The sequence below is a fragment of the Elioraea rosea genome, from assembly GCF_007644105.1.
Taxonomy (GTDB): domain Bacteria; phylum Pseudomonadota; class Alphaproteobacteria; order Acetobacterales; family Acetobacteraceae; genus Elioraea_A; species Elioraea_A rosea.
The window spans coordinates 1-57671 of sequence record NZ_VFAC01000018.1 but is presented as its reverse complement, the minus strand read 5'-3'; the positions used below and the strand labels follow the sequence as shown (position 1 = coordinate 57671).

The window sequence follows — 57671 nt, the reverse complement described above, 5'->3', positions numbered from 1 at the left end:
ACGTGCGGAGCGGGGCTTTCTGTCCGCCACCAACGTGCTTTTGGCGGCTGTGCAGCCTTGGATTGACCGCACACGAAATGCATTCGCAGACGGCCTCGTCTACGACATTGGTCCTGCGGTTCTGGCGATCGGCAGAAGGATAAACGAAGACCGCGATGCTGCGGCGCCCATCCGGAAACGGGCCAAGTTCATGCTTCATGGGCTAGGCCATCATGACCCGAACGCCGTAGTGATGCGCGAGGCGGTCCAGCGGATTGAGGCGGCGATCGATGCTCACCTTCAGCAGCTCTCACTCGTACAGGAACAGTTGAGAACCTTAAGGGAAATCGGGCGCATCACTGCTAAGCGTCGGTCTGATGCCGACCGAGCGGCAGAGCAATACGAGCGCGCGATAACCGAAGCGTTTGGCCTCGACCAGCCGCCTCTCACAAGGCCCGAGTTTGTCGACGATAGGCCCGTACTCGTCATGTTGGTCCCTCTTTCGGAACAGCTCATGGCAGATCGTAAGCTTCGCCGCGAAGCGGAGGCTCGTGCCCACGAATTGGTGCGCGATGTTGCCCCCGATCTAGAGGGCTTTGTCGCGATCCGATACGCCGATACGCATGTTCGAGAAAACCCTCAGTAGCATCACCTGATGGCTCCTATAGAATTTTTGAGAGTAGCGATTAAAATCATGGATGAGCGGCAGGGGCTTGCGTCCGAAGCGGAATCGCGAATTTCTGCTCATGCAAGCTATTACGCAGTTTATCATCTTCTTGTTCAGCATATGCAGTTAGCTGACATAAGGTATGCAGACAGAAAGCATTCTATGATCGATTCTATTCTACGTGGACACCGCCCGTCTACGTCGGTGACCCGTGCTGGATTACGTTACTTTAGAACATTGCTGAACCTGCGGGTCAGAGCTGACTACGTTCCTCAGGAACGATTTGCCGTGACCGATGCAGAGCACGCTATCGATTGCGCAATCGAAGTGTTCGCCGCTGCCGGGCAAGCTCCATAGCCGATTCACTCTCGCGGGCTGAATTCTTTAGCGTCTTCGCCAATCCCATGGGTAGTCAAAGCGGCCCGCCCATACCCCGCGGTGCTCACGCTCCGCTTCTGCTTCATCGGCCACGTAATCCTGCCCGTAGCGCCGGTACGCCAACGCCCATCCCTGGCGCACCATCCATCCGCCTAGGTCGATGCCGTCCAGATGGCACCGCGCAATCACGCGGCGGTTCCTGTCCTGGCCCATCGGCTCGCACTGAACGATCCGTCGGCGCGAACGCTGGTAAAGCGCTTCGGCTGCTTCGATGCCGCACTGCCAGCGCTTGCCGCCCATCGTGACGCAGTACTGGCGCATCTCGGGCGCGTCGATCGCGTGCAATCGGATCATCTGCCCATCGATCTCGAGCGTGTCGCCGTCTACCACTGAGGGCTGGCCGCTGATGGTGGCTGAGGAGACCGCAGCGGCAGGACCAAGGCACAATGCGATAACGATAAGCTGGAATGCACGAACCATCGTCCCAACGGCACCCGTCCCTATCGTTCCGCGTATGTTATGCCGATCCGGTCTACGCCAGCGCTTGATGGCGCCTTGCATTTGCTGCCGGCCAGAATTGTCCGGCTTACCCGGCTTCTCCTCGCATCCGCTGAAAACCTCGGCGCCTATGCGCCTCGAGTTGTTCCGCCGATAATGCGAACACGGCACGTGTGTGGTCGACGCGCTCTGCGAGTGCGCGGAACGAATCCAGGGCCATCTGGCTTCTAAAGTTAAGGCGTCCGTCCGCGCTTAACATTGGCAGCCCCTCCGATGTATTCAGAAAATCTATCATCTCGATTGTCGCCGTCAGGTAAATTTCGACCGATGACGCAAATGCTGCGATAAATGGGCGGCTACGCTGAACACCGGAAGCGACACCTTCGATCGCAATTGCCCGCTGGCTAGGTGTCATTCGAGGTGAGTCAATTTGCTGTAGCCTAGCGAGTCCTTCAGAAACGCTGGAATCGACACGCGTCATAGTTGTTGCTGCGATAGCGCGAATCTTCCCAAACTTGGGCAGTGTGACGGCGCGCCAGTGGGCATCGCCAAGGTATCGAGGATCAAACACCTCTACGAAAGCCTGATCATCTAAGCTGGCAGCAAGGCTGTCCAATTCACGCGTGTAGCCATCTAGAGCAACCATTGCATCTGCAAAAAATTGGGCGAAGGCTGAGCTTGAGCTCCTAGCAACATCCATGATGCCTTCGTCTGGAACAGCTGCGATTTCACGCTGAAAGCGTCGAACGTCAACGGCCGATAGGATGTCTTGCATATTGCTGTATATGAATACTGTTGCAGACACGATCAGCGCGACGTCGAGGCGCGTCTGGGATTTCCTCCGGCGCCCAACAACAAGTGCGATTAGAACTGGAATTATCAGCGTACCAAGGGCGCTAGCTAGATCATAAGTGAAGCCGTCTGTGGTCCCGGAACGAATCAACGTGCTGACCGCGGCGGCCAAGCCGAAGTAGGCAGCTAACGCGAGCAAGAGCCAGAGTCCGTGCGGCTTTGTGGATCTGGATGTTGAAATGGGCGCGTGTGCTGACATCCGGACAGCGTAGCTAGTGGCGGCGGGGAGTGCGAGCACTCTTGTTCCCGCCATTGAACTAGTCGCTCCCGATGCCGGAGAGGCGCTGCCGAGGAGTTCCGGCTTAGTTCCGCCGAGGCATTTTCGATTCAACAGGAGGGGGTGGAGTGCGCACGCCCTTCTTTCTGGCCACCTAGTACCAACGGGATTGAGCGTCGCGCGACGACCCGAGACGTGTCGCATTGCGGCGCAGGTAACTGCATTCGACTAGGCTAGCGGCTCGCGCAAGCTCCGGCGCAAAGGGCTCGATTGCCGCCGCCGCCTCGCGTAGATCCCTCGCCGCATTCGGAACTGTCCTCCCATTCCTCATTGCCGCGATGACGCGACGGAGCACATGGCGCGCCTGGATGGCTTGCGGTCCAATGTCCGGATTGGCTTCGGCGTTGACGGCGTAAGGGCGCAGCCGACGCCATGCCCATAGCAGCTTCGCACGCTGATCCTCGAGGCTCTCAGGCCTCGCGTAGCCACGCGCTCTCGCAGATATCGGCGCTAATGGGAAACGCGGCGCTTCATCCTCTGATGCGAAATGAGCTTCGCGCCTTGACCGCTGTCGTGCCGGCTATTGCGGACAGCAAGCACCCGATGGGCCAGCGCCTCGCGGATGCGGTCGACGCCCGCGCGTTGACCGCGCGACAGGCGGAGCACTGGCGCATCCGATTGGGGCTGTAGCAAACATGACGGACCCTATGGCGATCGACCGTATCGAGATGCTTGAAGGCCGGCGCACCCCTTCGGCCATCGTGTGGTTCAGGATTGGCGATATCGGCTTGGCCTACACCCTGCAGAACTGGCGGAGGGGGGAGGTGTGGGCTGGCGCTCCGGAACGCGCCAAATGGCACCAGGGCGTGAAGCTGACAGCCGAGCACGTCGCGGCCCTACGCGCGCTGATCGATGCGCGGCTCGAGGGCAAGCCGCACCTTGCTAAAGCGCTGTGTCGCTCAAGTGCCTATGTCCCGAGCCGGATAATCTGGGCGGAGTAGCCCCCGACCGGACGCGCGCGTTGTGCGCGCTCGCGCGCGAAGCGGGGGCGACTACATTCGCATGCGTAACAAATTGAGATTGCGTTCACGGTTTTGCGCATAGATGATTGCGTCTGCACAGGCGGGTGATTTGAGCATCGCTGCACGGTCGCGCGCACGTGTGGGAGATCATTAAGACTTGGGAGTTTTCCATGAAGGTAGTTCGTGTCGGATTCGCGCTTGCGGTTTTCGCTCGCTGCGCGAAGGCGCCGGAGAACATCCGACTAAAGTCTGCCAGTGCAGAACCCTATCGCACTAAGATCGTACAATGAACCGACCGTTTATTTCCCTCTCAATAAGCGAGATTGAGAGGATCGCTGCAAGTGCGCGGTCGTCTAGGGATAGGAACAAGCTTGATCTAGTCTTGTACGAGCTGAGCTTTCGGAGCACGGCGAAAGCTGCTGCGCTCCGCGAGGAGCTGCGCCGAGATGCTGGTGCAGTATCGCCGCCACAACCACAAGGCGCAGATCCGGGAAATGCAGCGAACAGAACGGCTGGTGGCGGTCAACGACCGGCAGCGAAAAGGCCGACCGCACGGACAGGCAAAGCACGCACCCACAAGCCGACGGCTGAGCAGGACGAGGCAATCGACCTCTTTCGGACAGGGCGAAACCTCAGGATCAATGCCTACGCCGGCACAGGCAAGACTTCGACGCTGGAGATGCTCTCACATAGCACCTCCCGCCGAGGCCAATATCTCGCCTTCAACCGAGACATCGTGGCAGACGCGAGAAAGCGCTTTCCGGACACCGTCAACTGCGCGACCACTCACAGCCTCGCTTTTCGATCAGTGGCCTCCCGATATGGGGGGAACACAGCGAAGCTGACCGGCAAGATGAACGCCAATCAGCTTGCCGAACTTTTTCAGCTCAAGAGTATGCGCCTCGGCGAGAAACATGTCCTTAAGCCTCGGTCACTAGGGTTCCTAATCCTCGACACCGTGCGCCGTTTCACCATGAGCGGCGATGCCGAGCCCCTCCCGTCGCACGTCCCGTTGCATGGCAGCCTGGTGGCAGCGCCTGGAGCCGTGAGGGAAGAAGCGGAGAACTTTGCCGTTCAAGGGGCGAGAATGTTGTGGAAGCGCATGTGCGATTCAGGGGATTCGGTCCCCCTCGGGCATGATGGATATCTGAAGCTATGGGCGTTGTCGGAGCCAGCCATCGCCGCCGATTTCATCCTTCTCGACGAAGCTCAGGACACTAACCCCGCCGTGCTTGAACTCCTTAAGCGGCAACACTGCCAGACAGTTTACGTGGGCGATAAGTATCAGCAGATCTACGAGTGGCGCGGCGCTATAAACGCCATGGACACCGTGCAGACGGATGCCGACACCTATCTGACCACGTCATTCCGGTTTGGCCCTCGCATTGCAGAAGCAGCAACGAAGTTGCTGCAGCAAATGGGTGAAACGCGGCCGCTGACAGGCAACTCAGCGCTCGCAAGCCGGATCGGCGTAACACCTAATGCTCGCACCATTCTATCGCGGACCAACGCCTCTACCATAAATACCGTGATCACTGCGTTAGATGCAGATCTTCGTCCCCACTTAGTGGGCGGTACAGACGAATTGATGAGAATGTTAGACGGTGTAGCTGATCTTAAGCAGGGAGAGCCTAGCACAGTCGCGGAGTTCTTCGGCTTCACGCGATGGGACGAGGTCGTGGATTTTGCGAACAGTGACGACGGCGAGCACTTACAGACCTTCGTCAATTTGGTGCAGACCCGGGGCGAACGGCAGCTAATGTGGGCATTGCGCCGCACCACAACTGATTCCGACGACTGTGACCTGATTGTCTCGACAGCTCACAGGGCCAAGGGTCGCGAATGGCCCACTGTGGCGCTCACAGATGACTTCCTAAAGTCCTGGCAGAAGTCACTCTCGGACCCTCGAAAGCAGGAACGCGATCGCGATCCGTACGCTGAGATTCGCCTGCTCTACGTGGCGCTGACCCGAGCGCGTGAGTCTATCGAGATTCCAGAGCCGATCCTTCGCCGGATCGGAATGCTTGAGTGGTCGGCGCCAGAACGATCGAACCCGCAGAACGCTCCTTCAGGAGCGTCTTCGGATGGGACCGCTCGTGTAGACTCACCTCCGATTCGTAGTTCTCCTGCTTCGCGGTACGGGCCGACACCACCCAGCGCGCACTCATTGTCGCGGAACAATGCTGTGCCTAGGCCGTCGATAGTGCCCAAGACGGAGAATGGCGTCTCGGGTCCCCATTCGGCACCCTCCGCCCCTTCGCCAGCATCAGCCGCACCAACAACGCCGAGGCCTAAAGGCCTGCTCCGGCGTCTGCTCGGGTTCTAATGGATCGTCTTGCACGCGCAATGGATCGGACAGACACAAAATCCGCACCGAAAACGGACGGTTCACGATGAGCGCTAGAGCCGCATGGTCGAAAGGCTGGCTAAACCGCACAAGGAAAGATTATCGTTTCCGCTGCGCAAGCATCTTTAGGAGGCAGTGATTATGCTTAAGAAATTGATTTCATTATGTTTTTTTGGAGTCCTTGCTTTCTCTAATGGACCAGCTTCAGCGAGCTCCGCCTACCGAGAGTTTAGGGTAGGCGATTGGAGCGTTGGAGCCTACCGCGACAATAGAACTCGACAGTTTTCAAATTGCATGGCTACCGGACAATATAGATCAGGTATATCGTTATTCGTATTCGTTAGCCGCAGCTTGGACTGGTTGTTGGCGTTCAGTCACCCGGATTGGAGGCTTTCGCCTGGGCAAAAGTTCCCTATCCAGATGAATTTTGATCAGCGTGCCCCGTTACACCTGCAAGCCGAAGCCATTTCTTCAAATCTTGTCGGTGTTCCAATGCCCGCAACAGGGCCGGTCGTGGAAGCATTTCGCCAGTCTTACGTTTTGCGTGCGTTTGCACTGGGCAACAGGTTTGAGTTCAATTTGACCGGGACATCCCGGCTCTTAGTCGAAATGGTCCACTGTGTCCGGACGGAGCTTGCAATCGAACGCGGTGAGCCGCCTCCGGTCTTGGCGCAGCCTGCGCCCGCTCGGCCGCCAGCTCAAACACCAATTCCGGCCCGGCGCGAAAGTTCGGTTTCTCCGCATTCCACCGAAATGCAGCTTCTCGCGACGCGGATCGCCTCGAACCTTCTGTTGCAAGCTCAACTGCCGAACGCTCGGTTGCTAGCGCCCTCGGAGGTCCCGAGCGAGTTCCGCGAAGTGGCTGCTGATGGCGTTGCATTTGTGTCGGACGCCGGGCTGGGTCTGGTGAGGTTGATCCGCTCGAGTGATGGAAACAGCAGTCAGATGGTGGCGTCGAACCTAATCGCTTCTGACGCGACGGCATGCAAAGGCGAGTTTGCCTCCGCTCGTTCTACAAGCCTTGTCGACAACGACGTAGTGACCCGGGCCTCAGTGGCTTGCCGGCAATCCGAGACTGGATTCTCTACGAACTACTACATTGTAGAGCGGCGCGGGTTCGGCTTCGTTGTCGTGGGCGTCCTAAATGCAGATCGAGATGGGGCACCCGGCGGCGCTAGACCTGGGATAGGGGAGGCTGCGCTCCAATTGGCCGTCAGCAAGGCAGCAGCAACTCCCTGAACATCCGCTACTCGACCCGGCCGGCAGTTAGCGCAAGCCGACGCGTGTGGCGCCTGGCCGGCTTGCGTATTGCTGTCAGCCTTGCCTGCGCCTGCATGTCCTGGTCGGCTCCTGCGGTCGCCACCTTGATCAGCGGGCGGCCTATTGTGATCGACGGTGATACGCTTGAAATCGACGGTATAGTGATCCGCCTGCACGCAATTGACGCTCCTGAACTCAGGCAGACGTGCATCAGTAGTGGCGGGAGGCGATGGCCGTGCGGGGAGCATGCTGCCGAAGTGCTTTACCAGCGCGCGCGGCAACGGATCGTCCATTGCCAGCCAATGGGCCGAGACAGAAACCGGCGCGTCATGGCGCGATGCAGCCTTGACGGGATCGACCTGGGCGGGTGGATGGTTCGTGAGGGATGGGCTATCGCCTACCGTCGCTTTGGTCACGACTACATAAGCGAGGAAGCCGAAGCGCAGAGTGCGCGAAGGGGAATATGGGCAGGGCGCTTCGATCCTCCTTGGGATTGGAGGCGGGGGAAGCGCCATGCCATCAAGTAGCGTCGGTTTCGTTGGTACAGGTGGCGCAGGAAGGGTTAGGTCGAGCCATTGGGTTCGGCCGTACTATCGCGAGCGGTAGATGGCGCCAGCGATGTCATGGGGCGCAGCACCACCCGCCCGGACATCTCGATGTGCTCGGCCAAAATTTCGGCCACGATGTGCGCGGACAGCTCGTGAGCGTGCCGGTGCGCCTGGCCACTTCTTCGGAACCTGAGCGCGTAGGATAGGGCGGCGACAAAACTGGCGCGATCTACGGGGACGAGCTTTTCATCGGTCATCCACGAAGCGTAAGCGTGGCAATCGAACAGAACAAGAACATTACACGACCTACCCAGGGTCGTTCATACTCCACGGGCGCGCGATCAAACTGGCTGGGGTAGGGTGCGAAAACGAAGTCGGCCGCGCCGTCAGCAATGTGCGCATAACCATCACAACCGGAGGTACGAAGGCGAACTGTGGGGGCCGGCGTGGGCCCCGACTAGCGCGGAGATAAAAGACAATCCGATCAGGTGGTTGGATGAGTTTTCTGGCGTCCCGCACGGACTTCGATGCAACATCGGGACTTTTCCTCCTGGGTTTGGCCGGAAGTCTGCAGCAAAGGAGCTAAGGGGATAAATAGGGGAATATTCAGCCTGTAAGGAACAAAGGCGCAGTTACTCGACATTGTTGGTCGATGACGGACACTGATTTTCGCACAAGTGCCGTATTGGCAAATATTCAAGGCGATTTATGTTGGCCGATGAATGGCTGGCGCATGCGCGTAAGCCAACACGTGATCGGGCCTTCGCCGCCACCGCGCGAGAGCATCGGCGCCGTGCATCCAGGCCGCCATCCCAGGCCGCATGGGGCCACGTTGCAGCCCTGGCCGGTGTTCCACTGCGGCACGATTCCGGAGGGCTTCCAGCGTCGTGTGAACGCGAGCAGCGGACCAATCAGGAACGTATCTCTCCCGGATCTCGCGTGCCGTCATCCATTCGCCGGGTGGCAGCTGCGGCAATAGATGTTCCGCACCGCAGGGGCCGAAGCATGCGCGGCCACCGTGCAATTCCGCAAAGGTCGGGCGCCGATGGATCGGCAGCGGCTTCGGCACCATGCGCTTGGCGTAGCGGCGGCGGCGCGTCTTCTTCGCCTTCGCAATCGCCTCGCGCTTCGCTCGCTTGGCTCTATTGCTCTCGCCCCGCGTGAGCCGTGCTAATTCGCGGATGACATCCACCGGCTTGCGTGTACGGCGAGGGGCGTGGGTGTCGTCAGCGCTCATGGAGCGGCACCACGGGGCATGCTTTGTGGCCACGGGGGGCGGGGGAGGGGTTCAAAAAACTTCCCAACACCAAGCCCTGCGCACCGGCGCACCGCACATAGGGTGCGGTGCGCATGGTGCGCATCATGGGCCAGCGCACTGGTGCGCACTGGTGCGCAGTTGGTGCGCAGCGGTGCGCATCAATGCACGGCATTCCCCACCCCCTGGCCAGAGTGCGAAACCGGCGCCGCCCGTGGTGTGACGTACTCCGCAGGAACGCCGATTTCGATGCGCCCACCTACCACGCGCCGCTCTAATGCTCCCTTCTTCACTAGATCATCTACAGCCCGCGCTCCCGCGCTGTTTCCTTTGCCCGCCTTCCGCTTTGCCACTTGCGCCGCCTTGGTCGCGTCGGCTCGAGGAAGCCAGACCATTTCCCCTTCGGGCTTTCCAATTTCGGCAGCGGCCCCGGCCACCGCATCGAACGCCGCGCGCAACGCCGGAGTTAGCCGCGCGACTGGCGGATCGAAATCATCCGCGATCGATGCGGCGCCGTCTCTCACCACACACGTCGTCACCGGATCGCCGTCAGCATCTCTCCCTATCTCGACCACGCGCAGGCTGAACGTCATCGCCTTGTCCTTGGACCCGTCGCGGACCTTCTGCAGGATGATCCTGCCCCTCTTCATGTATAGCGTCTGATCGACGTTCCCGTTGAAGCCGGACGATCCTCGAGGCCCGCGGCTCTCGTCCTTCCCCGGATGGTGCAACAGAAGCACCGTGGCCCCAGTGTCCTGTGCGATGCGCCTCATGGCCTTCAGGAAGGGAGAGACGTTCTCTGTCTTGTCCTCATCGCCACCGATGGCCAGCGCCACCGTGTCGATGCATATGACGCCTGGCGACATGCCGGTGGCGTTGAGCAGCTTCCGATATGCCGAAATCAGCCGGCGAGTGTCCCGATTTGTCTCTGATGTGAGGGCGAGCAGCTCCGTCATGAGATAGAGGCCGTTGGCCCCTTTCTCCCTGTGCAGCGCCGTGTATCGCTTCTTGATGCCCGCCTCGCCTTCCATCGCCACATGGAGGCAGAGTCCCTGGCGCGTCTTTCGCCCCATCCATGGCTCGCCTTTGGCCACCGCTGCCATGAAATCCATGGCGACAAAGGTTTTTCCCTCGTTCGGTGCGCCGTACAGCATTGTGACGCTGCCGCAGCCGATGACGCCTTTCAGCGTCTCCGGGGCACTGACGTCGAAAAACACATCCGGCGCGTGCTCGACGCGCAGCCCTTCGTCATCGCTGTCTTCATCACCACCCGTCCCAACCGGACTGATTTCCACCTTCTCGAAATTTGCTTCCGGCGCGAGGTACTGGATTGGGTTCTTCCGCGACTTCGCCGCGGACGCAATTTTCCTCTCCAAGTCCTCGACATCCCAAGGGGGCGCGCACTCCTCGTTCCAGTACTCATCCATGATCTCGAGCGCAGTCGCGGGGGTGACGAAATCCAAGGCGCGGTTTGCCACCACGATCGTGTGGGGGTCGCCACCGGCGCCCGCGATCGCTGGCCCAAGCGCCATGATCTCGCGTATCGCAAGCGCCCTGGTCGAAGCGGAGTCCTCCGGCAAGAGGCACTCACCCGCGAACTCGGAGCGATCGCGTGGGCGGTTGAGGCTACCGAGGAGCCAATCCGGGACTTCCATGAACATGGATCACCACTCTCCCGCCCTGAAGAACTCTTGGAAGGTGGCGCTATCCTCTTCCCAGGAGTAACCCATCTGCCCGGGTGCCACGACAAGGCCGCCGGTACCCCTGATGTCGATACCGTTCGCGATGCCGTGTAGCTTTCCATCTGCATCGACGCGGCCAACGCCGTTGGCCACCGGAACTGGCGACCACATGTAGTAGTGTCTGCCACCGCTCCGGGTTCTGACACGCGGACAATGCGGGAGCGGTTCATTCGCCTTCTCGAGCGCGGCAAGAGACGCGAACCCGTCCCGATTTTCGCTAGGCTTGTTGTCGACATCGATGACAACGAGGTACTTGCCGTTCGGATATGGGCCGCCGGTCGCAATGCCGACAGCGCATCCCTCCTTCCAGTATGAGAGGTCGCCTTTCTCGGCGCGAGCCTGCCACCCTCTGAGAGCCGGTCGCTTTGTCTGGGGGACGATCTCAAACACGCGGAAGCCGCTCGCGTGTAGATCCTTCGCGAGTTGATGCGACATGCTCGCGGCCCTCACGCTTTGCCGACCGTGGCGCGGCGGCGCTTTGCGCTGCCTGAGTGCCATTGACCGCGGTGGGCAACGCACGTGCGGGGCAACGCGTCCGCCCCTAACCAGGAGGGGGACGTGAATTCACGATGGCAAACCGCACAGCGTCCGCTCCAAGTCAGGACGGTAGAAACATCGCCATCCTTCCGGATGTACTGGCGCTTGCCGACAAGCCTGTACAGGAAGTCCGCACCGTTCGCGGAGTCCACCCGGATTGTGCCCGGCCGCAGGTCGCTCAGTTCCATCGGCGACTCAACTGGGTTATATGTTACCGACTTCATGTGATTTTCCTTCGGCCCCGTCGCGCGCCAACGCTTCGGGGCCGCCTTCTTTTCAGGGGTTGTGACTAGCTGGCCGATTGTGATTCGGCAGCCGATGCGATGCGTCGCGCCTCTAGCCAGCGCTGCAAACTCGCGACCGGAACGATTGTGCGAGCGCCTACTTTGACCCGCTCAATGCGCCCGGCCTTTAACTCGAGGAACAATGCGCTCCGAGAGATGCCGATCGCGCTCGCGGCTGCCGGGATTGGCAGGGCTAGAGCGGGGGTGTGAGTTGCTTGATCCATTCGGGGCCTCCATGCCTGTCCTGGATTGTTCTTAGGACTGCTATGGAGCCGCGATTTGCCGACTCTTAAGTTGTCGGTGAAAAACGCGTAATCTATTGATTCAAAATGGGCCGGTTGCGGCCTTTCGCATCGCCTCGATCATGCCTTTGCGGTAAGCGGTATGTCGCGACTGCCGCTCTTTCAGGATCCGAGCCGATACCTTCAGCGAGCAGCGGCAGTTAGCTCGCGATCCGGCGGAGATGTGCTGCAGTCGACGGCTTCTTGAGGCTTCAAGCAACGCTTCTGCGAGCTCGCGAGCGGTGCGCGATGCAGGACAGTGGAGCCCGCGCTGCGCGAGCTCTTCGTCCAGCACCACGGGCGCGGCAGCGCGCAACGATGTGTTGGCCTCCCGCGCTAGGTAGCGAACCTGCGCGCCCCATCGGAGAGAAAGCTCATTCGCATAGGCGCGCTTCTCTTCCGTATCCCATACAAAGGTTTCAAGATGACCGGGGATGCCCTCGTCATCCTCTTCGGCACTGGCTTTGGCCGGAAGCTCGAATGACTCCCACGCTGACTTCTGCGGCGGATCGGGGATGCGATGTAGCTCTATCGGCTGTCCCTCAATCTCTCCCAATTTCCTGCGAACGTGCGCTTGATTTGCGTTGCCTCGATAGAAGCCCGCAGCTTTGGGCGTCCGTTCAAAAAACTCCGGGAAGTGCTTCAGCAAGAGTGCTGCGAGCCGAAACTTCCACAGCGCAAACCTCCGCTTCCCTGCGTTTTCGTGCGCGGCCAGGAACGCCGCGAAGGCTTCGGATTTCTCGCGATGAAGCCTCGCTTCCGCGGCTTTTCGTTTGCCGTTCGATCGCTTGGTCATGGCTACACCGCGCGAAGCCTTGCGGGCTGCGTTGGCGCAAGCGGTGTGATCGCGTTGCGCATCAATTCTTCCGTCGCATCCACGATGTATGCGGCGTAGTGCTTTTCGATCATCGCAACGGACGTGTCATGCATCGCGGCCACGAGGCGCAGCGGCAGCCCCTTCGTCAGTGCGCGCACGATGCTGGTATGGCGCAGCGCATAGGGCACGATCCCCGCCGGCAGTCTCGCCGCTGCGATCGCTTCATCCCATGGCCTCGCCATGTCAGCCCCGACGCGCCAAGGCTCGCGCCGGTCGCGTATCCATTCGATGCGTCCTGCGTTCTGCGGCGTCACCGGCGCTCGCTTGTGTAGCCAGCGCATCAGCAACGGTTCATGGCCGCCGCGGCCGGCCATAGCGGGCCGCAGGGCGTCGATCACGTCACTGCCTACCGGAATAGCGATCGGCGGCTTTGAGCGGCCCGCCCGCCCCTTGGCGCTGGCCGGAACCATAATCCGTGCTTGTGCCACCTGCACATCGGCAACCGTCAGCTTCGCAGCCTGCCCAAACCGGCAGCCCGTTCCCGCGAGCACGAGCACTAATCGCCCGAAATCGCCCTCCGGATCGATCGCCATGGCGCCCTCGAGCACGCGCCGCACGTCTGCGTCGTTAAGGATCTGCTTCCGAGCCGTAGTCGCATCCGCAATGCCTTTCAGCCCTTCGCGGATCTCGAGTTCAAACCCTGTCGGCAGGTTGCGCCGGTGCAGCCGGCCGGCGCCATTGAGTGCGGCCCTTAGATCGTTCATCAGCCGGTTTGCCGTCGCTGGCTTCAATGCTGAAAGCCGGCGTGACCGCCACGCGGCCAACGCTTCCGCCGAAACCTTGTCGAGAGGCAGGGCGGCAAGTGGATCATCGGCAGGCACGTGGCGTTCGAGTCGCGCCTCTGCATCCTTACCCGCGCGCGCCGCACGCTGCTTCCTGGTGTCGCTATACGCTGCCAGGGCGTCACGGACGGAGGGAAGGGGAGCCGTCCCTGGCGCGGCCCGGTGCTTCTGATCCCACGTGCGCGCGGCTTCCTGAGCCTGCGCGAACGTCATCACCTGCTGGCCATCGGCAGGGCTGCGATCATCGGCCAGCGCAAGCCGCTCTGTCTCATATGCCCCATCGCCAAGGTAGCGACGCGCAATCCATACGCCGCGGCGAACCCGATCGCCGCCATCGCGCGCCTTCTGTTCGCCAGCGTAGTAGCCAAGGTGAAGGCCCGCGGCGATCAGCCGGTAATAGGGCTTCTTTCGGGGCTTCAGCCGCAGCCTGGCGGCTTCGGTGTCCAGCTTCGCGTCTCGAATGGCACGGGGCATTCAGGCCTCCGGTAATGGCTATGGGAGATCTCCCATATTTCTCCCATATACCGGCGCGGATCACAAGGGACACGTATGGACGCAATGGCCTGTAGATCAGCGAATGACTGGACTTTGGAGGATGACTAAGGAAAAGCGATAGGCTTTGCCACGCCCCTCTCACGGCGGTAACAGGGGTTCGAATCCCCTACGGGACGCCAATCTTTTCAGTACGTTAGCGGCTGCCGATGCTGCGGCGTCGAATGCAGTGCCTACAACCGTTTGCTGCCAGTAGCGGATGGATCGCCGCGACGATCCCCCACTCCGCGTTCTGTCAGCGGCCCCCTCGCGCGTCTCATCGCTCGCCCCGGGTGCCTGCTTCCACCTGTCCTTGTTCTGAGGCGACGCTCAGCCGATCCAATCCCCGCCGCAGCCCAGCTGTTCATTGTCGAGGCACATGCAGTAACTCGCGCGATTGCGGCGCAGGGTTCATCAATGTTGCCGCGAGGTCCCGTGACCGGTTAACATTTCGGAACCGTATCACCTACAGTTGGCGATATCATCAAAGTGGGCGGGGGGATCAGGTGGCACCGGTAGAGATGGGCCATGCCGTCGTGACCGGCGCAAGCTCCGGCATCGGGGAGGCCATCGTCACTCGCCTGCTCCGCGACGGGTGGCGCGTAACCGGTCTCAGTCGCCGCGATCCAGCACGATCTGAACCGGGCTTCACGCATCGCGCCGTCGACCTGCTCGACGACGCTGCATTGGTGAACGCGCTGACCGGCATCGATGCTAATGCCCTTATCCATGCCGCCGGCGTCACGCGCGCCGGACCGCTTGGCTCCCTAGACCTGAACGCCGGTCATCTGCTGTGGCGACTTCACGTCGATGCGGCAATCCGGTTGGCCGACATCCTGGTGCCCAGGATGCCGGACGGGGGGCGCATTGTCCTAATCGGAAGCCGCGCCTCAGCCGGCGTGGCCGGCCGCAGCCAGTACGGCGCCACCAAGGCTGCACTGGTGCCGATGGCCCGGGCCTGGGCGCAGGAACTCCTTCACCGGCGCATCACGGTGAATATCGTCGCGCCTGGTACCACGGACACGCCAATGCTGCGCGACCCCGCGCGAAGCGCCACGCCTCCGAAGGTGCCGCCCATAGGGCGCTACATTCGCCCCGAAGAGGTAGCCGCCCTGACCGCCTTCCTGGTCGGGCCGGAAGCAGATGTCATCACAGGGCAGCAGATCATGATTTGCGGCGGCTCATCGCTTTAGGGCTTTGATCGTGGTTGATGCTTCCCATGCTTGCGTGGACCCGCAAGTCTGGGCGCATGAGGGAAGGGATTGAGATTCAGCTCTGACTGGGCGATCGCGAGCAACTGGATGGCCTGGTCTCCGATCGCAAAATTCCGCAGCACCATGTCTGGCGGGCGCGGATCGTACTGATGAGCGACGAGGGTTCGGGCAGCACTCCACCAGCGCCACCTCACGGAGTTGGACCCCGGCCAGCGTTTCGCCACCGACTTGATGCCCGGCAACTCGGTATGGGAGAGGGCCATGGCAGAGACCCCAGATGCTCAGGACGACCGGACCGCGCTCGATCTGCTGCTGAGAGGATTCCAGGTTTCACGCATGCTGCGCCTCGTGGCCGACCTCGGCATAGCCGACCGGATCGCGCCCGAAGGCCAGGTCGCACTGAACGACTTGGCGCGCGACTGCGGCGTCCACCCCCAGCCCTTGATGCGCGTGCTCCGGGCCCTCTCCGCCTTCGGCGTCTTTGCCGTCAGAGCGGACGGCACAGTCGCGCATACGGCACTGTCCCGCTTGCTGCGCACCGACACGCCCAAGAGCTTTCACCACGCCGCTCGATTTTGGACGGCGCCCGGGTCGTGGCGCGCCTGGGAACGGCTGGATGTCGCTCTTACCGGCAATGTGCCGCACGAGGCTGCATGGGGCATTGGACGCTTTGATTATCTTCGAGCTCATGCCGAGGAGGGGCGCATCTACGACGCGATGATGGCGAACTATCCTGACGACAGACATGCGGCGATAGCGGCGGCCTACGACTTCTCCGGCGCCGGGCTGATCGCTGACATCGGCGGTGGCAATGGGGCGATGCTGCGTCAGGTCCTGGCGCGATTCCCCGACGCGCGGGGGGTGCTTCTTGACCGTTCGGACGTGATCCGTGCCATTCCGCCGGACGGGCTGATGGGCGGGCGGATCGCCATCGCCGAGGGTAGTTTTTTTGAGCGCGTGCCAGAGGGAGCGGACGTCTACACGCTCGTGCGGGTGCTACACGACTGGAGTGACGAGGACTGCGTGACCATCTTGCGCGCGTGCCGGGCGGCGATGAAGCCTCAGGCGCTGTTGCTGATCGGCGAGCAGATCCTCGACCCCGACCCTGCAAGTGGCCAGCATGTGGCGTATCTTTCCGACATGCAGATGATGGCGATGCTTGGCGCAGCGCGCGAGCGGACTGAGGATGAGTTCCGTGGCCTGCTCGTCGCCGCCGGCTTTACGCTGCGGCGCGTGCTCTCGACCCGCTCAGTGGTCTCGGTCATCGAGGCTGCGTTGGCGTGAGGCGCGCACGGCGCTCCCACTGCTCGCGAGATGCAGAGGCGACGTCGCATAGCGGCGACGTCTGACTATATGTGAACAACGCGTTGCTGACCGAGTTATGCCGAGGGCTCCCTGACTGGTCTCTGATCGATGTCCACAGCGGCGTCTACATGTTGGGCACGCGAAGCAGGCAGTCCGCGAGCTATGTTTGACGATTTGGGTGGACACCCGCGCCTATCCGCCCCAATGGCCGCAGGAATCGACACGTTCCAGTTCCCGTCTTCATCGTGCACGGGACGCCACTTCAAGAGCCGCAAGTTTTCTCTTTTGTGATGGGCCGTGCTTATGGCGCGGACTGTTCGCCGATCGTCTGCTGCGTGATGCGGCAGATGTGGATGGTCGGCGCCGGTCCTCCGCGCCAGGCGGTCACGCTGATGAAAGAGCGCATGTGGCCCGGAACGACCGGCCCCGCGCGCCGGCTTCACGCCACCCGGGCGCGCCGGCGGAGACCGAGGACTGCCAGCAGCCCCGTGCCAAGCAGGGCCAGCGAGGCAGGCTCAGGGACGGTCACGACGTTCCCGCCGCCGACATTGTTCCCGCCGCCGCCATTCGACCCATCGTCCCCGCCGCCGACAATAAACATTTCCAGTGGAATGTTGATCGAGAACGTGTAGTCCTGCCAGGAGTCAAAATTCTCTACGGTATCGTAGACAGTTTTATAGTACTTAATCTCTTCGGTAACATAGTCAATTTTTTCTACTTCAAATTCGAGGTCGCCACAGGGATACGGTAAACCAAACCTCGCGCACTCCTCCGGCTCATACGGAATATAGATTGTTTCGTAATATCTGATTTATCGCGTAATGAATTCACTATAATCATAGACCTCTTCTCGGTACTCTTTAGTCATAAATACAAATGAATCCATGTATATGTCATAGAGGCCAGGCATGAAGTAAGAGAAGGTCGCGGTGTAAGACGCTGTGGCGCGTAGCCCTGATGACGTGAATGAGGTCGGAGATGCAATGACGGCCTGCCCGTTCGAGCGGACCTCGACAGCCGCGTCGATGAACGGATTGGTGTAAGGTTCCTGAATGAAGTATTCGAACAGGAACGTAATCGGCACCGGATTGGGCCCTGGCAGCACCCACTGCGGCGTGATCCGGTAGTACTCCTGCGCCTGCGCCGGTCCGGCCGCGGCCATCCCTGCGGCAAGCGCGAGCGCCGATAGTGCTGACGAGAACCTACCCATCCCGTGTCCCCTGCATTCCGTTGACGTGCCACCCGTTCGGCAAGCACGACGACCCCTACCGTTATGAAATGAGTGTTTTGTCCCTCGGCGGCAGTCTCTTGAAGAGCCATTCGCGCCGCCCGAGCCGGTTTTCTGCCGGATCTGTCCCGGGCTGCCGAATCTGTCCGAGCCGTGCTTCGGGCAGGAACGCCATGGTGGGCCGATGCCCGGCGACCACGGCATCGACGGCCGGTCGATGCACGCCGCGACGCGCTGTTGTTGCCGCGTGAACCAGGACCGGAGACAATGCGGGTGACTGTAACCGGCCTGGGGACGTTGAAGCGGCAATGCGAGGGGACGCGCACGCCATCGATCCGATGGCGCTCCCGCTGTTCGATGTCAGCGCCACGAGCGACGGTGGCCTGCTCGACGGAACATCACGCGTGGTCGAGCGGGTGGCGCAGCCGAAGACCACCTATGCCTACCAGCTGCGGGACCGGACGCTGTGGCGACAGCGTTTCGACCGGCCGATCTTCACCCTCGCCACGCGCAGCGCGGGCTCGATCATTGCAGCACACGCCACGAACCGGTTCGCGACGGACGTGACGATCGACGGCGAGCAGAGCGGCCTCATCTGCTTCACGACGCTGCTGCAAGGCCGGTCAAGCCTGATCAATGACACGGTGGAAGTGACAGCGACGCCGGAATGCGGGCTGGTGTTCCGCCCCGGGCCTGCCACCCGGCTGCTGATCAGCGACGACAATGAGCGGGTCAACATCTTCCTCGACGCTGGGGCGGTTTAATCGACGCTGGAACGGCTGCTGGATCGGCATCTCCCCAGCCCTCTCCAGTTCGCGCCCCGCGTCGATTGGGGCTTCGGGCTGGGCGCCAGCCTGAAGCGGCACTTGGATCTCCTGGCGCTCGAGTTCGAGCGGCCGGACGGTATCGCGAGCAATGCCGTGGCGCTCGCATCGATGACCGACCTGCTGGTTGCACTCGTGCTTCAGGGTGCGCCGCACAACTACTCCGCAGCGATGCACGTACGGTCAGCGCAGCAGGGCCAGGCAACGGCTGCTCCGGCCTATGTCCGGCGGGCCGAGGCCTTCATGGCCGCGCACGCCATGGAGCCGATCCGGATGGCCGCTATCGCCGCCGCCGCGGGGTGCAGCGTCAGGACGCTCGGCGACGCGTTCCGCAGGTTCCGCGGCAAGACGACCTTGCAGGCGCTGTATACGATCAGGCTCGAGCAAGCCAGGAGTGCGCTCGAACGCGGCGAGGAAGACAGCTCGGTCGCGCAGGTCGCACGCCGCTATGGCTTCAGCAATGCCGGCCGGTTCAAGGCCACATACCGTCAACGGTTCGGACAGATGCCGGCGGAGACGCGTCGGCAGCGGTCGCGTTAGGCCCGCCCACGAACCCGTCTCACGGCGCTCATGTCGGCGAGGGGTTTATCGCCTACCGATCGACAGCGGTGACGATAGGTGGAGCGCCTGAGCGTAACTCGCTCCGAAACCGGTCACCCAGAACGTGCTTCTCGATTTTCAGAAGCACGAAGCTCGCCGCGCCGATGGCGAAGATCAGCACGCCCTCCGGCCCCGTCAGTGGGCTCGAGCCGAAAATGGCGTTCATCGACCTTGCGGATGTTGTCGTGCACCATACGCCCCTCGTACACGGCGGCGACGATGGAGGCGAAGTTGTCATCCATCAGCACCATCTGGGAGGCTTCCTTCGCGGCCTCGGTGCCCTTGATGCCAATCGCGATGCGGACATCGGCGCGCTTGAGCGAGGCAGCGTCATTCACCCGTCGATGCGCAGGCTTCGGGCCCGCAGGAGGCGGAGATCCGCAGGCACGCGGTCACCGGCCTCGATCAGGACGATGTCGCCTGGCACGAGGTCGGCCATCGGCACGCTGATGAGGTGGCCGTCCCGCGGGACATGCGCCTGGGGGGCGATGAGGCCGCGGATCGCGGCGAGGGCATTCTCCGCTTTGCCCTCCTGGAGGAAGCCGACGATCGCATTGACCAGAACGACGGCGAGGATCACGCCGCTGTCGACCAGATGCCCGAGGACCGCTGCTGCCAGAGCCCCGGCGAGCATGAAGTAGATCAGGGCGTTGTTGAACTGCGCCAGCAAACGCAGGAAGGGGTGCCGGCGCGTGCCCGTCGGCAGCGTGTTCCGGCCGTTGCGCAGCAGCCGACGCTTCGCCTCCTCGCTCGTCAATCCGTGCGGGGAGGTAGCGAGCTCCTCGATGACGGCGGCAATGTCACGCGCATGTGTCGGGGAATCGGTCCGGCGTGTTCCGGTGGCGGTGTCAGTCAAATCGAGCGTCCTCGAAGCCCCTGCAAGAAGCGGACGCGATCATGGGTGAATCCAGCCACAACAGGACCGCCCGTCCTACTCGCGGGACAGGCCGAACGGCGATCGGCCATCAATCATCGAACCCACGCGGCCGACATGACATTGCTGGTTCCGACGGCTCCTTCCAGGAATATTCCGCTTGCGGTCCTGTTCCCCTCGCCGAGACCCGGCGAGCCGGGCGAGGGTTCTGGCGTGTCCCTGTTCGTCCATCCAGCATCCGGACACGCCACGCCTCAGGCTTTTCCCTTTCCGTTGCGGATAGGCAATTGCTAACGTCCCGAGTCCGAGGTTCGGCTACCGGAGCCAGGGGCTGCACGATGATGAAGGCCGCGCAGCCCGGCCGGCACGTCGCGCTTCGGATCAATGGCTGCCAGCACAAACAATCGGAGGGAGGGAGCGGTGGAAAAACCTTTCCGCTTCGTGTTGCCCGGCGCGATCGTCGCGGCCGTGGCCTTGTCCGGCCCGGTTTTCGCCCAGGCCCAATCCGGCGCGCCGAACCTCGCCAGCACCACGGTGGTGACCGGCCGGGAACTGGTCTGGGACATGGCCTTCCTGCCTGACGGCACGATGTTCTTTACCGAGAAGTGCCGCGGGCTCTCGGTCCGCGCACCGTCGGGGACCATCACCCCGCTGCTCGGGATGAAGGATTCCCAAGGTTACCCGGAGACGGCGGCAGACCTGTTCTGCAGCGGCCAGGCCGGAATGAACGGCGTGGCGATCGACCCGGAGTTCGCCTCGAACCGCTTCATCTATGTCTACTCGCTGTCGAACATGACGGCGCCTGGGACCAATCGCGTTCTCCGTCTGACGGTCAACCCCGACATGACCCGGGTGAGCAACAGGACAGACATCGTCGCCGACATTCCCTACAAGCCTGCCGCCAGCAATCACCCGTTCGGCGATCCCGGCGCGCACAACGGCGGGCGCCTGCGTTTCGGCCCCGGCGACGGCTTCCTCTACGTGACGACCGGCGACACCCACAACGGCATGGTGCCGCAAAGCCCGACGCGGATCGGCGGCAAGGTGCTGCGCATCGATCGGGACGGACGGCCCGCGGCAGGCAACAACGCGCCGCAGGGGTTTGACCCGCGGATCTTCACCTACGGGCACCGCAACCCTCAGGGCATCTGCTTCCGCCCTGGCAACAACCAGGTGTTCACGGCGGAGAACGGGCCCTGGCACAGCGACGAGGTGACGCTGCTCAGGGCCGGCGGCAATGGCGGGTGGGACCCCCGGCCGAACACCGCCGGGCGTGGCGACTGCCCTGACGGATACTGCGGCTACATGCCAAACCAGATGGGCGCCGTTCCTCCGGCAGAGCGGTCGGCCTTCATGCCGATGACCGACACGAAGACCTACCCGGATGCGATGAAGCCTGCCTGGAACAATGACGGCCTGTCGCAGGGCATGTCGTCCTGCACGTTCCTGAACGGGTCGCAATGGCGCGACTGGAGCGGCCGCATGGTCGTTGCGTTCATGGGCATCGGCATCCACGGTACGCCGGTGGGCAACCGGCTCGATGTGCTGGACATCGCAGCGGACGGGTCCTCCGCGAACCGCACCACCATCTCGCTTCCGATGCCAGCCGGCCGGTTCCGGTCCGTCGTCCAGGGGCCGGACGGCAGCCTCTATGTCGGCACCGACCAGGGAGACATCTACCAGCTCAAGCCCGGCAACTGAGCTCGTTCTGCAAAGGCCGCACCGCCCCCTCGGGTGGTGCGGCCCCCGCCTTGTCGCCGGCTCCGTCACGATGCGTGACAGGGCCGCTTGGCTGCCGGCGGCTTTGCGATCAATCTTCTGCCAAGCCGTGTCATCCGGAGGGCGCAGGATGAAAGCCGTGTCGATGTTCGACCTTCGCTGCCTCGTCGTCGTTTCCGCCGTGCTCCTCGCGCCATGGAACGCCTTCGCCAGCGCCGAGCTCGCGAGGAGCAAGAACTGCGTCGCCTGTCATTCCGTCGAACGCAGGATGATCGGCCCGCCCTTCAAGGACATCGCCGGCCGGTATGCGAATGACGGCTCGGCCGTCCAGACGCTGAGCCAGAGAATCCGGGAAGGCACGGTGGGCAACTGGGGCCAGATGCCGATGCCGGAACAGCCGCAGGTGTCGCAGGACGATGCCGAGGCCCTGACGAGATGGATCCTGTCGCTCCAGTAGGAGGGCTCCATCCGGCGCGCATCGAGGAACCCGGCCGGCAGCGTCGGGCAGGCCGCCGGCTTCCGGCCCGGGCGGCGCGGTTCGCGTGTCGCGCGCGTCGTGCGGGCGACGGGGGAACCCGACGCGATCGGGCTATTTCCCCGGGCGCACGCCCGCCGCGAGGGTCCACTCGTCCGAACGTGCGGCGTACTGGAAGCCACGGCGAACGCCCCAGAGATTCACCTGGTGGTGCGTCGGGACGAGCCCGACATCCTGCATCGCGATCTCCGTCGCGCGGATGAAGATCTGCCGCCGGCGCTCGTCGTCCAGCGTCGCAAGCCCCTCCTCGAGAAGCCGGTCGACTTCGGGGTTTGAGTAGCGCGAGCGGTTCGAGGCGCCGCGGCCGGTGGTGCGGTCATGCGTGGCGAGGAGCGAGCCGATCGGCGACGAGGGCTCGGCCGTGTCGATGCCCCAGCCCCCGAACAGCATGCTGTACTCCTGCCGGCTTGCCGCCGTAATCCAGGTGGCGAAGGGCAGAAGCTGAACGCTCGTCTGGATGCCCGCGCGCGTCAGCATCTGGCCGAGCGCCTGGCAGATCCGGTCGTCGTTCACGTAGCGATTGTTCGAGCAGTGGATCGTCAGGTTGAACCCGTCCGGGAAGCCAGCCTCGGCGAGCAGGGCGCGGGCGCGCGCCGGGTCATAGGGCGGTGGGGGAAGCGTCGGCGTCCAGCCGAACCAGTCGCGCGGCATGAGCTGGCCCGTCGCCTCCGCCGCGCCGTCCATCACGCGGCTGACGATCGCCTCGCGGTTGATGGCGATGTTGACGGCCTGGCGGACGCGAAGATCGCGGAACGGGTTCTGCGCCAACGGCCTTCCCTGACGGTCCGTCACGTGCGGCGATGACCGCTCGAGATGATCGACGAACACGTACATGTTGCGGTTCGAGATCGCGCGGCTGACATGGGTGCGCTCGTCGCGTTCGACACGCGTGATGTCGCTCGTCGGCAGCGCGTCGATGATGTCGACGTCGCCGGCCAGGAGCGCGGAGACCCGCGCGGCTGGGTTGCGGATGAACCGGGTCGTCACCGAGGCCCAATGCGCCGCCCCGCCCCAGTAGTCCGGGTTGCGCTCCATCACGATCCGGTCGCCCTGCGTCCAGGACACGAAGCGGAACGGCCCCGTTCCGATCATCGCCTTGCCGCTGTTGTAGTCGGCCGTCGTAGCCCCCTCGCCATGGCGGCGCGACACGATGCCGAAGGTCGAGAGATAGACCGGCATCAGCGGGAACACCGAATGCGTGCGGAAGCGGATCGTGTGCGCATCCACCACGATCGTCTCGGCGATCTGCCGAAGGTAGAGGCCGAAGGAGGAGGGGCTGTTCGGAACCGAGGGCGCGCGTGAGATGGTGAAGGCAACGTCATCGGCAGTGAAGGGCGAGCCGTCATGCCAAGTGACGCCTTCGCGCAGCTTGAACTCCCAGGTCAGCTCGTCGACCGCGCGCCACGAGACGGCTAGGCCGGGAACGAGCTTCTGCTGCTCGTCCTGCAGGATCAGCGCGTCGAAGAAATGCGCCGCGACGGCCTTGTTCGGCGCGAGGTTGTGGAAGTGCGGATCCGTCGAGGTGATTTCTGCCTCGATTGCGATGCGCAGCGTCGGCTCGCTCTGCGCCGAGGCCGGGCTAAGGCCGGGTGCGGCGAGGAGCACGGCGCGCAGGGTCGTTTCGAGAAGCGTCCGTCGTCCGACTGGGAGCATCGCGGCGGTCTCCTTCTGGGTCAGGGGGAAGGCATGCGCAGGATCTCCCGCGCATCGGCAGGGGTGGCGACCTCACGCCCCATGTCACGCGACATGCGCGCGACGCGGTTCACGATGTCGGCGTTCGTCGGGCAACCGAGCTCGGGATAGTGGTAGTCGCCGAGCCCCGGCGCGACATGCCCGCCCGAGGAGATGGCAAGCGCGGCGCAGGGGAAGATGTTGGCGTGCTTGGTGCACACGGCCCACTGGATGCTGCCATCGGCCGGCACGGCATGGAAGAACGCGCGCAGCCCCTCTGGCGTGGCGTCGTGTCCCGCGAGGCGCCCGCCGCCGCACAGCGGGATCTTCGCAAGGGCGGGGCTGTCGAGCAGGCCCATCTCGATGAACGCGGCCGCGGCGCGCATGAACGCTACCGTCCAGATGCCCAGGCTCGGCTTCACGCCGAGCTCGCGCATCGTTTTGGCGAAGAACATGCAGCTTTCGATGCTGTTCTCGTACACCTTGTCGGTCGTCTCCCAGCGCTTCTCCGCCGGATTGTACCGGTCCATGTTCGTGCTGCCGATGTCGATCGTCGCGATGTCCGGCTTCGAGGCCTCGACATGCTTCACGCGATCGGTCGCATCGCCTTCGAGGTAGACATTGCCGAGCGTGGTGTGGATCAGGATGTCGCTCCGCGCGCGGATCTCGCGGGTGATCTCGGCATAGAGCTCGGGGCTGTGGCTGCGCTCGCCGTTCGGCCCGCGCGCGTGCACGTGCACGATCGATGCCCCCGCCTCGCGGCACTGCGCCGCCTGCTCGGCGATCTCGCGGGGCGAGTAGGGAATGTGCGGATTCGGGCCGCGCATCTCCCACTCGTTCAGCCGGACGTTGATGATGAGCTTGTTCATGGGGCGTGTTCCGTATCGGTTCCGGGCGGGAGTGGTGCGAAGCGTCAGGCCTTGGGCAGGCCAAGCATGGAGCGCGTCTCGGCCGGTGTCGCGGGCTCGCGGCCGAAGCCACGGGAGAGGCCGGCGAAGAAGCGGACGAGCTCTGCGTTCGTGGGGCAGCCGAGCTCCGGATAGGGATAGTCGCCGATGCCGGGCGAGAGGTGCCCGCCGCGCTCGAGCGCCACCGCAGCGGCCGGAAGGATGCTGCCTTCCTTGCACGTCACCGTCCATTCGATGCGCCGCTCGCGCGGCAGGACGTCGAGGAAGGCGAGCGTGCTCGCGATGGTGCAGGGATGGCCGCCGACGATGCCGCCCTCGCAGAACGCGAACTGGACATAGGCCGGTTCCGTGAAGACGCCCATGTCGAGCAGCGCGTCCGCGGCGCGCAGGAAGGGGATCGCCCAGCAGGTGAGGTGCGGCTTCACGCCGGCGCGATCCATCTCTCCTGCGAGGTACATGCAGGTGCCGATCGTGTTGAGGTAAGTGCGGTCGGTCGTGAGAAAACGCTTCTGCGAGCGGTCGTACACGTCGATGTTCGTGCTGCCGACATCGACCGCCGCGAGGTCCGCCCGCTCCCCGGGCGTCTCGCGCATGCGCGCGATATGGGCGGCGCGCGCCTCGTCGCCCTTGATCGTGTTCTGCCCCAGCGTGCAGTCGATCAGGATGTCGGTGCGCGCGCGGATGCGTCGGATAATGTCGAGATAGACATCCGGGTCGTGCGAGGGGGATCCGTCTGCGTTGCGTGCGTGGAAATGCACGATCGAGGCCCCGGCTTCGCGGCAAGCGGCGGCGGTCTCGGCGATCTCCTCGGGCGTGAAGGGCACGTGCGGGTTGCGGTCACGCGGCGCGTACTCGTTCACGCGCGCCATGATGATGACCTTCTTGGACATGGGGGCTTCCTCCCGAGGGTCAGGCTTGCGCGATGCCGGCGCGCACCGCGCGGTCGGCGAGACTGTCGCGGCCCTCGCGCATGTCGTCGATCGTGCCGAAGGCGAGCATGTAGTGTCCGCGATAGCCTGCCTTCTCGATCATCGCGAAGGTGTCCTCGAAGTCGATCGTGCCCTCGCCGGGGCGGAGATGCTCCTCCTTGCCGCCGCGATTGTCCGCCAGTCGCACCTCCTCCATCCGCCCGGGCCCGAACGCCTCGAAGAAGCCGCGGATGCCGATGGGAAGCATGTGCGCGTGGTTGACCGTGTAGGTCCACCCGTAGATCTCGGGGTCGAGACGATCGAAGTAGGCCCGGCATTCCTCGACGTCGCAGGCGAGGTAGCGCACCTCGGCATCCGCCGGCTCTGGGTTCATGTTCTCTAGCAGCAGCCGGATGCCGTTGGCGCGAGCATGGTCGCCAAGGCGCTGCAGGCGCTGGATGCCTGCCTCCATGCGCCGGTCGTAGTCGCCGGTGAAATGGAAGCCGCCATGCAGGACGATCCAGCCCGCCCCGATCGGCCGCGCCAGCTCGATGTAGCGGCGGAAGTACTCCTCGACCGCTTCGCTCAGGAATGGCGCGGTCTCGGCGACGTTCACCGCCGACAGCGTGTGCAGCCCGAGATGGATGCCACGCGCCTCGAGCGATGCGCGCACGGCCCCGATCCGCCTGGCATCGAAGTCCCCGAAGGCGTTGCCGGTGTCGCCCAGCCGCACGTCGATCACGCTGACGCCATGGCTCGCCGACCAGGCGATGGCCTCCTCGATGGGCAGGCGTGCGCCGAAATCGATGCCGATACGGTCCTTGAACGTGGTCACCCGGCTGCTGCCCTCTTGCTGTGCGGGGCCGTGCCCCGGATTGTCGACGATCTTGGAGCGTTTCGTTCAGCCAGGGGTTTGTCAAGCGATGCCTCGCCACAACAGGGGCCAGTTTGGCGCGGGTCTGGCGAGGCGCGGCTTCGTTCCGGGCTGTGTGGGTTCAAGTTTTGTTGACAATACTGTCATTTCCGTGTCGCATCGGCGCTTCGCCGGCCTGATCCTGTCCTGACGAGGAGCGATGCGTTGACCGTTCTGCCTGTCGTGCCGCTCGACCCGGGTGCCCCGCAGCTGCGCCGTCCCTACGATCCGCGGCAGCCCCTGCTTCGGCCCTACGTGTCCGAGGCGGCCGCCTTCCGCACCGGACGGACGACGCCGCGCGCGTTTCTCGAAGCCTGCCTCGCACGGATGGAGAGCGACGAGCCCGCCATCCGGGCCTTCGTCTCGCACGACCTCGCTGCCGCGCGCCGGGCGGCCGACGCGGCAACGACACGCTGGGCAGCAGGCCGGCCGCGCTCGCCGGTCGATGGCATGCCGCTCGTGGTGAAGGACATGATCGCCACGGCGGATCTTCCGACGCAGATGAACAGCCCGATCTACGCGGGGTGGGACGCGCGCGCCGATGCGGCGTGCGTGTTCGCTCTGCGCGAGGCCGGTGCCGTCGTCATCGGCAAGACGGTGACCACCGAGTTTGCCTGCGGCAATTCCGGGCCGACGCGAAACCCCTACGACACGGCGCGTACGCCGGGCGGCTCCTCGAGCGGCTCCGCCGCGGCGGTCGGGGCGGGGATGGCAACGCTCGGGTTCGGCACGCAGACGCACGGTTCGACGATCCGCCCCGCGGGGTATTGTGGCGCCTACGCCCTGAAGCCGACGCATGGCGCGCTGCATGTCGGCGGCGTCGCCCCGCTCGCCGCGACGCTCGACCATCTCGGGCTGATCGGCGCGAGCCTCGAGGACGTGTGGGCCACCGGCATGGCCATCTCGCGCATCGTCGGCGGCACGCCGCCCCATGCGGGCCTCGCCGGGCCCGAGCTGGCGCCGGATGCGAAACGACCCGCGACGCTGGTTCGCCTCGAAACGCTCGGCTGGAAGGAAACGCCGGAGACCGCGCGATCGGCCTTCGAGGCGGTGGTCGCGGCACTCGCTGGGGCGGGCGTGACGATCCTCGACAGACGGAACGACGATGCCGTCGCCGCGCTCGAGGCCGAGCTCGAAGGCATCGGCGAGTTCGCGAACGACCTGCTCGCCTGGGAATCGCGCTGGCCGCTCGCGGCCTATCGCGCGCATGGGCCGGAGATGGTCGGCGGGCGGATCCAGGACCTCCTGGCGCGCGCGGCCAGGCTCGATCCCGCCTCTTACGCACGCGCACTCGCCGACAGGCAGCGCCTGCGTGACCGTGTCGCGCGGTTCGTTGGCCGCGCCGACGGATTCGTGATGCTCTGCTCGAGCGGACCCGCGATCGAGGACCATGGCTTCACCGGCTCGCGCAACTATGCGCTGCCATGGACGCTGGTCGGCGCGCCCGCCTTCGCTCTGCCCCTCCTTGAGGCCGATGGCCTGCCGCTCGGGCTGCAGATCGCCGGCTTCGCCGACCGCGATGCCGAGGCCTGCGCGATCGCGGCGTGGTTGCGCGACACACTGCTTCCGGAACAGGAACAATGAGGGAGACGAGACCCATGACCTTCCGCAGAACCGTGCTGGCCGGCCTGCCCGCGCTTCTCGCAGCACCTGCCGTGCGCGCCCAGGCCGAGTTCCCAAGCCGTACCATTCGCTTCCTCGTCGGCTTCCCGCCAGGCGGGACGACGGATGTCGCCGCGCGGCTGATGGCGCCGAAGATGCAGGCGATCCTCGGCCAGCCTGTCGTCGTCGAGAACCGCACCGGCGCACATGGCAACATCGCTGCCGAGCATGTCGTCCGTTCGCCGGCGGATGGCCACACGATCCTGATGGGCACGATCGGCGGGCTGTCGATCAACCCGACGCTCTACGGCAATCTCAGCTTCGATCCTCAGACCGACCTCGCTCCGATCACGCGCGTCGGCATGATCCTGAACGTGCTCGCCATCCCGCCCGATCGCCCGTGGCGCAGCACGGCAGACCTCGTCGCGGCGGCAAGGCGCGACCCGCTGAACTACGGCTCCTCCGGCTCGGGCGGCGCTGGCCACCTCGCGGGCGAGCAGCTCAACATGATGGCGGGGCTGAAGAACGTCCACGTTCCGTATCGCGGCGGCGCGCCGCTGATCACCGACCTCATGGCAGGGCGCCTCGACTTCGCCTTCACGCCGGCCTCCGGCGCGAAGCCGCAGGCCGATGCAGACAAGCTGCGCATCCTCGCCGTTTCGACCAAGAATCGGAGCGCGCTCCTGCCGGACGTTCCGGCCGTCGCCGAAACGCCAGGCCTCTCAGGCTTCGACATGGCGGACTGGAGCGCGATGATGGCGCCGCGCGGAGTATCGGCACCGGTGGTTCGCGCCCTGCACGCAGCGGCAACGGGCGCGCTGCGCGACCCGGAAGTCGTCGCCGCACTCGCTCAGCGCGGCATCGAGCCCACGCCATCCAGCCCCGAGGACTGTGCGGCCTTCATCAAGGCCGAGACGGAGAAGTGGACGCCCGTGGTCCGCGCTTCCGGCGCTCGGCCCGATTGAGCCGGGCCGCGTTGCCTCGCGCCGATAGGAGGAGGTCGCCATCGCAGCGCATCGTCTGAACGAACTGTCTGCGGCAGAGACCGCCCGTCGCATCGCCCAGGGCGATGCGACGGCGCGCGCTGTGGTCGAGGCCTGCCTCGAGCAGGTGTCGCGGCGCGAGGCCACGGTCATGGCCTTCGAGCATCTGGATGCGGAGGGCGCACGCCGTGCGGCCAATGCGCTCGATTCGCGAGGTGGGGCGAAGACCCTGCCGATCGCCGGCGCCCCCTTCGGCATCAAGGACATCATCGACACCGCCGACATGCCCACGGGGTATGGCTCGCCGATCCATGCCGGGCACCGCCCATCGGCCGATGCGGCCTGCGTCGCGCTCTCGCGCAAGGCAGGCGGGATCGCGCTCGGCAAGACGGTGACGACCGAGTTCGCCAACCTCCACCCCGGCAAGACGCGCAACCCGCATGATCCGCGGCGAACCCCGGGAGGCTCCTCCTCCGGCTCCGCCGCGGCTGTCGCTGCGATGATGCTGCCGCTTGCCCTCGGGACGCAGACGACGTCCTCGACGATCCGCCCGGCCTCGTTCTGCGGCGTCGTCGGGTTCGTTCCCAGCTACGGCTCGATCAGCGTCTCCGGCGTTCGCGCCGCGGCGGGCTCGCTCGACCGGCTGGGCCTGTTCGCGCGCACGGTCGACGACGTCGCGCTCTACGCTGACGTGCTGCGCGGCATACCGCCCGAGCCGTCGCCGTCGACACAAGGCTTCGCCCCGCGCATCGGCTTCTGTGCCGATTTCCTGGCCGATCGCATGGAATCCGGCACGGCAGATGCCCTGTCGCGCCTTGCGCGGACCCTGGGGACGGCTGGTGCGGCTGTCGCCGACATCGCGGTGCCGCCCGCCTTCTCGCGCCTGACCGATGAGCACCGCTGGATCTCGAGCTTCGAGTTCGTGCGCAACTTCACCTACGAGATCGAGAACCACTGGGACCGGATCAGCACCACGCTGCGCGAGGGGCGCATCAGCCACGGGCTCGCCTGCTCTTACGAGCAGTACCTCGCGGCTCGGCGGCTCGCTGGGGACGCGCAGCGGCAGATCGATGTGCTGTTCGGCCCCCACGATGTGCTGCTCGCCGCATCCGCCGCCGGCGAGGCGCCTGAGGGCACTGCGACGGGTGACTTCGCCTTCTGTGCAGTGTGGACGGTGCTTGGCCTGCCGGCCGTCTCGCTTCCCCTGCTGAGCGGCCCGGCGGGACTGCCGATCGGTGCGCAGCTTCTCGCGCGGCCCGGCGAGGACGCACGCCTGCTCGCCGCGGCATCATGGGTGATGGCGCATGGAGGCTGATCTTCTCGCCACCGCCCTGCTCAGCCATCCGCCGCCGGCGGAGCACAAGACGCATGTCGACCGGGTGTTCGAGCAGATCGAACGCGCCATCGTCATCGGCGAGTTCGGGCCAGGCAGCAGGCTCGGCGAGGAGACGCTGGCGGAGCGTTTCGGCGTCAGCCGCGGCCCGCTTCGCGAGGCGCTGCGCCAGCTCGAGGGGCGGGGCCTCGTGGTGCGGCTGCCGCATGCCGGCGTGCGCGTTGTGGCGCTCGGGCGCGAGGACCTGATCGAGCTCTACGAGATCCGCGCCAATCTCGAAGGGCTTGCGTGCCGCCTTGCTGCACAGAGGATCAGCAATGCCGAGGCCGATGCACTCGAAGGCCTGCTCCGTCGCCATGGGGCGGAGGAGGGGGTGCGCAGCGGCACCGCGTATTTCCAGGAACACGGCACGTTCGACTTCCACTTCGCCATCGCGCGGCTCTCCAAGTCGCGCAGGCTCGAGAGGCTGCTCTGCGAGGATCTCTACTCGCTGACGCGGCTGTTCCGCTATCGCACCAGCCACAAGCCCGGACGGCCGGGGAAGGCCTATGACGACCACCTCCGCATCTGCGAGGCGCTCCGCCAGCGGGATGCCGAGGTCGCCGAACTGCTGATGCGGCGCCATGTCGAGGCGGCGCGCAAGGAGCTCGAGGCGATGGATCTCGGCGATGCCGGGCCGCCGCGTGGCCCGGGCCGCGCGGGACGAAACGGCCGTGCGGGCTGAGGGCGCCAGCACGGCCTCCCGGCGCCGCGCGAAAGCCGCACGGCGCCCCCTTGCCCTACGCCAGCAGCAGCGGCCGCTGCGCCGGTCGGCTGATCACCGCGCGCCGCCGAGATAGTCGAAGGCGGAGAGCACATGCACCTTCACCACGTGCAGGTACTCCTCGATATCGACGTTCTCGTCCCGCTGCCCCATGCCCCGCGGGTGCGGGCCATAGATGAAGGCTGGGATGCCGCGCTGGCGCCACAGCCGCGCGTCCGATCCGCCGAGCGAAAGGATCGGGCGCGGTTCGATGCCCGAGACCGCCTTGGCGTTCTCCCGCATGAAGCCGACCATCTCGTGGAACGGGTCGCACGCCGCGGGCTCGGTGAAGTTCAGCTCCTCCATCGTCACGCTCGGGTAGCGGGCGAGGACGGAAGCGATCCGGGAAAGCAGCTCCTCCTTCCTGCCGCCCACGGGAAGGCGGAAATCCGCCTCGAAGCTGCACGAGCCCGGGATCATGTTGACCTTCAGGCCGCCCTGGATCGTGCCGATGTTGAGCGTGTAGCGCTGCACCGTATCGGCCGCGCCGGCGCCCATCGCACGGTCGGCCGCCTCCGCGCCTTCCGCGAGCGCTTCGCCGATCCGCCCGGGAGGGGCGACCGCATCGCCGGTGATCGCCTGGAGGTCGCAGATCAGCCGCGCGGCCGTGATCGTCGCGCTTTCGCTGAGGTGCGTGTAGGCGCCGTGCGCCCCGGGTGTGCGGACCGTGAAGCGCAGCCACAGCGGCGCCTTCTCGCCGAAGCGGATCGTGAACGGCGAGGACGGCTCTCCGTTCAGAACGCAGTCTCCCAGCACCTCGGGTTCGTTCGCGACAAGCCAGCGCGCACCGAAGGGGCCGAACGTCTCCTCATCGGAGACGCAGGTGAGCGTCAGCTTGCCGGCGAGCTCTGCACGCAGCGCGTGGAGATAGCGATAGGTCATGATCATGGCCGCCGTGCCGGCCTTCATGTCCGTCACGCCGCGGCCCCAGATCTTTCCGTCCGCGATCGCGCCAGACCAGGGGGCGTGCGCCCACGCTTCCGTCTCGTCGACGGGGAAGACGTCGATATGGCCGTTCAGCACGAGGTGCTTCCCCTCGCGCGCGCAGGAGAAGGTGCCGAGCACGTTCGGCCATTCCAGAACCGGAGCGACCGTGCGCCATGGCAGGCCGTGCCTGTCGAGGAAGGCGGTGATCACCGCCGTCGCCTCGCGCGTGTCGCCAGGCGGATTCGGCGAGGGCGCGCGCACGAAGCGGCAGAGAAAGTCGATGATCTCCTCCCTGTCGCGATCGATCATCGCTCCCAGCTCGCGCTTTGTCGTCATTGTCTCGGCATCTCCTCCATATTGGACGGCGATATCTCGCCCTTCTGCGCATTTCGTAGCCGGACCGGCCTTGCAACCGAGTGCTGCGCGTGCATACCCTTGCTCAATGACAAAGACACCGCAATGGTGCGAACTCGAACCGGTAGCGCACTCAACGCTCCATGGAGGCTCCGATGGGAAGCAGGAATGAATCCGGGCGTCCGGCAACGCGTGACCTTCGGGCACGGCGCCGCGAAGTACTGAAGTTTCTCGGCGCGTTCGGCCTCACTGCGCCGTCCGCCGCGCTGGTTTCGGCGATCGACGGCGCGCTGCAGTCGGCCTCCGCCCAGGCCGCCGCAGGCCAGCCCGTTCCTCGGCTTGGCGTATACCTGCCGAACTGGCCCGACCAGGTCGAGCTCTGGCGCCAGCTGTCGCGCGAGTGGCAGCCGCTCGGCATCGAGCTCGACCTGCAGCAGGGCACGCTCGACACCTTCGTGTCGCAGATCGTTGCCGAGCAGAAGCTGCCGCACATGGGCAGCATGTCCTGGGGTGGGGCACCGGACAGGCTCGACCCGGACTATTTCCTCTCCGAGATGTTCCACAGCCGCAGGACGGCGCGGGGCGGGCTGAACTTCGGTTTCTACCGCAACGAGGCGTTCGACCGGCTGGCCGACGCCCAGCGTTCCGAGATGGACCCTGCCAAGCGTCAGCAGCTCGTGCGCGAGGCGCAGACGCACATCGTCGAGGACAGCCCTTCGATCGTCCTGTTCCACCGCGACATCATCCATGCCTACAACAAGCGGCGGTTCTCCGGCGTCAAGCCGATCCTCGGCAACGGCATCGGGTTCCCCTACATGCCGCTCTCGTACATGGACATCACGCCGCTGACGCCGCGGAAATTCATGCGGCTGACCTCGATCTACGACATCGCATCGTTGAATCCGTTCCTGACGCCCGAGATCTACAACTCGACGACCCTGCGCCTTATCTATGCGACCTTCACGACCCGCGACGAGAAGGCCGATGTGATGCCCTGGGCGCTCGAGCGCTGGAACATCGTCAACCCGACCACGGTCGACATCACGCTGCGCGGCAACACGAAGTTCCACGACGGCAGGCCGGCCACCGCGCAGGATGTGAAGTTCACCTTCGACTTCATCAACAAGCACCGCTTCCCCGCGCTCTCGCGCATCTACGAGACGGTCGAGAGCGCCGAGATCACCGGCGACCTCACCGTGCGGCTGAAGCTGCGCACGGCGTCCGCTCCGTTCACGGCGAACGTGCTCGGCTACGCCTTCCTTGCGCCCAAGCACATCTGGGAGGCGGTGCCGTCGAACCTCGCGACGCCGGCTGACTGGCCGAACGACAAGCCGATCGGCAGCGGGCCGTGGAAGTATGTCGAGTGGCGCAAGGGCGAGTACCTCCAGCTCGCCGCGAACCAGGACTTCTTCATGAAGCCGAAGCTCGAGGGCATGGTCGTGCTTCCCGTGCCGCAGATGGAAAGCATGGTCGGCATGCTCGAGCGCGGCGATTCCGACATGCTTGGCTGGAACCTCGACATGACGCTCGGCGAGCGCATCAGCCGAAACCCCGAGCTCGAGGTGGTGCGCACGCCCACGCACGGCCAGCACGAGGTTCGCCTGAACCTCGGCATGGCGCCGACGGACAACAAGGCCTTCCGCCGCGCGCTTCAGCACGTGACAGACCGGAAGAAGCTGCTCGACATCATCTTCTCCGGTGCCGGCGTCGTCTCGAACGGCGCGCCGATCACGCCAGCGCTCGAGAACTGGGCGAACCCGGCGATCAGCGCGCCGGAAGTGTCGGTCGACAAAGCGCGTGCGGTCCTGCGTGATGCGGGCTTCACCTGGAATGCCCAGGGGCGTCTCGTGATGCCGTCTGCCTGATGGCATTCTGGCTGTTCGCGGCACGGCGTGCGGCGCACACCGCCGTCACGCTCGTGCTGCTCCTGCTGTTCATGTACGTGCTGTTCAGGCTCGTGCCTGGCGATCCGACCACGATCATGCTGGGTACGGGCGAACTGCCTCTCGAGGCGCAGCAGAGGCTGCGTGAGCTCTGGGGCCTCGACAGGCCGCAATGGCAGCAATTCGTCACCTATGCAGGCAACCTGCTGACCGGTGATCTCGGCATGTCGTTCTACTTCCGGCGGCCCGTGCTCGAGATCGTCTGGCCGATGCTCTTGAACACGCTGGTGCTGATGACGCCGGTGGTCGTGATCTCGATCGTGCTCGGCGTCACGCTCGGCACCTGGCTCGGCTGGCGGCGGGGGGAGCGCATCGAGGAGATCGGCGCGATTCTGGCGCTGATCCCCCGCGCGCTGCCGGTGTTCTGGATCGGCATCGTCCTGCTCGCGCTGTTCGCCTACGAGCTCCGCTGGTTCCCGATCGGCGGCATGCGCCAGGCGTTCTTCTTTCCCGAGACCTGGTACCAGGAGCTGCCCTTCTTCGACATCGCGCGCCATCTCGTGCTGCCTGTCGCAGCCGGGGTGCTCACCTCGATGGCCGATCCGCTGATGATCCAGCGCACCGCGCTGATCGAGGTGAAGCATGAGGATTTCATGGTCCATGCGCGCGCCCGGGGCCTGAGCGAGGGTGCGCAGCGGCGGCTTGCGCGGCGGAATGCCTTCCTGCCCGTGCTGACGTATTCGGCGATCATGGTGGGCTTCGCCTTCGGCGGGCAGGTCCTGCTCGAGGTGGTGTTCAACTGGCCCGGCATGGGGCGGTTGATGGTGAACTCCGTCAGCCAGCGCGACTATCCGGTCGCGCAGGCGACGTTCTTCTTCATGGCCGCGGCCGTCGTGACGTTGAACCTGCTCGTCGATCTCGCCTATGGCTGGCTCGACCCGAGGATCAGGCATGAGTGACGCGGTGCTTGCCTCCGCCCGCCCCTCGCGGGCGCGCGAGGCCTGGCGGGCGGCGCTGCTGCCCTTCGCCTCGTGGTCGGGCGGGTTCGCGGCCTGCGTCCTCGTGCTTGTCGTCACGGTGGCGATCTTCGCGCCGTGGCTCTCGCCCTATGATCCGCTCGTGAATCATTTCGATGCGGCAGGTCAGCTGCGGCGCCTCGAGCCGCCGTCTGGGACGCATCTCCTGGGCACCACGTATTACGGGCTCGACGTGCTGTCGCAGCTCATCCATGGCACGCGCATCGTGCTCATCGTCGGCATTACCTGCGCTGTGCTGATCGCGCTGATCGGGACGAATATCGGCCTGATGGCGGGGTACTACGGCGGGCGCATCGACACGATCCTGATGCGCGCGACGGATCTCGCCTTCGGCATTCCCTTCATTCCCTTCGCCGTCGTGCTCGTCGCGCTGCTCGGCCCGTCCCTCTGGAACACGATCATCGCCATCAGCTTCCTGATGTGGCGCAGCACGGCGCGGGTGATCCGCTCGCAGGTGCTCAGCCTGCGCGAGAGGGGGTTCGTGAAGGCAGCGCGCATCGCCGGCGCCTCCGACATGCGCATCCTCTACGTGCACATCTTCCCCAACGTCCTGCCGATGGCGCTGCTCTACGTCGCCTTCGACATTGCGTGGGCCGTTCTCGCCGAGGCCTCGATCAGCTTCCTCGGCTTCGGCGATCCGCATCAGACGAGCTGGGGGCAGATGCTCTACCTCGCCTACGTTTCGGGCTCGATCCGCCAGGCGTGGTGGTGGACCGTGCCGCCCGGTGCCGCGCTTTCGCTGTTCGTCATCGCCGTGTTCCTGGTCGGCCGGGAGTACGAGCGGCTCGCCAATCCGAGGCTGCGCTGATGCTCGCGCTCGACGACGTCTCGATCGTCTACACGACGCGGAGCGGACCGGTGCAGGCCGTCTCGGGCGTGACGCTGTCGCTGCCGCCTGGCGGGTCGCTCGGGCTCGTCGGCGAATCCGGCTGCGGCAAGAGCACGCTCGCTCTCGCGGCACTCGCGCTGCTGCCGGCAGAGGCTCGGCTTGCCGGCGGTGCGGTCCGGCTCGACGGGCAGGACCTTGCCGCGCTCCCGGAGGCAGAGCTTCGCAAGCTTCGCTGGACGCGCATGGCCTATGTGCCGCAGAGCGCGCAGAACGCGCTCGTGCCGGTGCATTCGCTTCGCCGGCAGTTCCGTGACACGGCCGCAGCGCACGGCATGCGGTCTGCCGAGGCGGATGAGCGGGCCGCTGCGCTGCTGCGCCGCGTGGAGCTCGACGCCGCCGTGCTCGACCGGTTTCCGCACGAGCTTTCGGGCGGCATGCGCCAGCGGGCGATGATCGCCCTGGCGCTCCTGTTCGGCCCGTCGCTCCTCGTGGCGGACGAGCCGACCACGGGGCTGGATGTGATCGTCCAGCGCCAGGTCATCGACCTGCTGCGCGACCTGCGCGGCGAGGATGGGCTCGCCCTGCTCTTCATCAGCCACGACATCGGCGTCGTAGCCGAGCTCTGCAGCCATGTCGCGGTTCTCTATGCCGGCAAGGTGATGGAAAGCGGCCCGACCGCGACCGTGTTCTCGGAGCCCGACCATCCCTACACGATGGGCCTGCAGCGCGCCTTCCCCGACATACGCCACCCGGAACGGTCGATCGTCTCCATCGCCGGCCATCCGCCCCGGCTGTCGTCGCCGCCGAAGGGCTGTCCCTTCGCGCCCCGTTGCCCGTTCGTGCAGCCCGTGTGCCGGGACACCACGCCGCCGCTCGTCGCCGTGTCGGATGCCCGCGCCGTCGCCTGTCATTTCGTCGATGAGGCCGCGGCGCTGCGCGAGCGGGCGCGGGACCCCGCGCTCTGGGATGAGGCCGCATGAGCGGCGCCGTCTTAGTCACCGATGCGAGGAAGACCTTCGTTGCCTCGCGCAGGCTGTTCGGCGGGGGAACCCCCGTGCATGCCGTCGACGGCGTGTCGTTCTCTATCGCGCCGGGTCGCGTTCTCGGCATCGCGGGGGAGAGCGGCAGCGGCAAGTCCACGCTTGCGAATCTTCTCGTCGGCCTCGAGTTGCCGAGCGGAGGCGAGATCGCCATCGGCGGCAGGCCGCTCGGCCGCAAGCCGAATGCCGATTTCCGCCGCAGCGTGCAGATGGTGTTCCAGGACCCGTTCGGCTCCATCAACCCGCGCTTCACCGTCGGCCGCACGGTGGAGGAGCCGCTGTTGATCCATGGCCTCGGCTCGGAGGCGGAGCGTCATGCGCGAGCGATCGCCGCGCTCGAGGAGGCCGAGCTGCGTCCCGGCGCGGCGTTCATGGAACGCTTCCCGCACGAGCTCTCCGGCGGTCAGCGGCAGCGAGTCGCGATCGCGCGCGCGATTGTTCTCCGACCGCGGCTGCTGGTGGCCGACGAGCCGGTCTCGATGCTCGACGTCTCGGTGCGCGCCGGCATCCTCCGGCTGCTCAATCGCCTCGTCCACGAAAGCGAGATGGCGATGGTGTTTATCACCCACGACCTCTCGATCGTCGCCTCGGTGTGTGACGAGCTCGCGGTGATGTATCGCGGACGCTTCGTCGAGCATGGCCCAGTGCGCGCCGTGCTGCAGAAGCCGCGGCACCCCTATACGCGCGCGCTCATCGCCGCGGTGCCGGTGCCGGACCCGACGGTTCCGCCCACGCCGCTGCCGGCGAAGCTGATGTCCGGCGGCGCGCCTGTCGCGGGCGGCTGCCGTTTCGCGCCCCGCTGTGGCTCCGCGATCGCCGCCTGCGAAACGGTCGACCCTGTGCTCGAGGAAGCCCAACCGGGGCACCGCGTTGCCTGCATCCGCCACAGGGAGATCGCGCAATGACCGTCGCCGAGGAGCGCGCAAAGCTCCTCCACTGGATCGAGGCGGAGACGCCGAGCCTCGTCGATTTCCTCTCGCGCTTCACGCGCGCGGCGAGCCCGAACCCTCCGGGCGACACGCGCGAGGCAACGGGCGTCCTCACCGGGTGGCTTGATGCCGCGGGCTTGCCCTACCGGCTGATCGCGCCGCTGCCCGAGGCGCCGAACCTCGTGGCGCGCCTCGAGGGCGGGCGCCGCGGCAAGCACCTCGTGCTGAACGGGCACATCGACGTGTTCCCCTGCGACGATGCGCATCGCTGGACGCATGCGCCGTGGGGCGGGGAGGTGACGGCCGGCCGCGTCTATGGCCGCGGCGTCTCCGACATGAAGAACGGCACGGCGGCGCTGCTCTTCGCCCACACTTGGCTCGCCCGGCTTGCCGACACGCTTCCCGGCACGCTGACGCTGACGGCGGTTTCGGACGAGGAGACCGGCGGGACCTGGGGCGCGCAGTACCTCGTCGACAACCACCCCGAAGTGCTGGGCGACTGCCTGCTGAACGCGGAGCCTGGCGCGCCGACGACGATCCGCTTCGGGGAGAAGGGCATCCTACGCCTGAGGATTGCCGTGCGCACGCCTGGCTGCCACGGCGCCTACACCCACAAGAGCCCGAGTGCGACGCGCATTGCCGCGCGCCTCGTGCGCGAGCTCGAGGCGATCACCGACCTCCCTGTGTCGATGGAGCCGGAGGTGGCGCGGGCCCTCGAGGAGGGTGCAGGCGAGATGGACAGGATCCACCTTCCCGGCGCGGCGGCGGTGATGCGCCGCTTCTCGCTCAATCTCGGCGTGGTGCGGGGCGGCGCGAAGGTGAACATGCTGCCTGGCGCGTGCGACCTCGAGTTCGACATCCGCATCCCGCCCGGGGAGCGCATCGCGACGGTGCTTGCCGAAGTCGAGCGGATCATCGGCCGCTTCCCGGAAGCCTCGCTCGAGATCACCGGCCTGAGCGAGCCCACCTGGTCGAGCCCGAACCATCCGATGGTCAGCGCGCTTGCCGCCGCCTGCGACGAGAGCTGCGGGTTCCGCCCGCGTGCCATCGCCTCGCTTGCGGCGACCGATGCGCGCAAGTGGCGCGGCAAGGGCGTACCCGCCTTCACCTACGGCACGACCGCGACCAACGTTGCGATGCCTGACGAGCATACCGACATCGCCGAATGGATCGGTGTGGTGAAGACGCTCACCCTCGCGGCGCATTCCTGGCTGCATGCGGAGGCAGCACGATGACGCCGCTCCGCGACGCGCTTCTCGCCCGCATCGCCGGCGACGAGGCGGCCCTTGTCGGCCTGCTCGGCGATCTCGTGCGTGCCGCCTCGCCCAACCCGCCGGGCGACACGCGCGCGGCGGCGGCCGTGCTCACCGACTGGCTCTCGCGGCACGACGTACCGTTCCGCGTCGTCGGGCCAGACCCTCTGATGCCGAACATCCTCGCAAGCTTCGAGGGGGCGCGGCCCGGCCCGCATCTCGTGCTGAACGGCCACATCGACACCTTCCCGACCGTCGGCGCCCATCGCTGGACGCAGGATCCGCTTGGCGGCGCCGTTGTCGATGGCCGGCTCTACGGCACGGGCTCGAGCGACATGAAGCAGGGCACGGCGTCGATGGTCGCGCTGTTCTGCTGGCTGTACGGGATGCGCGACCGCCTTGCCGGCCGGCTCACGCTCACCGCCGTGTCGGACGAGGAGACGTTCGGGCCGAACGGCGCCCGCTACCTCGTCGAGCACCATGCCGAGGAGGTGCTCGGCGATTGCCTGCTGAACGCAGAGCCGGGCGCGCCGACGACCGTGCGCTTCGCCGAGAAATCCCCCCTCTGGCTCGGCATCGATGTCCAGACGATGGGCTGCCACGGCGCCTATACGCACAAGAGCCCGAGCGCGACCAAGATCGCCGCGACGATCATCGAGGAGCTCGCCGCGCTCGAGGAGACGGATGTGCCGCTTCCGCCAGCGGTGGCCGAAGCGATCGCCGCGGGTGCAGCGGAGATCGACCGCGTGCACCTTGCCGGTGCGGCGCGCACCATGGGGGCGGTCACGCTCAACATCGGCACCTGGCAGGGCGGCGTGCTGGTCAACATGCTTCCCGGCCATTGCGCGATCGAGGCGGATATCCGCATCCCGTGGGGCATCGACCCGGATGCGATCGTCGAGCGCGCGCGCGGCATCGTCTCGCGGCACGAGGGCGCGACGCTGCGGGTGCTCTCGAAACAGTCGCCCCGCTGGTCCGACCCAGCGCACCCGATGGTCGGCCACATCCAGCGCAATGCCGAGGCGGTCGCGGGATGGTCGGTCCGCCCGATTCCGAGCCTTGCGGGCACCGATTCCAGGCTCTGGCGCGAGCGCGGCGTCCCTGCCTTCACCTACGGCACGACGGCGACGAACGTCGCCATGCCGGACGAGAACACTGACGTCGCGGAGTGGATGAAGGTTGTGCGCATCCACGCCCTCTCCGCGCTCGACTACCTCACGAAGGAGACCGACCGGTGACATCGCTGGAGGCGACGCTGCTTGCCGAGATCGACGCGGCACGGGACGAGCTGATCGCATTCTTCCAGGGCTTCACGCGCATCGCCACACCGAACCCGCCGGGTGAGACGCGCGAGGCGGCGTCCTTCCTGGGCGCCTTCCTCGATGCGCGCGGGCTTCCCTACCAGGTGATCGCGCCGGTTCCGGAATGGCCGAACATCGTCGCCGATCACCGCTTCGACAGGCCGGGCAGGCACCTCGTGCTGAACGGCCATATCGACGTGTTTCCCGCCGGCGACCCGGCGCGTTGGCGCCATGGATCGCCATGGTCCGGCGCGATCGACGATGGCCGGCTCTATGGCCGCGGCACCGCCGACATGAAATGCGGCACATCCGCCTCCTTCATCGCGTACGCGCTTCTCGCCAGGCACCGCGACAGGCTGAAGGGCCGGCTGACGCTGACGGCGGTGTCGGACGAGGAGACGGGCGGGCGCTGGGGAACGGGCTATCTCTTTGCCAACCACCCGGATCTCGTGATGGGTGATTGCTGTCTCAACGGCGAACCCTCCTCCGCCTATACGGTGCGCTACGGCGAGAAGGCGCCGCTCTGGCTCGTCTTCACTGCCCGCGCGCGCGGCGCGCACGGTGCCTATGTGCATCTTTCCGAAAGTGCCACGAAGATCGCCACCGCGCTGATCGACCGCCTCGAGGCCGTGACGGCGATCAAGCCCGAGATGCCGGACAAGGTTGCGCGCAACCTCGCCGACCCGAGCGTGCGCCAGGCGCTCGAGACCGGGCTTGGCGCAGGCGCGGCGGATACGGTTGCTGCGGTGACGCTGAACATCGGCATGGTCGAGGGCGGGCTCAAGACGAACATGATCCCCTCCGAATGCCGGGTGGAGGCCGACATCCGGCTTCCCGTCGGCGTGCCCAAGGCGAGGGTGTGGGCGATGGTGCGTGAGATCATGCAGGACTTCCCGACCGTAACGGTAGAGGAACAGTCCCTCCCCGAGGAGGAGGGGGCGAACTGGTGCGATCCCGAGGGCGAGATGCTGCGCATCATCCAGGACCGCGCCACCCGCATCGCCGGCATCACGCCCGCGCCCGTCATCACGTTGGCCGCCACCGATGCGCGGTTCTGGAGGAATGCAGGCGTGCCCGCCTACATCTACGGCTGCGCCTTCGATCTCGTCGGCACCTACGACGAATCGGTCGCGCTCGAGGAGTTCCTCAACGTCGTGCGGGTGCACACGCTCTCCGCGGCAGCCTATCTGGGCGGGGAGTGACGGCGATGGACACGCTTTCCCGTGACCTGCTGGCCAGCCTCGAGGCGGAGCAGGAGGCGTCGATCGCCTTCCTGCAGGCCCTGTTGCGTGCGCCGTCGCCAAACCCGCCGGGCGACACGCGCGCCGCAGCGGCGCTGCTGATCGAGGCGCTGACGAAGGCTGGCCTCGAGCCGAAGCTGTTCTCGCCGCAACCGGAGATGCCGAACATCGTCGCCCATTTCGATGGCGCGAGGCCGGGGCGGCATCTCGTGCTGAACGGGCATATCGACGTGTTCCCGGTGGCGGCGCACGAATGGTCGCGCGATCCCTGGGGCGGGGAGATCGCCGAGGGGCGCATCTACGGCCGCGGCGCGTGCGACATGAAGGGCGGGCTCGCCTCGCTCCTGCTCGCCTTCCTGCATCTCCATCGGCACCGCGACAAACTCGCCGGGCGGGTGACGTTCACGGCCGTGTCGGACGAGGAGACCTTCGGCCCCTGGGGCGCACGCTGGATGTTCGAACACCAGCGCGAACTGATGATGGGCGACTGTCTTCTCTCAGGCGAGCCCTCCTCGCCGCAATGCGTCCGCTTCGGCGAGAAGTCTCCCTACTGGGTCGCGATCACCGTGCGCACCAAGGGCGGCCACGGCGCCTATACGCACTCCTCGGCATCGGCGACGAAGATCGCCGCGCGCATAGCGACCGCGCTCGAGGAGGTGAGGGGGCTCGAGGTCCGCGCGCCGGACAATGTCGTTGCGATGTTTCGCGACCCCGCCATCGCGCGGCAGATCGACGAGGGTTGCGGCGCAGGCCATGCGGCGGTGATTCCCGAGATCACGCTCAACATTGGCCGGATGAGTGGCGGACTCAAAATGAACGTGCTTCCCTCGGAATGCAGGATCGAGGCGGATGTGCGTCTGCCGATCGGCCTCTCGCGCGAGGCGGTGCGCGCAGAGGTCGCGCGCATCGTGGCGCGGTTCCCGGAAGCCACGCTCGAGGAGATCTCGCCGCCCGAGGACGTGCCCAACTGGTCCGACCCCGATGGCGAGATGATGGGAATCCTCCGCCGCACGGTGCAGGAGCTCGGCCGGCCTGCGCCCGTGCCTGTCATCACGCTTGGCGGAACCGATACGCGCCTGTGGCGATACCACGGGGTGCCGGCCTACGTGTACGGGCCCTCACCCGCGAGCATGGGCGCGGCGGACGAGAACATCGCGCTCGATGACTTCCTGCACATCCTGCGCACGCACACGCTCGCCGCAGCACGCTACCTCACCAACGGAAAGGCATGACCATGGGCGCGCGCGAGACGCTTCTCTCCTGGATCGAGCAGGACCGCGACAGGATCATCGGCTTCGTCCAGGGCTTCGCGCGCATCGACACCTCGAACCCGCCTGGTGACACGCGGGCGGGTGCGGCGCATGTCGCGAACTTCCTCGAGCAGGAGGGCCTCGCGTTCCGCACCGTCGCGCCGAAGGAGGACAACCCGAACCTCGTCGCCACCGTCTCGGGTGCGGCGCCGAAGCGCCACCTCGTCCTGAACGGCCATATCGACGTGTTCCCGATCGGCGACCGCTCGCGCTGGACGCGGGACCCGCTCGGCGGGGAGCTCGCCGATGGCAGGGTGTGGGGGCGCGGAACGGTGGACATGAAGGCGGGCACCACCGCCTCGATCTTCACCTATCTCTACCTTTCCCGGCTGATCGGCGAGACCGCCGGCAAGCTCACGCTCACCGTCGTGTCGGATGAGGAGACGGGCGGGCGCTGGGGGGCCGACTACCTCACCGCGGAGATGGGCGAGGAGGTGCTAGGCGATTGCGTGCTGAACGCCGAGCCGTCCTCGCCGCACACGGTGCGCTTCGGCGAGAAATGCATGTTCTGGCTGAAGCTGAAGGTCCGCACCAAGGGTGGGCACGGCGCCTATCCGCATCTGTCCGCGAGTGCGACGCGCATTGCTGCCTCGGTGATCGAGGCGCTGGCCGAGGTCGAGACCGTACGCGCACGGATGCCCGAGCATGTGGTCAAGCTGCTCGCCCAGCCTGACGTGATCGCGGCGTATGACCGCGGCCTCGGCAAAGGCGCGGCCGACGTGGCGCAGCGCGTGACGCTGAACATCGGCACGCTGTCAGGCGGCGTACTCGTCAACATGCTGCCTGGCGAGTGCGACATCGGCGTCGACATACGCCTTCCGCCGGGCATCACCTCCGCCGAGATGCTCGAGACGGTCAAGCGCATCACCGCGCGGTTCCCCGAGGTGAGCATCGAGCTGCCGCCGCGCATGCCGGTCGACCCCACGCTGTCGGACCCGAACCACCCGATGCTGGGCATCCTGCAGGACACGGCGGAGGAGCTGATGGGCGCGCGCCCCGCGGCGGTGATCTCGCTCGGCGGAACCGATTGCCGCTTCTGGCGGCGACGCGGCGTGCCTGCCTTCGTGTACGGCCCCTCGCCCGAAGGCATGGGCGGCATCGACGAGGGCGTGCGCGTCGACGAGGTGCTGCACGTTCTCCGCACCCACACGCTCTCGGCCTGGCGCTGGCTGAGCGGCTCCTAGAGCCGTTTCGTCCGTGCCGTGGGGGCCTCCGTCGGTCCCTCCAGCGCGCCCAGCCACGTCCTGAGCAGCGATGACAGAGTGGCACGCTCCGTCTTCGGCAGGGCGCGCATGAGCTCGGCCTGGCAGGCGACATAGTCCTCGAGCGCTGCGTCGATCAGCGCCCGGCCGCGCGGCGAGAGAAGTACGATCACGCTTCGCTGGTCATCGGGGTTCGGCTGGCGCTCAACGAGCCCCTGCGCCTCGAGCTGGTCGATCCTGTGCGTCGTCGTGCCGGAGGTGACCATCATTGCCGCCATGAGCGCCGACGGCGACAGCCCGTCTCGCGGCGCGGAGCGGCGGAGGGTCGCGAGCACATCGAAGCTCGCGAAGCTGAGCCCGTGCCGCGCGAGCGTGCCCTCGAGCGCGCGCATCAGGTGACGCGACAGGCGGAGTACGCGCCCGATCGGCCCCATCGGCCCGACGTCGAGCCCGGGGCGCTCGCGGGCCCATTGCGCGAGGATCTCGTCGACGCGGTCCATCCGGCCCGTTTCACATCCGGATATCTTGACGTCAAGGTAAATCGGATTATCTTGACGTCAAGATATCCCGGAGTTCGCATGACCCGCCTCGCCGATCTCGCCCTGACAGCGCTCGCACCGCTGGTCTGGGGCAGCACCTACATCGTGACGACAGAGCTTCTCCCCGGCTGGCACCCCCTGATGGTGGCGATGCTGCGCGCCCTGCCGGCCGGGATCCTCCTGCTTCTGATCGTCGGAAGGCTGCCCAAGGGCGTCTGGCGAGGCCGCGCCTTCGTCCTCGGCGCGCTGAACTTCTCGATCTTCTGGGCGCTTCTCTTCGTTGCCGCCTACCGGCTGCCCGGCGGCGTGGCCGCGACGGTCGGCGCGATCCAGCCGCTGATCGTCCTGCTGCTCTCGCGCCTGCTTCTCGGCACGCCCATCCTGGCTGTCTCGGTCATCTGCGCGGTCGCCGGGATGGCCGGGGTCGCGCTGATGGTGCTCGACCCGGCGGCGGGGCTCGACACGATCGGCATCCTCGCGGCGCTCGGCAGCGCGGTCTCGATGGCCTTCGGCACGGTGCTGACGCGGAAATGGCAGCCCGATGTGCCGGCGCTCACCGTCACGGCCTGGCAGCTCGCCGCAGGCGGCATCCTCCTGCTTCCGGCCGCGCTGCTTCTCGCGCCTGTGCCATCGGCGGTCGGCCTGGGCAACCTCGCGGCCCTTCTCTGGCTTGGCCTTGCCGGCGCGGCGCTGACCTACCTTGTCTGGTTCCGCGGCATCGCGAGGCTGGGCCCGACCATCGTCGCCCCGCTCGGCCTGCTCAGCCCCGCCAGCGCCATCGTGCTCGGCTGGGCCGGGCTCGGCCAGGCGCTGAGCCCGCTGCAGATCGCCGGCATAGCGCTGGTCGTGGGGAGCATCCTCGCGGGCGAGGCGGCGCATCGGAGCGCGTCAGGAGCGGACGAGGCCTCACGCGTTCGACACCGCCCGGCGCGTTGACAAGCGCGATTGCCGCCCCCATTCATCAGGAAACCGGAAAGTTTTCATAGGTCCAGCATGCACCCGCATTACCAGCGCGGCGCCACACGGCGCCGGCTCGCCGCAGCCTTTGCCCTCCCGGCGCTGCTTGCCCTTGCCGCCTGCGACGAGCCCGTAACGCCCGGCGCGGCGCGCGCCCAGGGCAGCGCCCCGCCGCCGGCGGTGACGGTCCTCACCATCGAGCGCCGCGAGGTGCCGATCACCTCGACGCTGCCCGGCCGCACCTCGCCCTACAGGGTGGCGGAGGTGCGCCCGCAGGTGGGCGGCGTGCTGCGTGAGCGGCTGTTCGCCGAAGGCGAGGAGGTCAAGGCCGGCCAGCCCCTGTTCCAGATCGAGCCCGCCGCCTTCGAGGCGGAGGTCCGCCGCGCCGAGGCGGCGCTCGCCCGTGCGGAGGCCACGGCGCGGGCGGCCACCAGCACGGTGGCGCGCTACCGCACGCTCGCCCGCGTCCAGGCGGTGAGCGAGCAGAACCTCGAGAATGCCGAGGCCGCCATGCGCCAGGGGGAGGCGGACGTGATCTCCGCCCGCGCCGCGCTCGAGACGGCGCGGATCGACCTTGCCTATACCCGCGTCACCTCGCCGATCGACGGCCGCACCGGCCGCGCCTCGGTGACACCCGGCGCGCTCGTCACCGCGAGCCAGGCGAACGCGCTCGTCACCGTCACGCAGCTCGACCCGATCTATGTCGACGTGACGCAGCCCGCCTCGGCGCTCCTGCAGCAGCGGCGCGACGTCGAGACCGGCGCGCTACGGCGCGATTCGGCCGCCGATGCGCCTGCGACGCTGATCCTCGAGGACGGCTCGCGCTACGCCCACCAGGGCCGGATCCAGTTCTCCGAGGTGATCGTCGACCAGGGCACGGGCTCGGTCACGCTGCGCGCGGTGTTCCCGAACCCCGATCAGCTCCTGCTTCCCGGCATGTTCGTCCGCGCGGAAGTCGAGGAGGGCGTGACCGACCAGACGCTTCTCGTGCCCCAGCGCGCCGTGCAGCGCACGCCGCGCGGCGAGCCGATGGCCTTCGTGGTGAACGGCGAGGGCGTGGTCGAGCAGCGCATCCTGCGCGCCGGCCGCGCCATCGGCACCGACTGGCTGGTGACAGAGGGCATCGCGCCGGGCGATCGCGTCGTCATCGAAGGGCTGCAGCGCATCCGCCCCGGGCTTCGCGTGACCGTGACCGAGGCGCCCGCCCGCGTCGCGTCGGCTAGGTAGCGACGGTGGCACGCTTCTTCATCGACAGGCCGGTCTTCGCCTGGGTGATCGCGATCGGCCTGATGCTCGCCGGCGCGCTCGCACTGCGCGGGCTTCCCGTCGCGCAATATCCCGCCATCGCGCCGCCAGCGATCCAGATCACCGTCACCTACCCCGGCGCCTCGGCAGAGACGGTGCAGAGCACGGTCGTGCAGGTGATCGAGCAGCAGCTCTCCGGCATCGACAACCTGCTCTACTTCACCTCGAACACCTCGAAGGACGGCACGGCGCAGATCCAGCTCACCTTCGCGCAGGGCACGAACCCGGACACGGCGCAGGTGCAGGTGCAGAACAAGGTGCAGCTCGCCGTGCCGCGCCTGCCGCTGACCGTGCAGCAGCAGGGCATCCGCGTTGCCAAGTCTGCCGGCACCTTCCTCCTCGTCGTCGGCTTCGTCTCGACGGACGGGCGGCTCTCGAACTTCGACATCGCCGACTTCGTCGCCACCGCCGTGCAGGACCCGATCAGCCGCACCCCTGGCGTTGGCGACTACCAGGTCTTCGGCGCGCAGTATGCGATGCGCATCTGGCTCGACCCGGCGAAGCTCGTGAACTACGGGCTGACGCCGGGCGACGTGGCGACTGCCATCCGTGCGCAGAACGTCCAGGTCTCGAGCGGCGAGATGGGCGCGCTTCCCGCCGTTCCGGGCCAGCAGCTCAATGCAACGATCATCGGCCCCTCCTATCTCCGCACGCCGGAGGAGTTCGGCTCGATCCTTCTCCGCGTACGGCAGGACGGCGCGCAGGTTCGGCTGCGCGACGTCGCGCGCGTCGAGATCGGCGCGGAGAACTACGCGATCCGTTCGCTGTTCAACGGCCAGCCCGCCTCGGGCATCGGCATCCGGCTCGCGAGCGGCGCGAACGCGCTGGAGACGGCCGCGAACGTTCGCGAGACGATCGAGCGGCTCCGCCCGAACTTCCCCGCCGGCGTCGAGGTCGTCTACCCCTACGACACCACGCCCTTCGTGCGGCTCTCGATCACCAGCGTGTTCTACACGCTGGTCGAGGCGGTGGTGCTCGTCTTCCTGGTGATGTTCCTGTTCCTGCAGAACTGGCGTGCCACGCTGATCCCGACGCTTGCGATTCCCGTCGTCCTGCTCGCAACCTTCGCCGTGCTCGCCGCCGCGGGCTTCACCATCAACACGCTCACCATGTTCGGCCTCGTGCTCGCGATCGGCCTGCTCGTCGACGACGCGATCGTCGTCGTCGAGAATGTCGAGCGCGTGATGGCGGAGGAGCATCTCTCTCCGCTCGAGGCGACGCGGAAGTCGATGGACCAGATCACCGGTGCGCTGATCGGCATCGGCCTCGTCCTGTCTGCGGTGTTCCTGCCGATGGCGTTCTTCGGCGGCTCGACGGGCGTCATCTACCGCCAGTTCTCGATCACCATCGCAACCGCCATGACCTTCTCGGTTCTGGTGGCGATCTTCTTCACGCCGGTGCTCTGCGTGACGCTCCTGCGCCCGCACAAGCCCGGGCAGGGCAAGCGTGGCATCTTCGGCTGGTTCAACCGCGGCTTCGAGCGGCTGACGCGCGGCTATGTCGGCAGCGTGGGCTGGAGCGTGCGCAGACCCGCACGGCTCATGGCGATCTATGTCGCGCTGCTCGCAGCACTCGGCCTCGCCTTCCTGCGGCTTCCCGGCGGCTTCCTGCCGAATGAGGACCAGGGCACCGCCTTCGTCCAGGTGATCGCCCCGCCGGGCGCGACCTCCGACCGGACGCAGCGCGCGCTGGATGAGCTCAGCCGCTACCTCCGCGAGGAGGAGGGCACGGTGGTGCGCTCGGCCTTCACCATCAACGGCTTCAGCTTCAGCGGCCGCGGCCAGAACGCAGGCCTCGCCTTCATCAGCCTGAACGACTGGAAGGACAGGCCGGGTCCGGAGAACTCGGTGCACGCGCTCACCCAGCGCATCACCGCGCGGTTCGCGTCCTACAAGGATGCGATCGTCGTCGCCTTCGCCCCGCCAGCGATCAGCGAGCTCGGCAACGCCACGGGCTTCACCTTCCAGCTTCTCGACCGGGCCGGCCTCAGCCACGAGGCGCTGATGGCCGCACGCAACCAGCTTCTCGGCCTGGCCGGGCAGAGCCAGGTGCTCGCCGGCGTCCGCCCGAACGGGCTGAACGACGAGGCGCAGTTCCGCCTGGTGGTGGACTGGGAGCGCGCGAGCGCTCTCGGGCTCTCCGTGTCGGACGTGAACCAGACGCTGTCGACCGCCTGGGGCGCGACCTACGTGAACGACTTCATGGATCGTGGGCGGATCAAGCGTGTCTACATGCAGGGCGACGCGCCGTCGCGCATGCTGCCGGGAGACCTCGACCGCTGGTTCGTGCGCAACGCCTCGGGGCAGATGGTGCCGTTCACCGCCTTCGGCCGAGCGGAATGGGTCTACGGCTCGCCGCGGCTCGAGCGGTTCAACGGCATCGCCTCGCGCGAGATCCAGGGCAACCCCGCGCCCGGCTTCACGACAGGCCAGGCGATGGCGGAGATGGAGCGCCTCGCGGCCCAGTTGCCGCCAGGCTTCGGCTTCGAGTGGAGCGGCATCTCCTACGAGGAGCGCCAGTCCTCCGGCCAGGCGCCTGCGCTCTACGCCCTGTCGCTTCTCGTGGTGTTCCTATGCCTCGCCGCGCTCTACGAGAGCTGGTCGATCCCCACGGCGGTGATGCTGGTCGTGCCGCTCGGCATCCTCGGCGCGGTGCTCGCAAGCCTGCTGCGCGGCATGTCGAACGACGTCTACTTCCAGGTCGGGCTGCTGACCACCATCGGGCTCTCGTCGAAAAACGCGATCCTGATCGTCGAGTTCGCCCGCGAGGGATACGACCGCGGACTGTCGCTCGTCGAGGCCGTGCTCGAGGCGGCGCGTCAGAGGCTTCGGCCGATCATCATGACCTCGCTCGCCTTCAGCCTCGGCGTCGTGCCTCTCGCGATCGCGACGGGCGCGGGCTCGGGTGCGCAGAACGCGATCGGCACGGGCGTCATCGGCGGTGTCGTCACCGGTACGGTTCTCGCGGTGCTGTTCGTTCCGGTCTTCTTCCTTCTCGTGCTGAAGCTGTTCGGCACGAGGCGCGCGGGAGAGGCGAGGGCGGGCGATGCCGCCCCGCCCGTGCCGGCGGCGGGCGAGTAGGGGCGGAAGGATGACCGAGACCGCAACCGCGGAGCGGAGCACGGAGGCCTGCCGCAGGCCCGGCCGTCAGCCCATGCCGGAGGCGGAACGCTGCCGCCTGCTGACCGAGGCCGCCGAGACGGTGTTCCTCCGCGACGGCTATCTCGCCGCGAGCATGGATGACGTCGCGCGCTGCGCGGGCATGTCGAAGCGCACGCTCTACCAGCACTACCCGTCGAAGGCAGCGCTGTTCGAGGCGACGATCGAGGCCATGCTCGCACCGCTCTCCTTCGACACCGAGCTCGAGCGCGAGCCCGATCTTGCCCGCGCCCTTGTCGGCATCGTCGAGGCAGCGGGCCGGCATCTCCTCGCGCTTCGCCAGCACGCGCTGTTCCGCCTTGTGATCTCGGAAGTGCCGCGCTCGCCCGAGCTCGCCGAGGCGTTCCATCGCGCGACCTTCGGCCGCGGGGCGAGCGCGCTCGAACGCCGGCTCGCGGGAGAGATCCGCGCCGGCCGGCTGAGGATCGCCGATGCGCGCGAGGCGGCGAACATGCTGTTCGGCATGAGCTTCGGCGCGACGCACATCCAGGCGCTGCTCGGCCTGCGCGCCTTGCCGGACGAGAGCGAGATCGCCCGGCTGTCCCAGGCCGCCGTGTCCGTATTCCTGCGCGGCGCGCTCGTGCGCTGAGCTCAGTCGCCGAGCGCGACACCCTCGCGGCGCCTGTCGGCCCCGCCGAGCCACCCGCCGCCGCCGCGCAGGATCGCCTGCAGCCCGCTCGTCATCTCGCGCACCGCCACCGTGTGGCCGCGCGCCTCGAGCGCGGCGCGAAGCGCTTCCGCATGCGTTCCGGCCTCGAGCTCGGTCGCGCCGCCGACCGTTCCGACATGGCCGAGGTCGATCGCCGCCTGCGGGTCGAGCCGCCAGTCGAGCAGCGCGACGAGCGCCTGCGCGACATAGGAGATGATCCGCGCCCCGCCGGGCGAGCCGACGACGGCGACGAGCGCACCCGCCTCGTCGAACACGAGGCTCGGCGACATCGAGCTGCGCGGACGCTTGCCCGGCTCGACGCGGTTTGCCACGGCGCGGCCGCCGATCTCCGGACGGAACGAGAAATCGGTGAGCTGGTTGTTCAGCAGGAACCCCGCCGCCATCACCCGCGCACCGAACGCGTCCTCCACCGTCGTCGTCATCGAGACGGCGTTGCCCGCGGCATCGACGATGGACACGTGGCTCGTGCCGTGCTCGGAAACCTGCGCATCCGGCGCGCGGCCTGCCCCCTCGCGCCAGGGCGGGTTGCCTGCGCGAGGCGCCATCGTCGCCCGGTCACGGTCGATCCCCTGCGCGCGCACGGTGAGGTAGCCGGGATCGAGAAGCCCGCGTACGGGAACGCGAACGACGTCGCTGTCGGCGAGGTAGAGGTTGCGGTCTGCGAAGGCCAGCCGCGAGGCCTCGGCGAGCAGGTGCCCCGCCTCTTCCCCGCGCGGGTCGAGCGAGGCGAGATCGAAATGGCCGAGCAGCCCGAGGATCTGCCCGACCGCGACTCCGCCGGAGGAGGGCGGCCCCATGCCGCAGATGCGCCAGACGCGATAGACGGTGCAGACGGGGTCGCGCCGGAGCGCGCGATAGCCGGCGAGGTCCTCCGCCGCCATGCCGCCTGGGTTCCACGCCGCGCCGCGCACGGCTGCGACAATCGCCTCGGCGATCGGCCCGCGCGCCAGAGCGTCCGAACGGTCGCGCGCGATGGCCCCGAGCGTCCTGGCATAGGCCTCGTTCCGCACGACATGCCCGGCGGGAAGCGGCGACCCGTCGGGGAGGAAGAAATAGGCGCGCGCGGGGGGGTCGCGCGACAGGCGCTCACGATCCGCGGCGATCGCTGCTGCGAGCCGTGGCGAGACGGCGAAGCCGTCGCGGGCGAGCGCGATCGCGTCGCCGAACAGCTCCTCCCAGGGCAGCATCCCGTGCGCGCGATGCACCTCGTCGAGCACCGCGACGGCGCCGGGAACGCCGACAGCGCGGCCGCCCACGGCAGCCTCGTGGAAGCCCATCGGCGTGCCATCCGCGCGCAGGAACAGCTCGCCGGTTGCAGAGGCTGGTGCGGTCTCGCGGCCGTCCCAGGCCGAGACCTCGCGCGCGCGTTCGGACCAGTGAAGGATGAACGCGCCGCCGCCGATGCCCGAGGATTGCGGCTCGACGAGGCCGAGCACCGCCTGTACCGCCACCGCGGCGTCGATCGCCCCGCCGCCACGGCGGAGCACGGCGAGCCCGGCCTCCGCCGCGAGCGGATGTGCGGCGGCGACCATCTGGCGGGTCGCTGTCGCAGGCTCCCGCGCTGCGGCGGGCAAGACGAGGAGGAGCAGGACGAGCAGAAGGCGCATCGGGCGATGCTGCGCCCCGGGGCGGCCTCATGCCAAGCCTGCCGGCGATACGTTCGATACCTGCCTGGGCATGGCGCGACATGCGCCTGTCATGCGGCGTGCCCATCCTGCGGCGCTTCCGCACCGTTTCCGGCGAGGTCCGATTTGAAAACCCAGGGTTCCCACGCTAGAGCTTCCGCCATGGGTGAGGGGGCGCGCCTGATCGTCTGCGACGATGAGCCTGGCCTGCGCGAGATGCTCGAGGAGTATCTCGGGCAGTCGGGCTTCACCGTTGCCTGCGCCGCGGACGGCGCGGCCCTGCGCGCGTTGGCTCCCCGCTTCCGCCCTGACCTGACCGTGCTCGACATCAACATGCCCGGGGAGAACGGCCTGTCCCTCGCGCGCTGGTTGCGCGAGGAGGAGCTTGGCGCCGTGCTGATGCTCACGGCCAATTCCGACACGATCGACCGCATCGTCGGGCTAGAGCTCGGGGCGGACGACTATCTCGGCAAGCCGTTCGAGCTGCGCGAGCTGCGCGCGCGCATCGCCACCGTGCTTCGCCGGACGATGGCGCGGCCGCCTGCGAAGGGCCCGGCGCCTGCGCGGCTCCGCCTTGGCCGGTTCGTGTTCGACATCGAGGCGCGGCGCCTCGCCGACGATGCGGGGGCCACCGTGTCGCTGACACCGATGGAGCTCGACGTACTCGCCGTGCTTGCCGCCGCCGCTGGCAAGGCGCTCAGCCGCGACGAGATCATGCAGCGCGCGCATGGAAGGCGCTGGGAGCCGGAGGACCGTTCGCTCGACCTCCGAATTGCGCGGCTTCGGCGGAAGATCGAGCGCGACGCGGCGGATCCGCGGCTGATCCGCACCGTGCGCAACGAAGGCTACATGCTTGTGCCCGACGCGGAGTGAGCACCCCGCCGCGCCGCCTCTGCCGCTCGACGGCGCGGCGCGGCGTCTTCTCGATGCGCTGCCGCTGCGGGCTGCGCTGATGGACCGCACGCGCCGCGTCGTCTACGCGAACCGTGCGCTCACCGGCTTCGCCGGCCTGCCGCGACGCGGCTATCGCGGCTGGACCGAGCAGCAGCTGGTCGGCGATGCGCTCTGGCGGCAGTCGCGCCACCTCGCCGCCGCAGCGCTCGCTGGCCGCCCCGCACGCTGGGAGGGCAGGGTGCCGAGCCGCCGGCACGGCCCGCGCCATGTCGTGCGCCACTACGTTCCCGCCCGCGCCCGCGGCGGGCGAATCCTGGGCTACTGGATCTTCGTCCTCGACGTCACCGACCGTGTCGAGACCGAGCGGCGTGCGGATGCGACCGAGCGGCTGCGCGCGGCCATCGTCGACGGCGCGCTCGACTGCGTGATCGCGATCGACGAGGAGGGCCTGGTGCGGGAGTGGAACCCCGCCGCCGAAGCGACCTTCGGCATCGCCCGCGCTTCGATGATCGGCAAGCCGCTCGGCGACGTGATCGTTCCGGAACGGCACAGGCAGGCCCATGCCAGCGGCTTCGCCCGCTACCTCGCCGGCGGCGCGCCGCGCATCCTCGGCCGGCGCGTCGAGATCGAGGCGCTGCGTGCGAACGGCGAGGAGTTCCCCTGCGAGCTTGCGGTGAGCGAGGTGCGGCTCGCATCGGGGCGTATCTTCGTCGCCTCGCTGCGCGACCTCACATCGGTGCGCGCGGCGGAGGCCGAGCTCGCGCGCCAGCGCGCCTCCCTCGTCCAGGCAGAGAGGATGAGCGCGATGGGCAGCCTTCTCGCGGGCGTCGCGCACGAGCTCAACAATCCTTTGTCCATCGTCATCGGCCAGGCGGCGATGCTTGCGGAGGCGACGGAGGGTAGCCCGCATGCCGCGCGCGCTGCCAAGGTTCAGGATGCGGCGGACCGCTGCGCCCGGATCGTGCGCACCTTCCTCGCCATGGCGCGGCAGAAGCCGCCCCGGCGCGAACCGGTCTCGGCCGAGGCGATCGCCCGCGCGGCGATCGAGCTGCTCGCCTACGGGCTCCGGTCCGACGGGATCGAGGTGACGCTCGATGCCGACCCAGCGACGCCGTCTCTCTCGGCGGACCAGGACCAGCTTCACCAGGTTCTCGCCAACCTCCTGACGAACGCGCAGGCCGCTCTGCGCGGCCGCGACGGGCCGAGGCGCATCGCCGTGACCGTCTGCCCAGAGGGCGCGGATGTGCGCATTGCCGTGTCGGACAATGGCCCCGGCGTAGCGGCCGCGATCGCCGAGCGCGTGTTCGAGCCCTTCTTCACGACCAAGCCCGTCGGGCAGGGGACGGGGATCGGCCTTGCCGTCTGCCGCAGCATCGCGATCGCCCATGGCGGCGGGATCGCGCTCGAGAGTCCGCCCGAGGGCGGGGCGCGTTTCGTTCTTCGGCTTCCTGGCTCGCCCCTCGCGGTGGCGGAGCCGGAAGCGCAGCCCCAGCCCGCCCGTCTTCGCGGACGCGTGCTCGTGGTCGACGACGAGCCGGGCATCGCCGAGGTCGTGTGCGACATCCTCCGCACCGATGGCTGGGAGACGGCCGTGGCGCATGACGGCAACGCCGCCATCGCCACCCTCGCCGCCGAGCGCTTCGACGCGGTGCTGAGCGACGTGCGCATGCCCGGGCAGGATGGGATCGCCGTGTTCCACTGGATCGCCGCGCACCGCCCGGGGCTTGCCGGCCGCGTCGTGCTGATGAGCGGCGACGTGATGGGCTCGGCCCCGCTCGCCTTGCCGGAGGCGGCGCGGCTCGTGGAGAAGCCGTTCGAGCCGGCGGAACTCCGCCGTGTCATGGCATCGCTGACGTGAGCACAGGGCGCGGCGCGGCGGGGTAGCGGCTGGGGAAGTTGCGTGCCATAAGCCCGGCTCCGATGCGGCTTCTGTATCATCTTCCGCTCTCGCCCTACTCGCGCAAGGTGCGGCTCGCGCTCGCCGAGAAGGGGCTCGACTTCGAGCTCAAGCTCGAGAAGGTGTGGGAGCGCCGCCCCGAATTCCTGGCTATGAACCCGGCCGCGCAGGTGCCTGTCCTTGTCGAGGACAGCGGGCTCGCCATCCCCGACAGCGGCGCGATCTGCGAGTATCTCGACGAGGCCTATCCCAACACACCGCTGCTCGGGCGGACGCTCGCGGAACGCGTGGAGTGCCGACGCCTCGTCGCCTGGTTCGACGGCAAGTTCGCCCGCGAGGTGGACGACAACCTCCTCTTCGAGAAGCTGATGCGACGGCTGCTCGGCCGCGGCGAGCCCGAGGCGGCGGCGATCCGCGCGGGCTTCGTCAACCTGCGCCATCACCTGGCGTATCTCGGCTGGCTCGCCGAGCACAGGAAGTGGCTCGCGGGCGACACGCTCAGCCTCGCTGACCTGACGGCGGCGGCGCATCTCTCGGCGCTCGACTTCCTCGGCGATGTCGACTGGTCGATCAACCCGGCGGCGAAGGAATGGTACGCGCGGGTGAAATCCCGCCCCTCCTTCCGCGCCCTCCTGGCTGACCGCGTGGGCGGCATGACGCCGCCCGCGCACTACGCCAATCTCGACTTCTGAGGCGCCGTCCCGGTTGACATCGCGCGGCGGCGTGGCGCGATCATGCGCCATGCGACGTTTCGTCCTCGCCCTGGTTCTCGCGCTTGTCGCGGCACTTCCCGCCTCCGCGCAGCGCGTCGCGCTCGTGATCGGCAACGGCGCCTATGTCGAGGCGCCCGCCCTCGCCAACCCCGGCTCCGACGCGCGCGGCATGGCCGCTGCGCTGAACCGTCTTGGCTTCGCGACCGACCTCCTCCTCGACGCCGACCGCACGACGATGGAGGCAGCCATCCGCCGCTTCGGAGAGGCGGCGGTGGGCGCCGAGGCGGCGCTCGTCTACTACGCCGGCCATGCCGTTGAGGTGGCGGGGCGAAACCACCTCATCCCCGTCTCGGCACGCATCAGGAGCGACCGCGACCTGCCCTTCGAGACGGTCGATTTCGATGCCGTGATGACGCAGCTCGAGGGACGGGCGCGGGTGATCCTGGTGTTCCTCGATGCCTGCCGCGACAATCCGTTCCGGCAGCGGCTCACGGCGGGCGGCACGCGCGGCGTCGCCGCGCCCGGGCTCGCCCCGGTGCGGGGCCCCGTCGGCACGCTCGTCGCCTTCGCCACCGCACCTGGGCAGGTGGCGCAGGACGGGTACGGCGCGAACTCCCCCTTCACCGCGGCGATCCTGCAGCACATCGAGACGCCAGGGCTCGAGGTTCGCCCGATGCTGGGGCGGGTGCGGCAGTCTGTGCGCGAGGCGACGGGCGGCGGCCAGGTTCCGTGGGAGAACTCCTCGCTCGAGGGCGAGTTCTTCTTCCGGCCCGGCCCGGCGCAGCAGCGCATCGCCGCCGCGCCCGCGCCAGAGCAGGTGCCGATCGCGCAAGGCGTGTCGCGTTCCGGCCAGAGCCCCGACGGCGCCACGGAGCGGCTGTTCTGGGAGAGCGTGAAGGACAGCCGCAGCCCGGATGAGCTGCAGGCCTATCTTCGCCGCTACCCCGATGGCGTGTTCGCCGACCTCGCGCGCACGCGGATCGCGGCGCTCTCCCCGCCGCAGCAACCGCCGCCGGCTCCGGCTGTCGTGGTGGCGCGCCCCACACCTGCACCGCAGGCAGCACCCGCCCCTCTCCCGGCCCCGCCGCCCTCTCCGCCTGCGCCGCCGCCGGCGAGCGCCGCCGCGCCTCC

51 protein-coding genes and 1 tRNA gene (1 of these 52 running past the window's edge) are annotated in these 57671 nt (G+C 66.9%); 34 read left to right on the top strand and 18 right to left on the bottom strand.

All coding sequences use genetic code 11. From position 1 onward, the window contains the following. Both FIF60_RS12515 and FIF60_RS12510 read left to right on the top strand, forming a co-directional pair. A protein-coding gene (locus FIF60_RS12515) for a hypothetical protein (protein ID WP_144186421.1) crosses the window boundary here: on the top strand, positions 1-625 show its 3' portion. The gene continues 59 nt to the left of window position 1, outside the view; only the last 625 of its 684 coding nucleotides appear in the window; the start codon falls outside the window, past its left edge; the stop codon is at positions 623-625. Positions 626-634: 9 nt separating this feature from the next. Continuing rightward, positions 635-1003 carry a HEPN domain-containing protein gene (locus tag FIF60_RS12510; RefSeq protein ID WP_275426718.1) on the top strand — a complete coding sequence of 123 codons (369 nt, stop codon included), beginning with the start codon at positions 635-637 and terminating at the stop codon, positions 1001-1003. A gap of 27 nt (positions 1004-1030) precedes the next feature. On the opposite strand, the gene FIF60_RS12505 is transcribed toward FIF60_RS12510, so the two are convergent. Both FIF60_RS12505 and FIF60_RS12500 read right to left on the bottom strand, forming a co-directional pair. Further along, complete coding sequence (locus FIF60_RS12505; RefSeq protein WP_158639193.1) at positions 1031-1504, bottom strand: thermonuclease family protein; 474 nt, start codon at positions 1502-1504, stop codon at positions 1031-1033. Positions 1505-1610: 106 nt separating this feature from the next. After that, on the bottom strand, positions 1611-2513 hold the full coding sequence (locus FIF60_RS12500; protein ID WP_144186418.1) for a hypothetical protein: 903 nt from the start codon (positions 2511-2513) through the stop codon (positions 1611-1613). Between the two features lie 785 nt (positions 2514-3298). Between FIF60_RS12500 and FIF60_RS12495 the strand changes: the two genes are divergently transcribed. From FIF60_RS12495 to FIF60_RS22385, 3 genes are all read left to right on the top strand, one after another. Continuing rightward, a complete protein-coding gene (locus FIF60_RS12495; RefSeq protein ID WP_144186417.1) occupies positions 3299-3592 on the top strand; it encodes a hypothetical protein in 294 nt (97 codons plus the stop codon). 403 nt (positions 3593-3995) lie between these two features. Next, positions 3996-5939, top strand: a complete 1944-nt coding sequence (locus FIF60_RS12490) for a UvrD-helicase domain-containing protein (protein ID WP_158639192.1) — start codon at positions 3996-3998, stop codon at positions 5937-5939. A gap of 1355 nt (positions 5940-7294) precedes the next feature. Next, positions 7295-7747: a thermonuclease family protein gene (locus tag FIF60_RS22385; RefSeq protein ID WP_408869868.1), complete on the top strand. Its 453-nt coding sequence runs from the start codon at positions 7295-7297 to the stop codon at positions 7745-7747. Between the two features lie 727 nt (positions 7748-8474). On the opposite strand, the gene FIF60_RS12480 is transcribed toward FIF60_RS22385, so the two are convergent. From FIF60_RS12480 to FIF60_RS12460, 5 genes are all read right to left on the bottom strand, one after another. After that, entirely contained in the window at positions 8475-9005 is a 531-nt protein-coding gene (locus FIF60_RS12480; RefSeq protein ID WP_144186414.1) for a hypothetical protein, read from the bottom strand. A 179-nt stretch (positions 9006-9184) separates the two neighbouring features. Beyond that, complete coding sequence (locus FIF60_RS12475) at positions 9185-10684, bottom strand: AAA family ATPase (protein WP_144186413.1); 1500 nt, start codon at positions 10682-10684, stop codon at positions 9185-9187. A 3-nt stretch (positions 10685-10687) separates the two neighbouring features. Beyond that, positions 10688-11200, bottom strand: coding sequence for a bifunctional DNA primase/polymerase (locus FIF60_RS12470; protein WP_275426717.1), 513 nt, complete (start codon positions 11198-11200; stop codon positions 10688-10690). A 710-nt stretch (positions 11201-11910) separates the two neighbouring features. Continuing rightward, positions 11911-12663, bottom strand: a complete 753-nt coding sequence (locus FIF60_RS12465; RefSeq protein WP_144186411.1) for a hypothetical protein — start codon at positions 12661-12663, stop codon at positions 11911-11913. 2 nt (positions 12664-12665) lie between these two features. After that, positions 12666-14000 (bottom strand): tyrosine-type recombinase/integrase, encoded by a 1335-nt coding sequence (locus FIF60_RS12460; RefSeq protein ID WP_144186410.1) that lies wholly within the window; start codon positions 13998-14000, stop codon positions 12666-12668. Between the two features lie 134 nt (positions 14001-14134). Between FIF60_RS12460 and FIF60_RS21595 the strand changes: the two genes are divergently transcribed. The 3 genes from FIF60_RS21595 (at position 14135) to FIF60_RS12450 (ending at position 16555) form a co-directional block, all read left to right on the top strand. Continuing rightward, a tRNA-Glu gene (locus FIF60_RS21595) sits at positions 14135-14200 on the top strand. 378 nt (positions 14201-14578) lie between these two features. Next, positions 14579-15250: an SDR family NAD(P)-dependent oxidoreductase gene (locus FIF60_RS12455; RefSeq protein WP_144186409.1), complete on the top strand. Its 672-nt coding sequence runs from the start codon at positions 14579-14581 to the stop codon at positions 15248-15250. 282 nt (positions 15251-15532) lie between these two features. Further along, positions 15533-16555, top strand: a complete 1023-nt coding sequence (locus tag FIF60_RS12450; protein WP_144186408.1) for a methyltransferase — start codon at positions 15533-15535, stop codon at positions 16553-16555. Between the two features lie 460 nt (positions 16556-17015). Here FIF60_RS12450 and FIF60_RS12445 read toward each other — a convergent pair whose 3' ends face one another. Both FIF60_RS12445 and FIF60_RS12440 read right to left on the bottom strand, forming a co-directional pair. Beyond that, on the bottom strand, positions 17016-17177 hold the full coding sequence (locus FIF60_RS12445; RefSeq protein WP_144186407.1) for a PEP-CTERM sorting domain-containing protein: 162 nt from the start codon (positions 17175-17177) through the stop codon (positions 17016-17018). Positions 17178-17387: 210 nt separating this feature from the next. Then, the gene (locus FIF60_RS12440) at positions 17388-17786 is read right to left on the bottom strand and encodes a hypothetical protein (protein ID WP_144186406.1); all 399 of its coding nucleotides are present in this window, start codon (positions 17784-17786) and stop codon (positions 17388-17390) included. Positions 17787-18142: 356 nt separating this feature from the next. Between FIF60_RS12440 and FIF60_RS12435 the strand changes: the two genes are divergently transcribed. Together FIF60_RS12435 and FIF60_RS12430 are read left to right on the top strand one after the other, a co-directional pair. Next, the gene (locus FIF60_RS12435; RefSeq protein ID WP_144186405.1) at positions 18143-18568 is read left to right on the top strand and encodes a hypothetical protein; all 426 of its coding nucleotides are present in this window, start codon (positions 18143-18145) and stop codon (positions 18566-18568) included. A gap of 102 nt (positions 18569-18670) precedes the next feature. Then, the gene (locus FIF60_RS12430) at positions 18671-19168 is read left to right on the top strand and encodes a helix-turn-helix domain-containing protein (protein WP_144186404.1); all 498 of its coding nucleotides are present in this window, start codon (positions 18671-18673) and stop codon (positions 19166-19168) included. Positions 19169-19281: 113 nt separating this feature from the next. Here the strand turns inward: FIF60_RS12430 and FIF60_RS12425 are convergent, their stop codons facing one another. Both FIF60_RS12425 and FIF60_RS12420 read right to left on the bottom strand, forming a co-directional pair. Continuing rightward, positions 19282-19566 (bottom strand): hypothetical protein, encoded by a 285-nt coding sequence (locus FIF60_RS12425; protein ID WP_144186403.1) that lies wholly within the window; start codon positions 19564-19566, stop codon positions 19282-19284. Then, entirely contained in the window at positions 19563-20084 is a 522-nt protein-coding gene (locus FIF60_RS12420) for a cation-transporting P-type ATPase (protein WP_204251185.1), read from the bottom strand. Before FIF60_RS12420 ends, FIF60_RS12425 begins: the two co-directional genes overlap by 4 nt. Positions 20085-20522: 438 nt before the next feature. Here FIF60_RS12420 and FIF60_RS12415 point away from each other — a divergent pair, with 438 nt between their 5' ends. Continuing rightward, complete coding sequence (locus FIF60_RS12415) at positions 20523-21803, top strand: PQQ-dependent sugar dehydrogenase (protein ID WP_204251184.1); 1281 nt, start codon at positions 20523-20525, stop codon at positions 21801-21803. A 163-nt stretch (positions 21804-21966) separates the two neighbouring features. Further along, a complete protein-coding gene (locus FIF60_RS12410) occupies positions 21967-22278 on the top strand; it encodes a c-type cytochrome (protein WP_144186444.1) in 312 nt (103 codons plus the stop codon). 132 nt (positions 22279-22410) lie between these two features. Here the strand turns inward: FIF60_RS12410 and FIF60_RS12405 are convergent, their stop codons facing one another. The 4 genes from FIF60_RS12405 to FIF60_RS12390 are packed head-to-tail and all read right to left on the bottom strand — an operon-like array spanning position 22411 to position 26678. Continuing rightward, positions 22411-24009, bottom strand: a complete 1599-nt coding sequence (locus FIF60_RS12405) for an ABC transporter substrate-binding protein (RefSeq protein ID WP_144186402.1) — start codon at positions 24007-24009, stop codon at positions 22411-22413. A 20-nt stretch (positions 24010-24029) separates the two neighbouring features. Continuing rightward, positions 24030-24896: a BKACE family enzyme gene (locus FIF60_RS12400; RefSeq protein ID WP_144186401.1), complete on the bottom strand. Its 867-nt coding sequence runs from the start codon at positions 24894-24896 to the stop codon at positions 24030-24032. Between the two features lie 44 nt (positions 24897-24940). Next, positions 24941-25825 (bottom strand): BKACE family enzyme, encoded by an 885-nt coding sequence (locus tag FIF60_RS12395; protein ID WP_144186400.1) that lies wholly within the window; start codon positions 25823-25825, stop codon positions 24941-24943. A 19-nt stretch (positions 25826-25844) separates the two neighbouring features. Beyond that, a complete protein-coding gene (locus FIF60_RS12390) occupies positions 25845-26678 on the bottom strand; it encodes a sugar phosphate isomerase/epimerase family protein (protein WP_144186399.1) in 834 nt (277 codons plus the stop codon). 243 nt (positions 26679-26921) lie between these two features. On the opposite strand from FIF60_RS12390, the gene FIF60_RS12385 reads away from it, so the two are divergent. From FIF60_RS12385 to FIF60_RS12370, 4 genes are all read left to right on the top strand, one after another. After that, a complete protein-coding gene (locus FIF60_RS12385) occupies positions 26922-28340 on the top strand; it encodes an amidase (RefSeq protein WP_144186398.1) in 1419 nt (472 codons plus the stop codon). Between the two features lie 14 nt (positions 28341-28354). Beyond that, positions 28355-29323, top strand: a complete 969-nt coding sequence (locus FIF60_RS12380; protein WP_158639190.1) for a Bug family tripartite tricarboxylate transporter substrate binding protein — start codon at positions 28355-28357, stop codon at positions 29321-29323. A 121-nt stretch (positions 29324-29444) separates the two neighbouring features. Further along, positions 29445-30656 (top strand): amidase, encoded by a 1212-nt coding sequence (locus tag FIF60_RS12375; protein ID WP_158639189.1) that lies wholly within the window; start codon positions 29445-29447, stop codon positions 30654-30656. Further along, positions 30646-31398 carry a GntR family transcriptional regulator gene (locus FIF60_RS12370; protein WP_144186395.1) on the top strand — a complete coding sequence of 251 codons (753 nt, stop codon included), beginning with the start codon at positions 30646-30648 and terminating at the stop codon, positions 31396-31398. Before FIF60_RS12375 ends, FIF60_RS12370 begins: the two co-directional genes overlap by 11 nt. A 93-nt stretch (positions 31399-31491) precedes the next feature. On the opposite strand, the gene FIF60_RS12365 is transcribed toward FIF60_RS12370, so the two are convergent. Then, entirely contained in the window at positions 31492-32739 is a 1248-nt protein-coding gene (locus tag FIF60_RS12365; protein ID WP_144186394.1) for a M20/M25/M40 family metallo-hydrolase, read from the bottom strand. 173 nt (positions 32740-32912) lie between these two features. On the opposite strand from FIF60_RS12365, the gene FIF60_RS12360 reads away from it, so the two are divergent. From FIF60_RS12360 to FIF60_RS12315, 10 genes are read left to right on the top strand one after another with little or no spacing between them, the layout of a single operon-like run. Next, positions 32913-34622, top strand: coding sequence for an ABC transporter substrate-binding protein (locus FIF60_RS12360; protein ID WP_158639188.1), 1710 nt, complete (start codon positions 32913-32915; stop codon positions 34620-34622). Continuing rightward, positions 34622-35599: an ABC transporter permease gene (locus tag FIF60_RS12355; RefSeq protein ID WP_144186392.1), complete on the top strand. Its 978-nt coding sequence runs from the start codon at positions 34622-34624 to the stop codon at positions 35597-35599. The genes FIF60_RS12360 and FIF60_RS12355 overlap by 1 nt, the downstream gene beginning before the upstream one ends. Beyond that, positions 35592-36485: an ABC transporter permease gene (locus FIF60_RS12350; RefSeq protein ID WP_204251182.1), complete on the top strand. Its 894-nt coding sequence runs from the start codon at positions 35592-35594 to the stop codon at positions 36483-36485. Before FIF60_RS12355 ends, FIF60_RS12350 begins: the two co-directional genes overlap by 8 nt. After that, entirely contained in the window at positions 36485-37486 is a 1002-nt protein-coding gene (locus FIF60_RS12345; RefSeq protein ID WP_144186390.1) for an ABC transporter ATP-binding protein, read from the top strand. The genes FIF60_RS12350 and FIF60_RS12345 overlap by 1 nt, the downstream gene beginning before the upstream one ends. Further along, a complete protein-coding gene (locus FIF60_RS12340; protein ID WP_144186389.1) occupies positions 37483-38451 on the top strand; it encodes an ABC transporter ATP-binding protein in 969 nt (322 codons plus the stop codon). The genes FIF60_RS12345 and FIF60_RS12340 overlap by 4 nt, the downstream gene beginning before the upstream one ends. Next, positions 38448-39710, top strand: coding sequence for a M20/M25/M40 family metallo-hydrolase (locus FIF60_RS12335; RefSeq protein ID WP_144186388.1), 1263 nt, complete (start codon positions 38448-38450; stop codon positions 39708-39710). Before FIF60_RS12340 ends, FIF60_RS12335 begins: the two co-directional genes overlap by 4 nt. Next, a complete protein-coding gene (locus FIF60_RS12330; protein ID WP_144186387.1) occupies positions 39707-40966 on the top strand; it encodes a M20/M25/M40 family metallo-hydrolase in 1260 nt (419 codons plus the stop codon). Before FIF60_RS12335 ends, FIF60_RS12330 begins: the two co-directional genes overlap by 4 nt. Further along, positions 40963-42231 carry a M20/M25/M40 family metallo-hydrolase gene (locus tag FIF60_RS12325; protein ID WP_239451605.1) on the top strand — a complete coding sequence of 423 codons (1269 nt, stop codon included), beginning with the start codon at positions 40963-40965 and terminating at the stop codon, positions 42229-42231. The genes FIF60_RS12330 and FIF60_RS12325 overlap by 4 nt, the downstream gene beginning before the upstream one ends. A gap of 5 nt (positions 42232-42236) precedes the next feature. Continuing rightward, positions 42237-43502, top strand: coding sequence for a M20/M25/M40 family metallo-hydrolase (locus tag FIF60_RS12320; RefSeq protein ID WP_144186386.1), 1266 nt, complete (start codon positions 42237-42239; stop codon positions 43500-43502). Beyond that, complete coding sequence (locus FIF60_RS12315) at positions 43499-44764, top strand: M20/M25/M40 family metallo-hydrolase (RefSeq protein ID WP_239451604.1); 1266 nt, start codon at positions 43499-43501, stop codon at positions 44762-44764. The genes FIF60_RS12320 and FIF60_RS12315 overlap by 4 nt, the downstream gene beginning before the upstream one ends. On the opposite strand, the gene FIF60_RS12310 is transcribed toward FIF60_RS12315, so the two are convergent. Continuing rightward, positions 44761-45282 carry a MarR family winged helix-turn-helix transcriptional regulator gene (locus tag FIF60_RS12310; RefSeq protein WP_144186385.1) on the bottom strand — a complete coding sequence of 174 codons (522 nt, stop codon included), beginning with the start codon at positions 45280-45282 and terminating at the stop codon, positions 44761-44763. The genes FIF60_RS12315 and FIF60_RS12310 overlap by 4 nt on opposite strands. 78 nt (positions 45283-45360) lie before the next feature. Here FIF60_RS12310 and FIF60_RS12305 point away from each other — a divergent pair, with 78 nt between their 5' ends. The 4 genes from FIF60_RS12305 to FIF60_RS12290 are packed head-to-tail and all read left to right on the top strand — an operon-like array spanning position 45361 to position 51330. Continuing rightward, positions 45361-46257 (top strand): EamA family transporter, encoded by an 897-nt coding sequence (locus FIF60_RS12305; protein ID WP_144186384.1) that lies wholly within the window; start codon positions 45361-45363, stop codon positions 46255-46257. A gap of 57 nt (positions 46258-46314) precedes the next feature. Continuing rightward, a complete protein-coding gene (locus FIF60_RS12300; RefSeq protein ID WP_144186383.1) occupies positions 46315-47505 on the top strand; it encodes an efflux RND transporter periplasmic adaptor subunit in 1191 nt (396 codons plus the stop codon). Between the two features lie 5 nt (positions 47506-47510). After that, positions 47511-50663 (top strand): efflux RND transporter permease subunit, encoded by a 3153-nt coding sequence (locus tag FIF60_RS12295; RefSeq protein ID WP_144186382.1) that lies wholly within the window; start codon positions 47511-47513, stop codon positions 50661-50663. 10 nt (positions 50664-50673) lie between these two features. Beyond that, the gene (locus tag FIF60_RS12290) at positions 50674-51330 is read left to right on the top strand and encodes a TetR/AcrR family transcriptional regulator (protein WP_158639187.1); all 657 of its coding nucleotides are present in this window, start codon (positions 50674-50676) and stop codon (positions 51328-51330) included. 2 nt (positions 51331-51332) lie between these two features. Here the strand turns inward: FIF60_RS12290 and ggt are convergent, their stop codons facing one another. Further along, the gene (ggt, locus tag FIF60_RS12285; RefSeq protein WP_144186380.1) at positions 51333-53018 is read right to left on the bottom strand and encodes a gamma-glutamyltransferase; all 1686 of its coding nucleotides are present in this window, start codon (positions 53016-53018) and stop codon (positions 51333-51335) included. 180 nt (positions 53019-53198) lie between these two features. Here ggt and FIF60_RS12280 point away from each other — a divergent pair, with 180 nt between their 5' ends. The 4 genes from FIF60_RS12280 to FIF60_RS12265 all read left to right on the top strand — a co-directional run. Beyond that, the gene (locus FIF60_RS12280; RefSeq protein ID WP_144186379.1) at positions 53199-53909 is read left to right on the top strand and encodes a response regulator; all 711 of its coding nucleotides are present in this window, start codon (positions 53199-53201) and stop codon (positions 53907-53909) included. Beyond that, positions 53890-55788, top strand: a complete 1899-nt coding sequence (locus FIF60_RS12275; protein WP_144186378.1) for a hybrid sensor histidine kinase/response regulator — start codon at positions 53890-53892, stop codon at positions 55786-55788. The genes FIF60_RS12280 and FIF60_RS12275 overlap by 20 nt, the downstream gene beginning before the upstream one ends. Before the next feature lie 62 nt (positions 55789-55850). After that, a complete protein-coding gene (fzlA, locus tag FIF60_RS12270; RefSeq protein WP_144186377.1) occupies positions 55851-56519 on the top strand; it encodes an FtsZ-binding protein FzlA in 669 nt (222 codons plus the stop codon). Positions 56520-56568: 49 nt separating this feature from the next. Beyond that, a partial coding sequence (locus tag FIF60_RS12265; protein ID WP_144186376.1) for a caspase family protein occupies positions 56569-57671 on the top strand: 1103 nt, incomplete at its 3' end.

Coding starts and splice junctions, on each gene's coding strand:
- FIF60_RS12340 (WP_144186389.1), top strand. CDS start 37,483: ATGAGCGGCGCCGTCTTAGTCACCGATGCGAGGAAGACCTTCGTTGCC.
- FIF60_RS12510 (WP_275426718.1), top strand. CDS start 635: ATGGCTCCTATAGAATTTTTGAGAGTAGCGATTAAAATCATGGATGAG.
- FIF60_RS12445 (WP_144186407.1), bottom strand. CDS start 17,177: ATGTTTATTGTCGGCGGCGGGGACGATGGGTCGAATGGCGGCGGCGGG.
- FIF60_RS12350 (WP_204251182.1), top strand. CDS start 35,592: ATGAGTGACGCGGTGCTTGCCTCCGCCCGCCCCTCGCGGGCGCGCGAG.
- FIF60_RS12300 (WP_144186383.1), top strand. CDS start 46,315: ATGCACCCGCATTACCAGCGCGGCGCCACACGGCGCCGGCTCGCCGCA.
- FIF60_RS12410 (WP_144186444.1), top strand. CDS start 21,967: ATGTTCGACCTTCGCTGCCTCGTCGTCGTTTCCGCCGTGCTCCTCGCG.
- FIF60_RS12280 (WP_144186379.1), top strand. CDS start 53,199: ATGGGTGAGGGGGCGCGCCTGATCGTCTGCGACGATGAGCCTGGCCTG.
- FIF60_RS12495 (WP_144186417.1), top strand. CDS start 3,299: ATGGCGATCGACCGTATCGAGATGCTTGAAGGCCGGCGCACCCCTTCG.
- ggt (WP_144186380.1), bottom strand. CDS start 53,018: ATGCGCCTTCTGCTCGTCCTGCTCCTCCTCGTCTTGCCCGCCGCAGCG.
- FIF60_RS12475 (WP_144186413.1), bottom strand. CDS start 10,684: ATGTTCATGGAAGTCCCGGATTGGCTCCTCGGTAGCCTCAACCGCCCA.
- FIF60_RS12365 (WP_144186394.1), bottom strand. CDS start 32,739: ATGACGACAAAGCGCGAGCTGGGAGCGATGATCGATCGCGACAGGGAG.
- FIF60_RS12460 (WP_144186410.1), bottom strand. CDS start 14,000: ATGCCCCGTGCCATTCGAGACGCGAAGCTGGACACCGAAGCCGCCAGG.
- FIF60_RS12465 (WP_144186411.1), bottom strand. CDS start 12,663: ATGACCAAGCGATCGAACGGCAAACGAAAAGCCGCGGAAGCGAGGCTT.
- FIF60_RS12330 (WP_144186387.1), top strand. CDS start 39,707: ATGACGCCGCTCCGCGACGCGCTTCTCGCCCGCATCGCCGGCGACGAG.
- FIF60_RS12320 (WP_144186386.1), top strand. CDS start 42,237: ATGGACACGCTTTCCCGTGACCTGCTGGCCAGCCTCGAGGCGGAGCAG.
- FIF60_RS12455 (WP_144186409.1), top strand. CDS start 14,579: ATGGGCCATGCCGTCGTGACCGGCGCAAGCTCCGGCATCGGGGAGGCC.
- FIF60_RS12345 (WP_144186390.1), top strand. CDS start 36,485: ATGCTCGCGCTCGACGACGTCTCGATCGTCTACACGACGCGGAGCGGA.
- FIF60_RS12400 (WP_144186401.1), bottom strand. CDS start 24,896: ATGAACAAGCTCATCATCAACGTCCGGCTGAACGAGTGGGAGATGCGC.
- FIF60_RS12450 (WP_144186408.1), top strand. CDS start 15,533: ATGGCAGAGACCCCAGATGCTCAGGACGACCGGACCGCGCTCGATCTG.
- FIF60_RS12355 (WP_144186392.1), top strand. CDS start 34,622: ATGGCATTCTGGCTGTTCGCGGCACGGCGTGCGGCGCACACCGCCGTC.
- FIF60_RS22385 (WP_408869868.1), top strand. CDS start 7,295: ATGTCCTGGTCGGCTCCTGCGGTCGCCACCTTGATCAGCGGGCGGCCT.
- FIF60_RS12370 (WP_144186395.1), top strand. CDS start 30,646: ATGGAGGCTGATCTTCTCGCCACCGCCCTGCTCAGCCATCCGCCGCCG.
- fzlA (WP_144186377.1), top strand. CDS start 55,851: ATGCGGCTTCTGTATCATCTTCCGCTCTCGCCCTACTCGCGCAAGGTG.
- FIF60_RS12435 (WP_144186405.1), top strand. CDS start 18,143: ATGGCGCTCCCGCTGTTCGATGTCAGCGCCACGAGCGACGGTGGCCTG.
- FIF60_RS12405 (WP_144186402.1), bottom strand. CDS start 24,009: ATGCTCCCAGTCGGACGACGGACGCTTCTCGAAACGACCCTGCGCGCC.
- FIF60_RS12290 (WP_158639187.1), top strand. CDS start 50,674: ATGACCGAGACCGCAACCGCGGAGCGGAGCACGGAGGCCTGCCGCAGG.
- FIF60_RS12335 (WP_144186388.1), top strand. CDS start 38,448: ATGACCGTCGCCGAGGAGCGCGCAAAGCTCCTCCACTGGATCGAGGCG.
- FIF60_RS12380 (WP_158639190.1), top strand. CDS start 28,355: ATGACCTTCCGCAGAACCGTGCTGGCCGGCCTGCCCGCGCTTCTCGCA.
- FIF60_RS12480 (WP_144186414.1), bottom strand. CDS start 9,005: ATGAGCGCTGACGACACCCACGCCCCTCGCCGTACACGCAAGCCGGTG.
- FIF60_RS12505 (WP_158639193.1), bottom strand. CDS start 1,504: ATGGTTCGTGCATTCCAGCTTATCGTTATCGCATTGTGCCTTGGTCCT.
- FIF60_RS12470 (WP_275426717.1), bottom strand. CDS start 11,200: ATGTCGCATCAACTCGCGAAGGATCTACACGCGAGCGGCTTCCGCGTG.
- FIF60_RS12315 (WP_239451604.1), top strand. CDS start 43,499: ATGACCATGGGCGCGCGCGAGACGCTTCTCTCCTGGATCGAGCAGGAC.
- FIF60_RS12360 (WP_158639188.1), top strand. CDS start 32,913: ATGGGAAGCAGGAATGAATCCGGGCGTCCGGCAACGCGTGACCTTCGG.
- FIF60_RS12395 (WP_144186400.1), bottom strand. CDS start 25,825: ATGTCCAAGAAGGTCATCATCATGGCGCGCGTGAACGAGTACGCGCCG.
- FIF60_RS12310 (WP_144186385.1), bottom strand. CDS start 45,282: ATGGACCGCGTCGACGAGATCCTCGCGCAATGGGCCCGCGAGCGCCCC.
- FIF60_RS12440 (WP_144186406.1), bottom strand. CDS start 17,786: ATGGGTAGGTTCTCGTCAGCACTATCGGCGCTCGCGCTTGCCGCAGGG.
- FIF60_RS12305 (WP_144186384.1), top strand. CDS start 45,361: ATGACCCGCCTCGCCGATCTCGCCCTGACAGCGCTCGCACCGCTGGTC.